At 60.9% G+C, this 54095-nt stretch carries 57 protein-coding genes, 4 tRNA genes and 1 pseudogene (2 of these 62 only partly in view); 32 read left to right on the top strand and 30 right to left on the bottom strand.

The window, feature by feature from the left end; genetic code table 11:
* The 5 genes in view from GTP58_RS24405 to GTP58_RS24385 are tightly spaced (at most 51 nt apart) and all read left to right on the top strand, a layout consistent with a single transcriptional unit that may run on beyond the window.
* A protein-coding gene (locus GTP58_RS24405; RefSeq protein ID WP_161079660.1) for a hypothetical protein crosses the window boundary here: on the top strand, positions 1-889 show its final stretch. 1055 nt of this gene lie to the left of the window's left edge; 889 of the gene's 1944 nt are visible here — the last part of the coding sequence; its start codon lies off the left edge, out of view; the stop codon is at positions 887-889.
* Between the two features lie 11 nt (positions 890-900).
* The gene (locus GTP58_RS24400; protein ID WP_161079659.1) at positions 901-1140 is read left to right on the top strand and encodes a hypothetical protein; all 240 of its coding nucleotides are present in this window, start codon (positions 901-903) and stop codon (positions 1138-1140) included.
* Positions 1141-1191: 51 nt separating this feature from the next.
* A complete protein-coding gene (locus tag GTP58_RS24395; protein ID WP_161079658.1) occupies positions 1192-1377 on the top strand; it encodes a hypothetical protein in 186 nt (61 codons plus the stop codon).
* Positions 1374-2333, top strand: coding sequence for a hypothetical protein (locus GTP58_RS24390; RefSeq protein ID WP_161079657.1), 960 nt, complete (start codon positions 1374-1376; stop codon positions 2331-2333). The genes GTP58_RS24395 and GTP58_RS24390 overlap by 4 nt, the downstream gene beginning before the upstream one ends.
* A complete protein-coding gene (locus GTP58_RS24385; RefSeq protein ID WP_161079656.1) occupies positions 2330-2737 on the top strand; it encodes a hypothetical protein in 408 nt (135 codons plus the stop codon). The genes GTP58_RS24390 and GTP58_RS24385 overlap by 4 nt, the downstream gene beginning before the upstream one ends.
* 252 nt (positions 2738-2989) lie before the next feature.
* Here GTP58_RS24385 and GTP58_RS24380 read toward each other — a convergent pair whose 3' ends face one another.
* On the bottom strand, positions 2990-3232 hold the full coding sequence (locus tag GTP58_RS24380) for a hypothetical protein (protein WP_161079655.1): 243 nt from the start codon (positions 3230-3232) through the stop codon (positions 2990-2992).
* Entirely contained in the window at positions 3229-3981 is a 753-nt protein-coding gene (locus tag GTP58_RS24375) for an SOS response-associated peptidase family protein (RefSeq protein ID WP_161079654.1), read from the bottom strand. Before GTP58_RS24375 ends, GTP58_RS24380 begins: the two co-directional genes overlap by 4 nt.
* 66 nt (positions 3982-4047) lie before the next feature.
* On the opposite strand from GTP58_RS24375, the gene GTP58_RS24370 reads away from it, so the two are divergent.
* Entirely contained in the window at positions 4048-4452 is a 405-nt protein-coding gene (locus GTP58_RS24370; protein WP_161079653.1) for a hypothetical protein, read from the top strand.
* A gap of 110 nt (positions 4453-4562) precedes the next feature.
* On the opposite strand, the gene GTP58_RS24365 is transcribed toward GTP58_RS24370, so the two are convergent.
* Positions 4563-5300, bottom strand: coding sequence for a hypothetical protein (locus GTP58_RS24365; RefSeq protein WP_161079652.1), 738 nt, complete (start codon positions 5298-5300; stop codon positions 4563-4565).
* A 598-nt stretch (positions 5301-5898) separates the two neighbouring features.
* On the opposite strand from GTP58_RS24365, the gene GTP58_RS24360 reads away from it, so the two are divergent.
* From GTP58_RS24360 to GTP58_RS24350, 3 genes and pseudogenes are all read left to right on the top strand, one after another.
* The gene (locus tag GTP58_RS24360) at positions 5899-7092 is read left to right on the top strand and encodes a cellulase family glycosylhydrolase (RefSeq protein WP_161079651.1); all 1194 of its coding nucleotides are present in this window, start codon (positions 5899-5901) and stop codon (positions 7090-7092) included.
* Between the two features lie 112 nt (positions 7093-7204).
* Complete coding sequence (locus GTP58_RS24355; protein WP_161079650.1) at positions 7205-7630, top strand: YeeE/YedE family protein; 426 nt, start codon at positions 7205-7207, stop codon at positions 7628-7630.
* A pseudogene (locus GTP58_RS24350) lies at positions 7627-8022 on the top strand (DUF6691 family protein). The gene GTP58_RS24355 and the pseudogene GTP58_RS24350 overlap by 4 nt, the downstream one beginning before the upstream one ends.
* Before the next feature lie 114 nt (positions 8023-8136).
* Here the strand turns inward: GTP58_RS24350 and GTP58_RS24345 are convergent.
* Positions 8137-10227 carry a TonB-dependent siderophore receptor gene (locus GTP58_RS24345; RefSeq protein ID WP_161079649.1) on the bottom strand — a complete coding sequence of 697 codons (2091 nt, stop codon included), beginning with the start codon at positions 10225-10227 and terminating at the stop codon, positions 8137-8139.
* Between the two features lie 367 nt (positions 10228-10594).
* Between GTP58_RS24345 and GTP58_RS24340 the strand changes: the two genes are divergently transcribed.
* Entirely contained in the window at positions 10595-11182 is a 588-nt protein-coding gene (locus tag GTP58_RS24340; RefSeq protein ID WP_161079648.1) for an FxDxF family PEP-CTERM protein, read from the top strand.
* 51 nt (positions 11183-11233) lie between these two features.
* On the opposite strand, the gene GTP58_RS24335 is transcribed toward GTP58_RS24340, so the two are convergent.
* Positions 11234-12130 carry a LysR family transcriptional regulator gene (locus tag GTP58_RS24335; RefSeq protein WP_161079647.1) on the bottom strand — a complete coding sequence of 299 codons (897 nt, stop codon included), beginning with the start codon at positions 12128-12130 and terminating at the stop codon, positions 11234-11236.
* 102 nt (positions 12131-12232) lie between these two features.
* Here GTP58_RS24335 and GTP58_RS24330 point away from each other — a divergent pair, with 102 nt between their 5' ends.
* Positions 12233-13078, top strand: coding sequence for a type 1 glutamine amidotransferase domain-containing protein (locus tag GTP58_RS24330; protein ID WP_161079646.1), 846 nt, complete (start codon positions 12233-12235; stop codon positions 13076-13078).
* A 3-nt stretch (positions 13079-13081) separates the two neighbouring features.
* On the opposite strand, the gene GTP58_RS24325 is transcribed toward GTP58_RS24330, so the two are convergent.
* A complete protein-coding gene (locus GTP58_RS24325) occupies positions 13082-13531 on the bottom strand; it encodes a GNAT family N-acetyltransferase (protein ID WP_161079645.1) in 450 nt (149 codons plus the stop codon).
* Positions 13532-13640: 109 nt separating this feature from the next.
* Here GTP58_RS24325 and GTP58_RS24320 point away from each other — a divergent pair, with 109 nt between their 5' ends.
* Positions 13641-14264: a flavin reductase family protein gene (locus tag GTP58_RS24320; RefSeq protein ID WP_161079644.1), complete on the top strand. Its 624-nt coding sequence runs from the start codon at positions 13641-13643 to the stop codon at positions 14262-14264.
* Between the two features lie 6 nt (positions 14265-14270).
* Here the strand turns inward: GTP58_RS24320 and GTP58_RS24315 are convergent, their stop codons facing one another.
* Positions 14271-15296: a type II asparaginase gene (locus GTP58_RS24315; RefSeq protein WP_229215740.1), complete on the bottom strand. Its 1026-nt coding sequence runs from the start codon at positions 15294-15296 to the stop codon at positions 14271-14273.
* A gap of 165 nt (positions 15297-15461) precedes the next feature.
* Between GTP58_RS24315 and GTP58_RS24310 the strand changes: the two genes are divergently transcribed.
* Complete coding sequence (locus GTP58_RS24310; protein ID WP_161079642.1) at positions 15462-15809, top strand: hypothetical protein; 348 nt, start codon at positions 15462-15464, stop codon at positions 15807-15809.
* A 50-nt stretch (positions 15810-15859) separates the two neighbouring features.
* On the opposite strand, the gene GTP58_RS24305 is transcribed toward GTP58_RS24310, so the two are convergent.
* On the bottom strand, positions 15860-16801 hold the full coding sequence (locus GTP58_RS24305; RefSeq protein WP_161079739.1) for a collagen-binding domain-containing protein: 942 nt from the start codon (positions 16799-16801) through the stop codon (positions 15860-15862).
* A gap of 180 nt (positions 16802-16981) precedes the next feature.
* Here GTP58_RS24305 and GTP58_RS31745 point away from each other — a divergent pair, with 180 nt between their 5' ends.
* Positions 16982-18679 (top strand): FAD-dependent oxidoreductase, encoded by a 1698-nt coding sequence (locus GTP58_RS31745; protein WP_161079641.1) that lies wholly within the window; start codon positions 16982-16984, stop codon positions 18677-18679.
* A gap of 7 nt (positions 18680-18686) precedes the next feature.
* On the opposite strand, the gene GTP58_RS24295 is transcribed toward GTP58_RS31745, so the two are convergent.
* From GTP58_RS24295 to GTP58_RS24280, 4 genes are read right to left on the bottom strand one after another with little or no spacing between them, the layout of a single operon-like run.
* Positions 18687-19793: a patatin-like phospholipase family protein gene (locus GTP58_RS24295; protein ID WP_229215724.1), complete on the bottom strand. Its 1107-nt coding sequence runs from the start codon at positions 19791-19793 to the stop codon at positions 18687-18689.
* A gap of 14 nt (positions 19794-19807) precedes the next feature.
* Positions 19808-21925, bottom strand: coding sequence for a TonB-dependent siderophore receptor (locus GTP58_RS24290; RefSeq protein WP_161079640.1), 2118 nt, complete (start codon positions 21923-21925; stop codon positions 19808-19810).
* Positions 21926-21929: 4 nt separating this feature from the next.
* Positions 21930-23486, bottom strand: coding sequence for a M56 family metallopeptidase (locus tag GTP58_RS24285; RefSeq protein ID WP_161079639.1), 1557 nt, complete (start codon positions 23484-23486; stop codon positions 21930-21932).
* A complete protein-coding gene (locus tag GTP58_RS24280; RefSeq protein ID WP_161079638.1) occupies positions 23483-23869 on the bottom strand; it encodes a BlaI/MecI/CopY family transcriptional regulator in 387 nt (128 codons plus the stop codon). The genes GTP58_RS24285 and GTP58_RS24280 overlap by 4 nt, the downstream gene beginning before the upstream one ends.
* 274 nt (positions 23870-24143) lie before the next feature.
* Here GTP58_RS24280 and GTP58_RS24275 point away from each other — a divergent pair, with 274 nt between their 5' ends.
* The 7 genes from GTP58_RS24275 to GTP58_RS24250 all read left to right on the top strand — a co-directional run bounded on the left by GTP58_RS24275 (position 24144) and on the right by GTP58_RS24250 (position 29011).
* Positions 24144-24761, top strand: a complete 618-nt coding sequence (locus tag GTP58_RS24275; RefSeq protein WP_072786726.1) for a hemolysin III family protein — start codon at positions 24144-24146, stop codon at positions 24759-24761.
* A gap of 13 nt (positions 24762-24774) precedes the next feature.
* Complete coding sequence (locus tag GTP58_RS24270; RefSeq protein ID WP_161079637.1) at positions 24775-25656, top strand: LysR family transcriptional regulator; 882 nt, start codon at positions 24775-24777, stop codon at positions 25654-25656.
* A 160-nt stretch (positions 25657-25816) separates the two neighbouring features.
* Positions 25817-25975, top strand: a complete 159-nt coding sequence (locus GTP58_RS31135; protein WP_167544314.1) for a hypothetical protein — start codon at positions 25817-25819, stop codon at positions 25973-25975.
* 143 nt (positions 25976-26118) lie between these two features.
* Positions 26119-26496, top strand: a complete 378-nt coding sequence (locus GTP58_RS24265; protein WP_161079636.1) for a LiaI-LiaF-like domain-containing protein — start codon at positions 26119-26121, stop codon at positions 26494-26496.
* Positions 26493-27197 carry a LiaI-LiaF-like domain-containing protein gene (locus tag GTP58_RS24260; protein ID WP_229215723.1) on the top strand — a complete coding sequence of 235 codons (705 nt, stop codon included), beginning with the start codon at positions 26493-26495 and terminating at the stop codon, positions 27195-27197. The genes GTP58_RS24265 and GTP58_RS24260 overlap by 4 nt, the downstream gene beginning before the upstream one ends.
* Positions 27197-28276 carry a sensor histidine kinase gene (locus GTP58_RS24255; protein WP_161079635.1) on the top strand — a complete coding sequence of 360 codons (1080 nt, stop codon included), beginning with the start codon at positions 27197-27199 and terminating at the stop codon, positions 28274-28276. The genes GTP58_RS24260 and GTP58_RS24255 overlap by 1 nt, the downstream gene beginning before the upstream one ends.
* A 3-nt stretch (positions 28277-28279) precedes the next feature.
* A complete protein-coding gene (locus GTP58_RS24250; protein WP_161079634.1) occupies positions 28280-29011 on the top strand; it encodes a LytTR family DNA-binding domain-containing protein in 732 nt (243 codons plus the stop codon).
* On the opposite strand, the gene GTP58_RS24245 is transcribed toward GTP58_RS24250, so the two are convergent.
* Positions 29012-30025, bottom strand: coding sequence for a DUF5694 domain-containing protein (locus tag GTP58_RS24245; RefSeq protein WP_161079633.1), 1014 nt, complete (start codon positions 30023-30025; stop codon positions 29012-29014).
* 337 nt (positions 30026-30362) lie between these two features.
* Here GTP58_RS24245 and GTP58_RS24240 point away from each other — a divergent pair, with 337 nt between their 5' ends.
* Positions 30363-31079 carry an MgtC/SapB family protein gene (locus tag GTP58_RS24240; protein WP_161079632.1) on the top strand — a complete coding sequence of 239 codons (717 nt, stop codon included), beginning with the start codon at positions 30363-30365 and terminating at the stop codon, positions 31077-31079.
* Between the two features lie 71 nt (positions 31080-31150).
* Positions 31151-31570, top strand: coding sequence for a DUF4019 domain-containing protein (locus tag GTP58_RS24235; protein WP_161079631.1), 420 nt, complete (start codon positions 31151-31153; stop codon positions 31568-31570).
* Positions 31571-31572: 2 nt separating this feature from the next.
* Here the strand turns inward: GTP58_RS24235 and GTP58_RS24230 are convergent, their stop codons facing one another.
* From GTP58_RS24230 to GTP58_RS24195, 8 genes are all read right to left on the bottom strand, one after another.
* A complete protein-coding gene (locus GTP58_RS24230) occupies positions 31573-32337 on the bottom strand; it encodes an SDR family oxidoreductase (protein ID WP_161079630.1) in 765 nt (254 codons plus the stop codon).
* 49 nt (positions 32338-32386) lie between these two features.
* A complete protein-coding gene (locus GTP58_RS24225) occupies positions 32387-34717 on the bottom strand; it encodes an ATP-dependent DNA helicase (protein ID WP_161079629.1) in 2331 nt (776 codons plus the stop codon).
* A complete protein-coding gene (locus tag GTP58_RS24220) occupies positions 34714-36354 on the bottom strand; it encodes a VRR-NUC domain-containing protein (RefSeq protein WP_161079628.1) in 1641 nt (546 codons plus the stop codon). Before GTP58_RS24220 ends, GTP58_RS24225 begins: the two co-directional genes overlap by 4 nt.
* 175 nt (positions 36355-36529) lie before the next feature.
* Entirely contained in the window at positions 36530-37078 is a 549-nt protein-coding gene (locus GTP58_RS24215; RefSeq protein WP_161079627.1) for a phasin family protein, read from the bottom strand.
* Positions 37079-37148: 70 nt separating this feature from the next.
* Positions 37149-37361 carry a hypothetical protein gene (locus GTP58_RS24210; protein ID WP_161079626.1) on the bottom strand — a complete coding sequence of 71 codons (213 nt, stop codon included), beginning with the start codon at positions 37359-37361 and terminating at the stop codon, positions 37149-37151.
* 3 nt (positions 37362-37364) lie between these two features.
* Positions 37365-38522 (bottom strand): GGDEF domain-containing protein, encoded by a 1158-nt coding sequence (locus GTP58_RS24205; protein WP_161079625.1) that lies wholly within the window; start codon positions 38520-38522, stop codon positions 37365-37367.
* 97 nt (positions 38523-38619) lie between these two features.
* Positions 38620-40818 (bottom strand): ATP-binding protein, encoded by a 2199-nt coding sequence (locus GTP58_RS24200; RefSeq protein ID WP_161079624.1) that lies wholly within the window; start codon positions 40816-40818, stop codon positions 38620-38622.
* A 70-nt stretch (positions 40819-40888) separates the two neighbouring features.
* Positions 40889-41311 (bottom strand): helix-turn-helix domain-containing protein, encoded by a 423-nt coding sequence (locus GTP58_RS24195; protein WP_161079623.1) that lies wholly within the window; start codon positions 41309-41311, stop codon positions 40889-40891.
* Between the two features lie 95 nt (positions 41312-41406).
* Here GTP58_RS24195 and GTP58_RS24190 point away from each other — a divergent pair, with 95 nt between their 5' ends.
* Entirely contained in the window at positions 41407-42255 is an 849-nt protein-coding gene (locus tag GTP58_RS24190) for an SDR family oxidoreductase (protein ID WP_161079622.1), read from the top strand.
* 69 nt (positions 42256-42324) lie between these two features.
* Here GTP58_RS24190 and GTP58_RS24185 read toward each other — a convergent pair.
* Together GTP58_RS24185 and GTP58_RS24180 are read right to left on the bottom strand one after the other, a co-directional pair.
* Positions 42325-42409, bottom strand: a tRNA-Leu gene (locus tag GTP58_RS24185).
* A gap of 28 nt (positions 42410-42437) precedes the next feature.
* Positions 42438-42522, bottom strand: a tRNA-Leu gene (locus GTP58_RS24180).
* A gap of 181 nt (positions 42523-42703) precedes the next feature.
* Between GTP58_RS24180 and GTP58_RS24175 the strand changes: the two genes are divergently transcribed.
* A complete protein-coding gene (locus GTP58_RS24175) occupies positions 42704-43450 on the top strand; it encodes an ABC transporter substrate-binding protein (RefSeq protein WP_161079621.1) in 747 nt (248 codons plus the stop codon).
* A 50-nt stretch (positions 43451-43500) separates the two neighbouring features.
* Here GTP58_RS24175 and GTP58_RS24170 read toward each other — a convergent pair.
* Positions 43501-43585 (bottom strand) — tRNA-Leu (locus GTP58_RS24170).
* Between the two features lie 223 nt (positions 43586-43808).
* Positions 43809-43893 (bottom strand) — tRNA-Leu (locus GTP58_RS24165).
* Between the two features lie 285 nt (positions 43894-44178).
* Between GTP58_RS24165 and rnr the strand changes: the two genes are divergently transcribed.
* The 4 genes from rnr (at position 44179) to GTP58_RS24145 (ending at position 48955) form a co-directional block, all read left to right on the top strand.
* Positions 44179-46641, top strand: coding sequence for a ribonuclease R (rnr, locus tag GTP58_RS24160; protein WP_161079620.1), 2463 nt, complete (start codon positions 44179-44181; stop codon positions 46639-46641).
* Entirely contained in the window at positions 46642-47388 is a 747-nt protein-coding gene (gene rlmB, locus GTP58_RS24155; RefSeq protein WP_072786747.1) for a 23S rRNA (guanosine(2251)-2'-O)-methyltransferase RlmB, read from the top strand.
* Positions 47389-47534: 146 nt separating this feature from the next.
* Positions 47535-48269, top strand: coding sequence for a serine O-acetyltransferase (gene cysE / locus GTP58_RS24150; RefSeq protein ID WP_072786748.1), 735 nt, complete (start codon positions 47535-47537; stop codon positions 48267-48269).
* 11 nt (positions 48270-48280) lie between these two features.
* The gene (locus GTP58_RS24145) at positions 48281-48955 is read left to right on the top strand and encodes a YceH family protein (RefSeq protein WP_161079619.1); all 675 of its coding nucleotides are present in this window, start codon (positions 48281-48283) and stop codon (positions 48953-48955) included.
* Positions 48956-48992: 37 nt separating this feature from the next.
* Here GTP58_RS24145 and GTP58_RS24140 read toward each other — a convergent pair whose 3' ends face one another.
* The 4 genes from GTP58_RS24140 to GTP58_RS24125 all read right to left on the bottom strand — a co-directional run bounded on the left by GTP58_RS24140 (position 48993) and on the right by GTP58_RS24125 (position 51945).
* Positions 48993-49940, bottom strand: coding sequence for a hypothetical protein (locus GTP58_RS24140; protein WP_161079618.1), 948 nt, complete (start codon positions 49938-49940; stop codon positions 48993-48995).
* Entirely contained in the window at positions 49937-50794 is an 858-nt protein-coding gene (locus tag GTP58_RS24135; RefSeq protein WP_161079617.1) for an ABC transporter ATP-binding protein, read from the bottom strand. Before GTP58_RS24135 ends, GTP58_RS24140 begins: the two co-directional genes overlap by 4 nt.
* Positions 50791-51150 carry a GntR family transcriptional regulator gene (locus tag GTP58_RS24130; RefSeq protein ID WP_072786752.1) on the bottom strand — a complete coding sequence of 120 codons (360 nt, stop codon included), beginning with the start codon at positions 51148-51150 and terminating at the stop codon, positions 50791-50793. Before GTP58_RS24130 ends, GTP58_RS24135 begins: the two co-directional genes overlap by 4 nt.
* A gap of 84 nt (positions 51151-51234) precedes the next feature.
* Positions 51235-51945: a DUF72 domain-containing protein gene (locus GTP58_RS24125; RefSeq protein ID WP_161079616.1), complete on the bottom strand. Its 711-nt coding sequence runs from the start codon at positions 51943-51945 to the stop codon at positions 51235-51237.
* Between the two features lie 37 nt (positions 51946-51982).
* Between GTP58_RS24125 and GTP58_RS24120 the strand changes: the two genes are divergently transcribed.
* The 3 genes from GTP58_RS24120 to GTP58_RS24110 all read left to right on the top strand — a co-directional run bounded on the left by GTP58_RS24120 (position 51983) and on the right by GTP58_RS24110 (position 54089).
* Complete coding sequence (locus tag GTP58_RS24120) at positions 51983-52546, top strand: DUF1439 domain-containing protein (RefSeq protein WP_161079615.1); 564 nt, start codon at positions 51983-51985, stop codon at positions 52544-52546.
* Between the two features lie 224 nt (positions 52547-52770).
* A complete protein-coding gene (locus GTP58_RS24115) occupies positions 52771-53280 on the top strand; it encodes a DUF6622 family protein (protein ID WP_161079614.1) in 510 nt (169 codons plus the stop codon).
* A 56-nt stretch (positions 53281-53336) separates the two neighbouring features.
* The gene (locus tag GTP58_RS24110; protein ID WP_161079613.1) at positions 53337-54089 is read left to right on the top strand and encodes a hypothetical protein; all 753 of its coding nucleotides are present in this window, start codon (positions 53337-53339) and stop codon (positions 54087-54089) included.
* On the opposite strand, the gene GTP58_RS24105 is transcribed toward GTP58_RS24110, so the two are convergent.
* Positions 54090-54095: the final stretch of an ABC transporter substrate-binding protein gene (locus GTP58_RS24105; RefSeq protein ID WP_161079612.1), read on the bottom strand. 762 nt of this gene lie beyond the right edge of the window; the window shows 6 of its 768 coding nt (coding positions 763-768); the start codon falls outside the window, past its right edge; its stop codon occupies positions 54090-54092.

The following is a 54095-nucleotide window of genomic DNA, read 5'->3' as shown; positions in this document are numbered from 1 at the left end:
TGCTGCCCGTGCGACCGGGTCAAGTGGTGCTGGTTACTGCGTCGGCATGGTTTTTCTGATTGCGGGTCAGAGCTACAGCTATATCCAGGGCTCCGGCGCCGCCGCGAGCTCGACCCTTGCAATCGGAGCATCAGGCGCTATCCAAGGCGCTGACGGTGGTGCATCGAGTTTCTTCGGCGCTGGTATTCCGACGCTGACTGCGAACGGTGGCATTGGCGGCCTCGCCTCGGTCGGAAGCACTGCGACGCTCACTGGACCGCAAGGCGGAACTGCCAGCGGGGGCTATCTCAACGTGCAGGGCGGGAAAGCAGGAGATGTATCCGGAGCCGGTAGTGGGAAGGGTGCCAGTGGCGGTGGTGCAGTTGGAATCATGGGCGCAGGGTTCGCCTCAGGTGATGCTGTCGTTACCACCGGCAACCCATCGGCCAGCGGAGGCGCGGGTGTCGGTGGTGGAAGCGGCACAGCTACGAACGGCGCAAGCGGTGGCGGTGGCTTTGGCGGTCCAAGCACCCCAGCAACCAATACAGCGACCAATGGCGGCCCGAACTATACGGGCGTCGGTGGCGGCACGCCTGCGCAGGCATCGACGAACAATTTTCTGTCCGTGCTGCTGAACGCAACTTCTGGCGGCGGCAACGCCAACGGCACAGCGCCAGGAGACCGTAGTGGTGGTGGTGCCGGTGGCTACGCCAACAGTACTGCTCCTTCCCAGAGTCCCGGGACTTTCGCCGGTGGTGGTGGCTATGGGTCCCTCACTGACAATAGCGTGCCGAACTCCTCCGGTGGTAACTACGGCGGCGGCCAGGGCGGCGCGGCAGTGCCGCCCACCACCAGCGTAACCCTGACGGTTCCAGCCTGCTCGCCTGGCATGGTCATGGTCGAATCTTGAAAGGAGGGTATATGCCGAATATGTGCATGGGCGATGAACCACGCGGCGACGTGGATGTCTTCGATTCTGATGGCAACTGGGTCACCGCCTGGGCGAAATGCGCCGGCTGTTTTGCGGACTATCTGATCGAAGATTGGGGCGAGGCGTTCGGCTGGGCGTCCTGGCGATGGCGTTATGGCGATCCAGCGACAACGCCTCAACCAGGCGAGGAGTCGCCGCTCGATCCTGCGCCGAATCCAGTCGCCCAATAAATACCGGACCCGCCTTGGCGGGTTTTTTATCGCCTAAACGAAAGGACGGGCATGCCAGAAGAAGATCGTAAGTTGAGTGATGCGGACGTGAATGCCATCGTCGATCAGTTGGAAACCAAGGTTGCAGAACGCTTCTACGGCGATCTGGGCCGCGGGGTTTGGGGAGTGGTCTGGAAGGCCATCATCGTTGCAATTGTGGGCATTGCTGCCTACGGCTCTATGAAAGGTATCAAATGAACGAGATCTGGAACTACATCACCCGCCACCGCGCGGTATTCCTGTTTGGCGGCACGCTGCTGGCGGCGTGGGCGTCCTTTGCATCCGACCCGGATAACGGCTGGGCCACCGCGCTGGGTGGCCTGGCCATGTTGCAGGGTATTTGGGCCGTGGCTGCCTCGCATTGGGTGCGTAAGAAGCTGCTGGATTACCCATCGGCTGATATGAGCAAGCTGTTCGAAATGGCTGGCAAAGAGCCCACCGGCGCGGGCCTGGCGCTGATCGCAATATCCATCCTGCTGGTTGGCCTACTGATGGTGTTCTCGCCGCGTGCGCACGCCGCCGAGCAGCTACCGGCCGGCGCCGCCAAATACCTGCCGCTGCTGAAGGCGGAACAGCAGCGGCTGTGGCCGGACCACCCGCACCCCGCGCTGCTGGCCAGCCTGGTGGAGCAGGAGTCGTGCGTCACGTTGCGATCGCGCGGTTGCTGGAACCCTGGTGCGCAGTTGAAGACGGCGCGCGAGGAGGGCGCCGGTGTCGGCCAGATCACGCGCGCCTATCGTGCCGACGGCAGTGTGCGCTTCGACGCGTTGGCCGGACTGCGCGACCAGTACGGCGGCGAGCTGGGCGCGCTGTCCTGGTCGACTGTCTACCAACGGCCGGACCTGCAGTTCCGTGCGCTGGTGCTGATGTCGCGCGACTCGGCGCGCCAGTTCCGCGCGGCGCCGGCGGCGCTGGAGTTTGGCGACGCCGGCTACAACGGCGGCCCGGCCGGTGTGCAGCGCGAGCGCCGCGCGTGCGCGCTCGCCACCGGCTGCAACCCTGGCCAGTGGTTCGGCAACGTAGAACTGCACTGCCTGAAGTCGCGTGAGCCGCTGTACGGCAGCCGGTCGGCGTGTGACATCAACCGTGAGCACGTGCGCAATGTGTTCCAGGTGCGATCGGCAAAGTACTTTGCGGCCTGGGCTTCGTTGTGAGCGCCTTGGGCAATGTGGTGGCCAGCGCTGGTGGCGTACTGAGCGGCCAGCTGTGGAAGGTGGCCACCCTCGTGCTGCTGGCGGTCCTGCTGGTCGGTGGCGGCGCTGGCGGCGCGCTGTGGTGGACGGCAGCCGCCGCACGCGACAAGGCGCTGGTCGACCTGGCGGCGGAGAAGGGTGTCAACGCGCAGTTGCGCGCCGGCGTGGACGATCAGAACCGGTCCATCCAGACCTGGTACCGAGCATCCGAGGACGCGAAGGCTCGCGGCCAGGCTGCCCAGCAGCAAGCCGCCATCAACGGCCAGCGCTTCGACGCGGCGCTGCAGCAACTGGCCGGCGCCAAGGCGGTGACGTGCGCGGACGCCATGCCCTACGTGAATCAGCTATTGGAGAAGGTACGATGAAAACACGAACTCTTTGCCTGCAGCTGATGTCGGCGGCACTGACTGGGGGCTGTGCGGCGGATCATCCGGTTCCAGTCACGCAAACGATCAATGTGCCCATGCCAGTACCATGCGTAAAGCAGGAGTCCGTGCCGGTGCGGCCGAACTATGAGTTTGACAAGCTGCAGCTCTCAGCCAGCGACGGCGAAAAGATCTTAGCCCTCGGCCGCGATTGGCCGCGTGGGCGAGCCTACGAAGGGGAACTTGAGGCGATCATTGCTGCTTGTGCGTATCCGGTGGCCCCTCCACCACCACCAGCTGGCCTGGCCGATACACCTCAAAGCGCTCCTCGCCGTTGACGTACCAGACGCAGTAGATCCCGTTACGCACGCCTTCCCAGTCGTGCTGCTCGCCGAGCGCGGGATTGAGCACCGTCATGATCTGGCCGTTTGGATCGCCTTTCGCGCGCACACGGCTATCCAGTGGCGGCCTGTCTTCTTCGATTTTGTTGGTCATATTAGTCCCATCTGTGAGTCAGGCGCCGGCGTCACCGGTTCCGATTTCTTTGCCCGTGGCGGTACCGGGAACTCCCAGGCACGCATCAGTTCAGCAGGGTAGTGGCGCAGGAAGCTGCGTGCGTACTCCGGATCGGCGCAGTTGAGCCAGTCATCCCACTCGGCCTGCGGTACGATCACCAGGGAACGTTTCTCGTCCTCGCTGCGATGGAAGCGCCGCATCAGAGGGTGATCGTCCGCGTTGATCGTCAACTGCGTAAACGCCGTCTCAGGGCCGTTGTCGCCTTCCCGTGTGCGCCACAGGCCAGCGACTGCGAACATGGAGTGGTCGGCCAAGCCGATGCCCCAGCGGACCGCCTTGCCGGTTTCGTGACTGGGTTCGTAGAAGGCGGTCATCGGTACCAGGCAGAGCTGGCCCTGCGACCAAGCAGTCCGGTATTCGTTCGAAGAACCAACCGTCTCGGAACGCGCGTTCATCGTGTCGTACCATTTCGGCTTCGGCGCCGGCTCTCCGCGCGCCAGCGCCTTTTGCTTCCTGATCTCGTAGTCGCGCTTCTGGAATTTCATTGGATAGGAGGCGTAGTTTGCGACCAGCCCTTCGCGACTGCCGTCGACACCGCGGCGTACGATTGGCGCGCCATAATCCTTCCAGGTCTCGGTGCGCCAGAAACCAGTGTCGTGCAGATCAATGATGACGCCCATGACGGCGTCCAGCATCTCAGGATCAGGCGGGCGGAAGTTGACGCACATAGCGATGTCTCCAATGTTAACGAGTCAATAATAGCGCTAAATTGATTCCGTGATTATACTGTATGCATGTACAGTAAAATTATCCAATGGCGCTGGCTTGGGCTCAAGCGCCCTGAGAATGACATCCTCAACGATCCAGGTGTGTTTGGAGAGGTGACCATGGCCTACGGAAACGGGCATAAGCATCTCAACGTCTGCCGTCATGGTTATACCAACGAATCCAAAAACGTGCTGATGCCGTTGTGGGATGCGGTGTGTATCGGCAAGGGGCCGCGCGATGAGCTATGGCGAGGATACCAGCGTGCGAAGCTGCCGCACGGCCTGGGAATTACGACAGTTGTCCAGGAATGGCATATCGAGCATATTAGTCTCTATCCGCCGGCAGGAGAGACGCCCAGCTATCCCCATTGGAAGGATAGCGTGCCTTCGGATGCAGCCGTCGAAAATGATGCAATCAAGAAAAGTGCTTAGCGCAACTTATGGAGTAATTTTTTCCTGTTGAAGAAGAGATCATCCCATGCTGCATCATTTGCCAAATGGGCTTCGTAAGCGGGGCCCGAAATTTACACTGATTCCAGTTCTTAGGTATATTTTTTTGAAAAAGTCAGCCTAGTATTAGGAATATCTGAGCGGCTAGGTGATCCTAAAGGAACATAAGGGGAAGGGAAAAAAGTGGTGAATTCCACGAATTCCGGATGAAAATGCCTTGGAAACTGAGTCGCTATTTCGTATAGCTGCTTTGCGCTACACAAAAATTTGAGGAAATTGTCGCGAGAAATATTTGTTTCCTTGCAGTCTCCATCGTCGCTAAAGTAGATGGTATTGCCAGATACAACCATATGGTAGGCTCCAGACACATTGAGATATGTGATACCACATGGAAGTGTCTTTTTTCCGCTTACCTTTACCAACTGGGTAGGTTTGAGTAGCCTATCCTCTAGATGCGCAAAATGATTTCTGATAGGTCGAAACTGACTTGCTGCCGCGTGTAGTGTTTCAACACCAGGTTGAAGAATACCGCTTCCAATTTTGAGGGCTGTTCGGAGCAAAATTTCAATGTCGCCGGCGATTGCTATCGCTGAGCGTAACAATGCATACATGTTGGGTTCGGATGGAAGTTGTATGACCTTAGTGGAGTTACATTCTTCAATCCATGCCGATGTGACCGGGTGGTTTGCCCAGAAATCCGGAAAATCAATGACTTGAGAGTAGAGCGAGTCCAATTCTTGGCTGACAAAGAATAGCAGTGATACGCAACCACTGGGAACGTGCTCTGGAGGCAAGTCAAACAAAGCAGAACTGAATGCCTTCTGGAACACTAGTCGCTCCTTTCGTTTGAGTTAGCTATGCGTTGTAGTAGTTGGCCAGTAACGCCTTCACGCATCCATCCGTGCTGGGTCAGACGTCGGCATTGTAAGCTGGACGTCGCACTACTTTGAGAGACTCATCACGAGGATCAACACCGCACCCGGCTTATCGCTGATGGATGCGTATACTCTCCAACTAAGTAGTGGGGCGGAATGCGGCCTCTAGCTGTATAGCAGGTGTACTGTATATTATACAATCCTTGCTGAGAGTCGCAGTGTGCCTATGTCTCAAGCCTTAGCCTCAAGGAATGGGGCATGCGTTCGATGGGGATTGGGCCGGGTTATTCGCTAGTTCCAGTTCGTTCTAAATCAATGACTTAGGCGTGCCGCACTCGATTCGTAATAACCCATAGTGCCACACGTAAGTCACTGATTCGTATGGTATTTTAACCCATGGAATGTCTGACTTCTAAGCTGAGGGTCACTGGTTCGAATCCAGTTGGGCAGGCCAAAATCATCAATCTCTTAAATTGCCGCTTGCATTAAAAGCATTGCTGTTTTTACATTTCAATAATGTAAAATTATAATTTTCCCACCTCAGGAGAATTGTATGAAATTGAAAAGTCTTGCCGCATTGGTTTTGTTGACGGCTGGTATGGTCCAGAGCGCATGCGCTGGTCCGCTGAGTATCAATAGCAAAGGCCAGTTCGTGAAGGATGGCAAGCCATTCTACGGCGTTGGCGTGAACTATTTCGACGGCTTTTATCGCTACAGCGTCTACAACAACCCAAGCGCGCTGACAACCGGTCTGGCGACACTGAAACAGTACAACGTACCGTTCATCCGGGTTCCTGCCATCGTTTTCTGGCCGAATGACATCCAGAAGAGTTACGTCGGCAAGCATGAGGAATTCCTGAACCGCCTGAAGGCGTTCATGGATGCAGCCAAGGCACAGAATATCGGTGTGGTACTGGATGTGTTTTATAACTGGTCTGCGTTTCCAGATCTAAAAGGTGAACATTTACCAGCAATCGGCGACAGTTCTAGTAAGACACGTGATTTCATGCGGACGGCCTTAACGGAATTAGTGACCAAATTTAAAGATCACGAAGCCTTATGGGCATGGGAATTTGCCAATGAGGCGACAACCGTGATGGACATTCCGCCGTCCGTTGGCAATTATAAATATCTACCGTCGGCGCCAACCGCCGGGGCGCCGGAACGCACCGTAGCGGATAATATTAAGCCGTCAGATATCATCTCCGCGTTGAAGGAATTTGCGACGGTGATCCGCTCAATTGATCCGAAAACCCCTATATTCAGCGGCAATGATGTGCCATATTACTGCGCTAATAATTTGCAGCGCGGTAGCTGGAATTCGGATGATCGGAAGCAATTTGGTGCAATTCTTGATCGCGATAATCCTGAACCGATCGATACGTTATCCATGCATCTTTACCCCAAAGCTGAGGGGCCGCAGGGGAAATATTTTACAGTTGATGGGGAAGTCAATACCACAACCTATTCAGATATTCTTGCAGCGGCAGTAGCACAATCAGTTCTTTCTAAACGGCCATTCTTCCTTGGGGAGTTTGGTGTTGACGAAAAGCTATATCCAACGGATACGCCGCAGCGTTTTGAAGGCATCACCAATGCCATTATCACCAATAAAGTTCAGATGTCGGCATTGTGGGTATATGACTATAGCAGCCAGGACACGACCTATAACGTCACGGCCACCAACGCCAGAAAATACCAGCTTGAAAAAGTGCGTGACATGAATACTGAAATGTCTGCCTGGTAAGCCGCTAATTCGCCAGGCCCATGCCAGAAATTGGCGCGTTGGCGCCGATTTCTGGCATACTCCGCTAGCCCGGTGTGATGGGATACCTCTTCACCGGCCTCAGGAGACCAGAATGTCCATAGACTGGAATGCATTTACACCTCTCGCAGCCTTGACTGGCGGCTTGCTCATCGGGCTCGCTGCAGCCCTTCTTATCATTTTTAATGGCCGCATTGCTGGTATTAGCGGTATTCTCGGCGGCCTTTTAAAACCGCATACAGGTGATATCGCCTGGCGTTTTGCATTTATCGCAGGCCTGATCGCAGCGCCGGTTATCTATGCCATGGTTTTTACGCTTCCTGCTGTAAGTATTGAGGCGGATACGCTTACCTTAATTATTGCTGGATTGCTGGTCGGATTAGGAACGCGTTACGGTTCCGGTTGTACCAGTGGGCATGGTGTTTGTGGCATATCCCGTCTTTCTCCCCGTTCGATGATTGCGACACTGATTTTTATGGCCGCGGGTTTTATGATGGTTTATCTGGTACGCCACATATGATAGTCATTTCTTTTCTCGTCGGCCTGATTTTTGGCATCGGCCTGATTGTTTCCGGTATGGCGAATCCAGACAAGGTACTGGGCTTTCTTGATTTGGCCGGAAAATGGGACCCTTCACTGATATTGGTTATGGGTGGCGCGATTGGCATTGGGTTCTTTGCTTTTCGCTGGGCCAAATCGCGTAATACGCCATTGCCGGCAGCGACCAAAATAGACCGCCGCCTGATATTCGGTTCCATGGCATTTGGCATCGGCTAGGGCATTGCGGGTTTTTGCCCGGGACCTGCTTTAGTCGGCTTGGGCATGGGTTTGCCGAAGGCCTTGATCTTCGTTATTGCCATGCTGGCAGGCATGGGTATTTATGAGTTGATTGAACGCCGTCGCGGTGGATAAGTCCTGCTGCGTAGAAATGATGCAGCAGGATTTTATTGAAGCTAAACAAATACTTAGGACTGCATCTTGTCGCTTGTTAACAAGCTTATCCACAGAATTTGTTAACAACCACGATTAGAAGCGATAACGGGCCGTCAGCTGTACCGAGCGTGGAGCGCCAGGCAGGTTGAGGTTCTTGCTGCTGCCATGACCGGAAACGGTATAGGCTTTGTCAGCCAGATTTTGCACGTTGAGCGTCAGGTCCACGCCGCGATCGCGGTAATAAGCCATGGCGTCCGCGGTAACGTAGCTCGGCAGCACTACGGTGTTGCCCGGATTTGCAAAACGGTCACCCACATAGTTCATACCCGCGCCCACGCCAAAGTGGCCGGCCAACGCCTTGGTGAGCCACAGATTGGCGCTGTGCTCAGGCGTCAGCGTCGGGCGCTTGCCTTGTACCAGCTGGCCGTCATCCTTGGCGATAGACGAGATCATTTTTCCGTCCAGGTAGGCGTAACCGGCCCAGGCCTGCCAGCCATCCCCCAGATTACCGCTGAACGTCAGTTCCACGCCGTTGGTGCGCTGGGTGCCCACCGGCAGCAGTTTGTTGCTGATGGGATCGGTGACTTTCATATTGTCGCGGGTCAGCTGGAAGACCGAAACGCCGACTGAGGCACGGCCGCCAAACAGATCGTATTTGGCGCCAATCTCGTTGTTCTTGGTGGTTTCCGGTGCAATATCGACGTTATTTGCCGCGAGGGAGAAGCCTTCGCCCGACGGCTGGAAGGAGCGGCTGAACGATGCATAGTAGGACTGCGTGGCGCTTGGCTGGTACACCAGGCCGGCGCGCGGGCTCCAGTTGCGGTCGGTGCGCTCGAGGTTGGTCTGGCCGGCGATGCGCTGCTGGGTTTGCTGTTGGAAGCGGTCGTAGCGGATACCCGCCAGGGCCTTCCACTCCGGTGTCAGCGCTACCAGGTCCTGCACATAGGCACTGCTCACCTTGAAAATGCCCAGATTATTGGTCGACGGCGCACCCGCTGCCGTGAATGGCACCACGGGCGCTACTGGATTGAACAGAGACACGGTGGCTACATTGGCTTGCGAACGCACCAGCTGATACTTGTTCTGGGTGCCGAATTCCACGCCGTACAGCACCGTATGCTGCATGCCGCCCAGTTCGGCGTGCTGGGTCAGCTCGGTCTGGTTGCTATAGCCATCTTCTTCGCGGCTGACATTGCCGCGGGTCAGCGACACCGTTTTCGCCACTTCATTGACCGAACCGACCAGCGTGTTGTTACGGTTCAGCGAGTAATCGTAGTGGCGGAACGCGTTACGCAGCGAGAGTTGCGCATCGAAGCGGTGATCCAGCGTGAAACCGTAAGTGTAGACGCGTGATTCGCTGAAGTCGAAGTCGCGCGCGTTGGCCGCGCCATAGTAGGTGCTGGCCGGCACATTGACGGGGCGGCCCTGGTAGGACGGATTGCCGAAATCGGTCAGACGCTTGTCGTGCAGGTATTCGGTTTGCAGCAGCAGCTGCGTATCCGGGCTGATCTTGAACAGCATGGACGGCGCCAGGGCCTGGCGTTTCAGGAATTGCTGGTCGCGATAGCTGTCCGCATCCTCCACCGCACCGGTGACGCGCACAGCCACACCTTGCGCGGACAGGTTACGTGCCAGGTCGAACTCGCCGCGCTTCTGGCCCCAGCTGCCGGCCTGCACGCTGACTTCGCTACGGTCTATGCCAGGTTTTTTGGTGATGCGGTTGATCATGCCGCCGGAAGAGCCACGGCCATACAGCACCGACGCTGGGCCTTTCACCACTTCCACCTGGTCGATATTCGACAGGTCGCGGAAGTACAGCGCATCGTCGCGCATGCCATCGACGAACTGGTCGCTGATGGCGCTGAAGCCGCGGATCGTCACCTGGTCGCGCTGGCCGTCGCCCGTGGACAGGCCAACGCCGGGCACGTTTTTCATCACATCCTGCAGCGAACGTGCGCCCTGGTCGTGCAGCAACTGGGCTGGCACCACGTTGACGGTCTGCGGAATGTCGCGCAGCGGCGCATCGATTTTGGACGCGCTATTGGACGAGGAAATGCGGTAGCCGGCGTCGCTTTCGCCGGTCACCGTCACCGTTTGCATGGTTTGCTCGCTCTGCGCGGCAACGTAAGGCGAAATGGAAAGGCTGGCCAGTATCAGCGCCAGCGGAGTTTTTTGAATAGCCATGGAGGAGGTCCTTGAAGTGAGTACATGGCTGGCTGCTGGCTAGCTAAATGAGAATTGTTATCAGTTAAATTATGCTCCTAAGTTGATACCCACGCAAGTATCAAACGCGCCGTGCGGTGGATAACTCATTTGAGTAAAAAATATGCAGTAAAAAATTATCTTTTTAAAACAAAGGCTTGCGATGATGGTTTAGCCCTTTTTAACAGCCTTATCCACAGAATTTGTTAACAACCGTCGTGTTTTGGGAAATCTTGTCACTTTGGTTAGGTAGCTCACATTTAATTGAATGGCATCAATTTATGCTTTGAGTCACCGGATAAGGATGTCCGGGAACTCAACTTACTAAACTGCTACGGAACCTAAAAAAATGAAAATCAAAAATGTACTGCTTGCAACGATGATCTGCAGCGCCAGCCTGTTCGGCGCATCGGCCTATGCGGCAACCGTGGGGAAAACGGTGACGGTGAACCTGGCCAGCGACGACGAAGGCGGCTTCAATGCCCATTTCGGTAATAACTTCAGCAGCCTGTACACCAACGATACCTTTGTCGACAAATACAAATTTGTCCTGGCAGGTAACTACGATTCGGCGGCGTCGCTGACTTCCAGCTTCCTGAAATCGGGCACCATCAAGGACCTGCTGATTACCGACTTTAGCGTGGTCCAGTACGACCCTGTCACCAATGCCGTGCTGCATACCTATACCGGCATTAACACCACCGCCAACACCGTCAATCCGACCGACAGCTGGGAGCTGACCGCACAAGGCCTGTCGACCGGCAGCTACTACGTGCAGGTTGGCGGCAAAATTATCGGCAACGGCGGCGGTTCTTATGGTTCCGACCTGACGGTATCGATCGCGGCAGTACCTGAGCCAGAAACCTATGCCTTGATGGGCCTGGGTCTAGGCCTGCTGGGTGTGGTCGCACGCCGCAAGAAGGCGGCCAACGCCTGATTCGCAGCAGTACGAAAAAACGCGCCCGGTTCTACGCCCGGGCGCGTTTTTTTATTGGGACGGCAGACTGTCGATGAGTGCGCGGCTGGCGGCGGACATACGCCGATGCGGCGGGTAAATCAGCGTAAAAGGCCGGCTGCGCCCACGCAGGCCGGGCAGCACTTCCAGCAGTTGGCCGCTGTTCAGGCGCTCTTGCGCGACGAAATGGTAAGTCTGGCAGATGCCCAGTCCTTGCTGCGCCAGTGAAACCACGCCCAGCACGTCATCGCTCACCAGCATGCGGGCCGGCGCCAGCCAGTCAATGTCCTGACCATCCACGTGCAGCAGCCATGGCGCCTGACGGCCGCTGCTGGGCATGATGAAGGGCAGGCAGGCATGACGCCCCAGTTGCTCCAGGTTTTGCGGTGTGCCGGCACGTTTCAGGTAGTCAGGGGAGGCGACCAGGCACACCGCCTCATCGCCCAGGCGTTTTGCGGCAAGGCCACTATCGGCCAGTTCGCCGAGCCGGATCGCCATGTCGTAGCCTTCGGCGACCAGATCCACATTGCGGTTGCTGATGCTGAGTTCGATGCTGACTTGCGGATGCCGCGCCATGAATGGCTGCAGCAGCGCCGGCAGGCGATAGTGGCCGTATGTTGTGGGGACGCTGAGGCGCACCTTGCCGCTCAGTTCGCCATCCTGACCTTGGATCGCCCGTTCGGCGTCAGCGATAAGGCCCAACGCGTGGCGCATTTGCTCCAGATACAGACTGCCCGCCTCGGTCATGCTGAGCCGGCGTGTGGTCCGCCGCATGAGCTGTATGCCAAGCCGCGCCTCCAGCCTGGCCACTGCACGGCTGAGCACAGACGGCGTTGTCCCCAGCACGACCGCTGCGGCACTGATCGTGCCCTTGTCGGCAATGGTGACGAAGGCCTCGACGTCGGCCATGTGGTCGAATTGACGTGCCATTCATGCCTTTCAAGAACAAATGATTTGGTTTTGTAGTGCTTTAAGAACTCTACAGGCATCAATACACTGGCGCTACTGAAATCAACCCACAGGAGCAAACGCATGAAGAACACCATCCGTAACACCACCGCCGGCGTGGTACTGGGCCTGGCGGCGCTGACGGCCCATGCCGCCAACGTGCTGGTTGTGCTGTCAGACGAAGCCCAGTTGCAGCTGCGCGAACAGCGCCGTTTTGACACGGGCTTTTACGCGAACGAACTGATGCAGCCGGTCAAGAGGCTGCTGGACGCCGGCCATACCGTCACCTTCGCCACGCCGCTGGGCAAGGCGCCCACGGTGGACCGTCATTCCGTTGACAAGATGTATTTCGGTAACGATGAAGCCAGTCTGCAGCAGCATCTGGCATTGCTCGACAAATTGCAGCTGACCTCGGTGGCCAATTCGCCCGTCATCAGCCTGGCTCGCGTGGAGCAGGGCGGTTATGACCGCTACGATGCGGTCTACATCCCTGGCGGTCATGCGCCGATGCAGGATTTGCTGTACAGCGCGCCGCTTGGCCGCCTGCTGAAAGCCTTCCATCAACAGGGCAAGACTACCGCGCTGGTGTGCCACGGGCCGATTGCCTTGCTGTCGGCACTGGACCAGCCGCAGCAGTTCACCAGGCCGCTGGAGGCTGGCGCCAAGCCGGGCAAGACGCCCAGCTGGATTTACGCCGGCTACGACATGACGGTCATCAGCAATGACGAGGAAGAGGCAGCCAAACCGATGCTCAATGGCGGCGTCATGAAGTTCACACCGCAGACGGCGCTGCAGGCTGCGGGCGGACGCTACAGCAGCGGCGCCAACTGGCAACCCAAGGTGGTGGTGGACCGCGAACTGATCACCGGCCAGAATCCGGCCTCCGCCAACGCGGTGGCGGACGCACTGCTGGCGCGTCTGAAACGCTAGGGCTTACTGTAACAGCGGCAAGAACATCTTCCGCTGGAAGGGATTGATCTCTTTGCGCAGCAAGCGCGGGACCAGGGGATCGGCGACGAAGGCCTGCGACTTGTAGAAGCTGTCGGTACCGTGGCCGGCCTCCAGCAGCAGGCGTTTGATGCCCAGCTCAAGACAGTATTGTTCGACGCGCTTCATGACCCAATGGCCGATCCCCTGGCCACGGTAAGTGCTCAAAATCATCAATTCCGAGACAAAGCAGAATTCCGGCATCGCCAGCTCCAGGCGGGCGATGCCGATTTGCCGGTTCTTCAGTTCCACGGAAATCCATTGAATTCTGCCGCGCGCATCTGCTGCGTTGGGCGGGGGCGCGATGCCGGCCACGTTGGCATCCTGGCGAAATGCCTGCAACACCTTGGCTGCCGGTGCCGCTTTCATCAGCCGGAATTGCAGGTCGAGATCCATATTTACGTGTTTTGTGTAAGTGATACACGTAGCTTAAGCGCCACACTCTTGGGTTTCAAGACCGCGTTTGTATAAATTGTTTCCATTTGCTTGTATGCGACAATGCGCCATGGACAAGCAATACTTCTACGAACCCTCGCGAGGCCACGGCCTGCCGCACGATCCGTTCAACGCCATCGTCGGGCCACGGCCGATCGGCTGGATTTCCACCCATTCTGCCAGCGGTATCCTGAACCTGGCGCCCTATAGCTTTTTTAACGCGTTCAACTACACGCCGCCGCTGATAGGCTTTGCCAGCCTGGGCCGCAAGGACACGCTGGTCAATATCGAGCAAACCGGGGAGTTTGTGTGGAATCTGGCCACCCGTCCGCTGGCGGAGGCGATGAACGCCAGCTGTGCGGCCGCGCCGCCAGAGGTCGATGAGTTCCAGCTGGCCGGCTTGACGCCCGCGCCGTCGCGAGTGGTCGGCGTGCCGCGCGTGGCGCAAAGTCCGGTGTCGTTTGAATGCAAGTGCAGCCAGATCATCCGCCTGCAAGGCGCCAGCGGTGCCGAAATCAATAGCTGGCTGATCCTGGGAGAAGTGGTGGGGGTGCACATCGCGCAGGCACTGCTGCGCGATGGGATTTACGATACGGCCGGATCGCAGACCATCCTGCGTGGCGGCGGCCCGGCCGATTATTTTGAAATCACACCGGATAATCTGTTCCGCATGACGCGGCCCAGTTATCCCTGAACGCGATCAATAGGTGTAGAACATGCGCTGAATCTGCTTGCTGTCGTTGCTCTTGGTCAGGGCCAGCATCAGCAGGATGCGCGCTTTCTGCGGATTGAGCGTATCCGACGCAACGAAGTCCAGTTCGTCGTCATTGGCTTCGCCATTGCGCGCTACGATACCCTGGCCGACGCGGCTGGAACGTACGATCAGCACACCCTGCTTGCGTGCGGCGACCAGGCCGGTCTTGACCGAATTGGCCAGGCTGCCATCACCGACGCCCGCATGGATAATCCCCTTGGCGCCGGACGCGACCAGCGCGTTTAATGCAACTGGGTTAGCATTGGCGTAGCCGTAGACGATGTCAACTTGCGGCAGGGTGTCGAGCTGGCTGATATCGAACTCGGTATCGGCGGTATTTTTACGCGACGACACGTGGTAGAAGTAAGGCTTGTTGCCCTGGATGTAGCCCAGCATGCCCAGTTCCGGCGTCTTGAAGCTGTCCGGCGTCGAGGTGTTGGTCTTGGTGACATCGCGCGCTGCGTGGATCTGGTCGTTCATGGCGACCAGCACGCCTTTGCCGATGGCTTCCTGGCTGGCGGCCAGCAGCACGGCGTTGTACAGGTTGATCGGGCCGTCAGCCGACAGCGCGGTGCCCGGACGCATGGCGCCCACCAGCACCACCGGCTTTTTGCTCTTGACGGTGAGGTCCAGGAAGTAGGCAGTTTCTTCCAGCGTGTCGGTGCCGTGGGTGATGACGATGCCGTCCACGTCGGGTTGCGCGAGCAGGGCATTGACGCGCTTGGCCAGTTTGAGCCAATGCTCGTTGCTCATGTTTTCGCTGGCGATCTGGAACACTTGCTCGCCTTTGACATCGGCGACCTTGGCCAGCTCCGGCACGGCGGCGATCAGGCGCTCCACGCCAACGGTGGCGGCGGTGTAGCCAACCGTCGTGGTGCTGGTGGCGCCGCTGCCGGCGATGGTGCCGCCCGTGGCCAGGATGGTGACGTGGGCCAGTTTGTCGGCTGCCCCGGCATAGGAACTGAGCAACATCGCACAGGCCAGCAGGGCTTTGCAGTAGCGGGCGGAAATAAAGTTGGACATGAAGTCTCCTGATCAGGCAGTAAAGCTTGGGATATTAACAAATCACCTGCTTGTCAACAATGCAGGGTGTTGCCGCGTTAAGTCAGGATGGCAGGAACATAAGAAGAGAGAACTATGAGATTGGCAACCACGATAGCGGCACTGGCAGGTTTGATAGCCTTGGCTGCGCTTGGCGCCTGCGGCAAGACCGCGGAGCAGAAGCAGCAGGAAGAAATGGCGACGCTGACCAGCCTGGGTGAAAAATATGTGAGAGAAAAAGTCCTCGAACCCAATCAGGCCCGGTTCCGCAACCAGTTCATCGGCAAAGGCGGTGCGCCTTGCGGCGAGGTGAATGCCAAGGACGCGTTTGGCGGCTACATCGGCTTCCAGCGCTATATTTCGGTCGCGCGCGACCTGACCTTGCTGGCGCAGGATGTCTCGCCGGCGGAATTTGAGGCGCAGTGGCAGCAACTGTGCCGCTGATAAAAAAAACGGAGCCCGCAGGCTCCGCTTTTCTTTGAAGGACTGAACTCTTAGCGGCCGGACTGGCGACGGCGCGCCAGCGCCAGGCCCGCCAGACCCACTGCCATCATGCCCCAGGTGGCCGGCTCCGGTACCGGTGCGGCTGGCAGGGTGCCGGCGAACACGCGGTCATGCAGTTCGCCATCGCCCACAAAGTTGGCGGCGTACAGGAAACCATTCATGGCCGAGGTGTTGGTGACCGTCGAGGTGCCAGCCAGCACAGTGCCATACCAGCCACGGAAATTCACCTGCGTGGTATCGACAAAGTTCCAGATGATATGGGTCCCCAGATGGGAGTTGTCGTTGAAGTTGCCGTTGATGCTGAATTCCTTCTGGCCTTGCGCGCCCACCGTGCCGTTGTAGCGCACGTTGATGACGACGGTGCTGGCGGTGCCGCTGAAATTGATATTGGCGGCCGAGCCCAGCTGGCTGGTGGTCAGGTTGAACACCGAGGTGCTGCTGGCGTTGCCCGTCAGGTTGAAGGTGAAGTTGTTGGGATCCGCCGCGTTCAGCGTGCCATTGGTATTGGACAGACCGGCCAGCTGCGACTCCAGCGCATTCAGCGGCGTGGTGAAGTCGGCCATGCTGAAGGTCGGCACGCCATGCTTGATGCTGCCGCCGCTGCCGTTCAGGTTGAACGAACCGGCATTGCTGGTGACATAGTTGACGCTGCCGCCATTGTTGATGTTGCCACCGCCATTGGCGCCAATGTTAATTGCGTTCACTGCTGAAAAGGCCGATGGCGTGTTGCTTGGGTTGTTGTAGAACGTCGCACCCTTCACCAGATTATTGGCGACCAGGCGGCCTTCCACGTCGTGGGCGGTGGAGAAGTTGCCCGACACTACGCTATTGAACTGCGTCAGGATCTGGCTGGCCGTCAGCGTGGCGGCAGGGGCGGAGGCGGCGGCAAACGTTGCCACGGCGCCCACAGCAAAGGTTTTCAGTATACGCATGGTTTGAAAGTGTCTGGGAGTAAGAAAGGTGACCGGAAGTCATTCTAACCCAAAAAGAAACGAAGATTGTCACTTTGAAATGTAAAGTGTGTTTATTGCATCACTTTCTTGCTGCGATGCAACGATCACGCAGGCGCGCAAACCGCGCTATGATGGATCCGATAACCGCGAGGACATGGCATGGAACAGAAAACCGGGGCAGGGCATATCACGGCCCCTCATTTGGCATCATCCGACATTGGCAACCGCCGCCACCAGATTTTTCCCACGCTCAGCGAAGACCAGTTCGATATCCTGATGCGCTACGGCGAGCGCCAGCGTTTTGCTGCCGGCCAGGTGCTGTTCCGCCAGGGCGACCGCCATATCGCGATGTACGTGATTATTTCCGGTTCCATCGAGGTCGAACGCGGTTCGGCGCTGGGCTCGACCATACTTGGCACTCACGGTCCCGGCATGTTCACGGGCGAGATGGGATCGCTGGCCGGCCGCGCGGCCGTCGCCACCGCGCGCGTGGTGGCCGACAGTGAACTCATCGTGATTAGCGAAGAATCGCTGCGAACGCTGGTGATTTCGGAAGCGGCGCTCAGCGAAACCATCATGCGCGCCTACATCCTGCGCCGTGTGGCCTATATGTCCGACCAGACCGGCGGCGTGGTGGTGTTTGGCGCGCGCGATTCGCAACAGACGCTGATCCTGCGCCATTTCCTCAACCGTAACGGCCAGCCCGCCGCCTACTTCGACACCGATACCGGCGACGCCGAAGCGCACGCGCTGATGGCACGCTTCGGCGTCACGCCCGACGATGTGCCGGCCGTGGTGACCTTGAGCGGCGCGGTGCTGCGCCAGCCAACGCTGCGTGAACTGGCGGACGGCATCGGCATCAGCCCGGACGGCATCGATGGCCGCCTGTTTGATGTGGTGGTAGTGGGCGCCGGCCCTGCCGGGCTGGCGGCCGCCGTGTATGCGGCCTCGGAAGGCTTGACGGTGGCCGTGCTGGATGCGAAGGCGCCCGGCGGCCAGGCCGGCGCCAGCTCCAAGATCGAAAACTATTTCGGTTTCCCGACTGGCGTATCAGGCCAGGCGCTGGCTGGCCGCGGCCTGTCGCAGGCGCGCAAGTTTGGCGCCGAGGTGGCGGTACCGGTCAAGGTCAGCGCCGTCAATTGCGACAGCCCCGAGTACGATATCCAGATCGATAGCGGCGAAAAGCTGCGCGCGCGTTCGATTGTGATTGCCAGCGGCGCGCGCTACCGCAAGCCGAATATTCCGGGACTGGAGCGCTTTGAAGGGCGCGGCGTGTACTACAGCGCCTCGTTCATGGAAGCGAACTTCTGCGCGAATGAAGAGGTGGTGGTGGTCGGCGGCGGCAATTCGGCCGGACAGGCGGCAGTGTTCCTGTCCGCGCACGCCAAACATGTGCACATTGTGGTGCGCTCGGGCGGCCTGGCGGCCAGCATGTCGCGCTATCTGATCCAGCGCATCGAGGCTTCGACCAGGATCACGCTGCATACGCACAAACAGATCGTTGAACTGCGCGGCAACGACCGGCTGGAAAGCATCTGCTGGCAAAGTCAGGGCGGCGAACCGCGTGAGGCGCCGGCACGCCATTTGTTCCTGTTCCTTGGCGCTGAACCCAGCACCGCCTGGCTGGGCGACTGCGTGACGCTGGACGACAAAAACTTCGTGCTGACCGGGCCGGATGTGCCGGAAGGACGCTGGCCACTGGAACGGCCGCGCCACTTCCTCGAAACCAGCCGCCCGCGCATCTTCGCTGTCGGCGATGTGCGTAGCGGCTCGGTGAAGCGCGTCGCTGCGGCGGTGGGCGAGGGCTCGGCCGCAGTCGCCTCTCTGCATCAGGCGCTGGCGTCGGATTTCAGCTGATCGCCACTCAAGGCTCGATGCTGCGCAGCGGCTTGCTGTGACGGTTGGCGCGGCGGATCGGCGGCTGCTGGCGCGGCGGCCGGCCAAGCGCCTCCTGTGCGCGCGCGTAGCCGTACTGCCACTGGTCCGTCATGTGCTGGACGAAGATCTCGTAGCTGGGCGGCATGCGCAGCTCGATGCGGTTGCGCAGCCATTCCAGCTTCTGCTGCAGCTGCTGCTTCTCCAGCACCACCGAGACGTCGGAAGAATCGATACGCATGTCGGCCAGGTGCGTGTTGGCGTAGCGCAGGCGCGCGTTGCCATCCACCCCCAGCACCGCGCGCCAGGCGGGAATCGCAAACACCTGGTCGAAGGCTTCCTTGAACTCCATCACCACTTCGCTGCCGAGCTGGCGGGCGATTTCGACCGGGAACAGATCCAGCACGCCGCCGATGTATTCCTGCCCGCGATAATTCGCGCAGCGGAAGTAGATCATATCGGCGATGGAGATGCGCGCCGCATCCGTGACCGGTACGCTGGTGTCGAGCAGCAGCTCGCGGGCGACGGCATGGTCGCCCCAGCGCGGCGCATGCAGCGGCGAATCCATGTCCTTGAGCGCCGCGGCCGCGCGCTCGTTGCAGAACACCGTCTCCGCATACAGCTTGCGCTGGCCGCGCGGCTTGCCGACGTCCTGTTCATCGAACAGCAGCTTGCCGCCGATGATGGCGACATCCACTGCCGGTGCGCCGCTGGCGGCCGGAAACGGCAGTTGCGGCGGAATGTCGAACAGATAATCGCTGAACAGGTCGGGAATCACCGGCGCGCTGGCGCTGGAAAACTTGCGCTTTGCCGCACGCAGCAGGCTGCCCAGCAGCACGGCGTTCTCGGTGGAGCGCAGGCTGCACCAGAATGTGTACATGGCCTGGGACGATAGCCAGGCGCGCTGTTCATCGGGATCGGGCAGATTGTGGATGATGGCTGCGGCAATGGCACCGCCGCAGCTGGCCAGCAGCACATCCGGCGCCTTGCCGGCCTGCCGCAGCGCGGCATACATGCCGATGTAGATGCCGAAGCGGAATCCGCCACCACCCATTACCATGCAACGTTTATACGGTTTATACGATTCTTGCGTCATAGGACGCAACCATATCACAGCTGCCGTTCAAGCATGATGCGCAAGGTGGTCTGGGTCGGCGTGGTGGTGGTACGGTAGGTCGCGCCGGTGAGGCCTGTCACGTCGGTATAGCTGTGCGGCTCCACGGTGGGCTGGTGCAGCAAATTGTTGGCCGAGAAGCGCAGCTGCGTCCTGTTGTCGACCTTCCACAGCGCGTACACATCCAGCGCCCGCACGAACGGTGTGCTGCTCAGTACTTCACGCGATTGCCGTGCCGGCCCGCCAGCCTGGTAGTTCAGATTGCCGCCGGCAGTCCATTGCGGCCAGCGATAGTCGATGCCGAGGTTGGCGGTGCCTGGCGTTTGCGATTCCAGCCGATTGTCCGGGCCGGGCACATGCTCGACACGAGACCAGTTGCGCGCCAGGTTGGCGCGCAGGTCCAGCGCGGATGTGATGCGCAGTTTGGCTTCCAGTTCGATGCCGTGCGCGCTGGCGTTGCCATCGTTGAACGGTTCTTCGACCCAGATGCCGTCCTGCTTGAACAGGCGGGTCTGCGTGACGTCGCGGATGCGGCGCAGATAGGTGCTGACGCTGAGCAGTGCGCCCTCGCCGAGGTAATGTTCGTAGGCCGCATCCAGACCCCAGGCCAGTTCCGGGCGCAGGTAGGGATTGCCTTGTTCGTCCGGGTTGGTCTGGTTGTTGTTATTGTCGTTGGTGTAGCGGCGCGGCACCAGCTTGACCAGTGGCTGCGCCTTGTAGGTGCGGCTGAGGGCCAGCCGCAGCACGTCCTTGTTTGGCAGCTCGTAGCGCGATTGCAGTGAAGGGCTCCAGACGGCGGAGGTGCTGTGCAGCGCATCCGGCGCGTTGCTGGCGATGGCGCGGCTGGTGGTATCCAGCCGTTCATGGCGCAGGCCGAGGTAGAGCGAATAACGTTTGGTGATCTGCCATTCGTCCTGTGCAAACAGGGCCAGGCGCTTGACGGTCGCGCTGTAGTCGGCGTTGTTGGCGCCTATCGTTTGATCGTCCGCCGCGAACAGCGTTTCGTTGCGGTCTTCCTTGCGCACACCGTGGCTGGCGTCCCAGCCCAGCGCAATCGCGTGCTGTTCGCCGACGGGATGGCGGTAGGTGCCAGTGCTCGTGACGGTGTTTTCGGTCGGCCCGGAATCGACGTGATGGCGGCCTAGCGGCTTGCCGTCGCTGTCCATGCCGTGAAAATCAAAGATGCCGCTGCGGCGATTGGTGGCGGCGCCCAGCTTCATTTCCAGCCTAGCGCCGTTGTCCAGTTGGTGTGTCCAATTGACGTCGCTGCGCAGCATGACGAAGTTGGCGATGAAGTTGGAGACGTTACGCGGATATTCGCTATGTTCACCCAGCAGCGCCGTTTCGTCGGCGCTGTTGACGTTATCGACGCGGCGCACATAGACGAAGCTTTGCCAGCTGAGCGAGTCGCCATCGGCCAGCTTCCAGTTCAGCTGCGGCGTCAGCGTGAGGGCATCGGTGCGGCCGGATTCGACCTGCTCCGTGCGGCGCCGCAGGGTGAGGTTGCCGTTAATGTCGCGTTGCTCCTGCCAGTCGGTGAACGGCTTCTCGCTGCGCTTGCGTGTCAGGGTAGCGGCCAGGCTGTAAGAGAAGTTGTCGTCCTGGTCGGATAGCTGGGTACTCAGCGACGGCGTGTTGACGCCATGCTGGCGTGCGACGCTGGCGGTGACGGAGCGCTGGCCGGCTTTGGCCGTCTTTTTCAGGATGATATTGATGGCGCCAGCGACGGCCTGGTTGCTTGATTCCGCCGTGGCGCCGCGCAGGATTTCAATGCGCTCGATGGTTTCGGGGGCAATGGCATCCAGCGAGAAGCCCGCCGCGACAGGCTCGCCGTTGAGCAGTATCTGCGTGTAGCCGTTGCCCAGGCCGCGCATCTGGATGGCGTTACCGACTACGCTGACACCCGGCAGGCGCTTGAGCACATCGGCCAGCGCCTGATCGCCCTGGCGCACGATGTCCGCATGGTTGATGACGATGCTGGTGGTAGTCTCGCGCTGGCGCTGGTCATCGCGTTTTGCGGTGATCTGAACCTCTTGTGGCGCTGGCGTTTCCGAAGCGTAGGCGCAAGCGGAGACCGCCAGCAGCAAGCTGCTGGTGATGCGGTGGTGCGGCATAGGGTTATTCCTTCAGTTGCTGACGACGGATATTGAGTGCGCGCGGCGTGGCGTAGGCATCCAGGTTGGCGAGTCTGGACGCGGGATCGACGAGGTGGCCGTTGGCGCGCACTTCCAGGTGCAGGTGCGGGCCGCTGGCGAACCCGCTGGCGCCGGATTTGCCGATGAGTTGTCCTGCCGTGACGTGCTGGCCGGGACGGACTGACACGCTGTCCAGGTGCGCGTACAGCGACTGCTGGCCGCCGTGATCGATGATGACGCCGATGCCGTAGCGGCCTTCATTCTCTCTGATGGCGCCAGCTTCAATGACTGTGCCGCTGGCGGTGGCCTGAACCGGCGTGCCTTTGGCGGCGGCGAAATCGATGCCCTTGTGCGGAGTGGGCAGGACGCTGCGCATCACGCCAAAGAAGCTGGTGACGCGGACTTTATCTACCGGTGCGCGCCATGGTTCGTCGGCGGGCCTGGTGGTCGCTGCGGTGATGGGGGCGACGGGCGTTGGCACGGTGTAGGCCAGCGCTGGTTGCAGCCATGCGCCTGCCATCAGCATCGCCATGAAGATGGAGGCGATCAGCCAGGCGGCCGCGCTGCTTAGCGCTGGCAGACCCTCTTTCTGCATATGGCGGATACGCGCCGTGATGGTGGCGCCGTTGAACGCGGCCACGCCCAGCGGCGCCATGGCGGTCCATTGCTGGAGCAGGGCCTGGGCGTATTGCTTGCGTTGGTGTTGCGGGCGGCCGTTGAGGACTTGCTGGTCGCAATTCAGCTCCAGCGCCCATTCCATCTGTCTGGCCATCCAGCGCAGTATGGGATTGAACCAGAAAATTGTCTGCAGCGCGGAGGCGATGGCCAGGCAGAAGGGATCGTGCGCGCGCCAGTGCTGGAGTTCGTGGGCGACGATCATTTGCTGCTGCTCGAGCGTGAGGGTGTTCATATGAGCGGGCAGCAGCAGGCGCGGTTTTCGCACGCCGATCAGCATGGGCGAGACTGCGGCTTCGGTGTACATCACCGTCAGGCCGCCGGCCGCGATGTCGCGCCGTTGTGCGGACGTGAAGGCGGCGTGCGTTTGCAGTTGGCCCGGCGAGAGTGGCCGGGCAGCGGCCAGCAATCGGCGCCATACACGGCGACCGCGCAGCCGCTTGGCGAGGGACCACAGCAGGCCAACGTCGTAAAGCAGCAGCCACAGTGTGGCCATGTGCGGCAGCGCGCGAACAGCGAGTGAAGACGTGACGGCGCCAAGCGCCTGCGCCGAGGACGCCGGCGCGTCATTTGGCGCGGCGCTGGAGGCAGTGGCCATGTCAGCCGCCTGCGCTGCTGCAGGTGCATTCGGCGCCGGTGCGTCGAGGATGATAGGTGGCGCCACGCTGAACGGCGCGCTGCGCGGCAGGAAGGGCAGCAGGGCGGCGATGGCGACCACGCCTTGCGCGGCAAGCCAGACCGCGCGCCGCGTGTGCAATGCAGGCCAGCGGCGTGCGGCGCCGCTCAGTATCAGCCGCACCAGCAGGCCGGCGGCCAGTGAGCCGGCGCAGGCAAACAGCCACTTGATGGACAGCAGCGTCATCATGCTTCGTCGTCAGGCCAGTCTTGCAGTATTTGCTCCAGCTGGACCAGCTCCTGCTGGTCGACCAGCTTGCTGCCGGTGAACATGGTGACTGGCAGCGGCACCTCCATCTCCATCACGCGGCGTCCGAAATCATGGGCGAAAGCGGCCAGCGTACCGACTTTTTCCAGCTGCGCGCTGTACACATTGATGCCGTGTACCACTTGCAGGCTGACCATCTGCTTGTCCAGCATGCGGTCCAGCGTCTTGCGCGTGGATGAAAACGACCAGTCCAGCTCCCCGGCGGCGGCATCGTGAATTTCGCGCGCGCTCAGCGGTTGCTGCTTCCACAGCACTTTCAACAAGGTCAGCTCACTGACCGACGGAATCGGGTTCGACATATCCATACCTTTTTTGCGACTAACAGGATCATTTTGCGACATTGGTCGCATGCTAGTCAAGCAAGATATCTCTATTTGTAACATTGCTTTGCATTAATTTTAAATATGTTATGATGAATTTTTTGCTAATTAGCAATAAAGCACGGTCGTGCGTAGCAGGACCACAGGTACTACGGCGCAGGTATCGGGATGAAACCGGCGGCGAGAACAGGCAAGGCACTATACAATGCCAGAGGCCGCAGCTATCCCAGCCGCAGCCACACTGCATTGAAAGTCGAATATGTATTACGGAGAGCGCTTTAACAGCATCACGCATACCGTAGGCGCGGCTTTGGCCGCCATCGGTGGCACGCTGTTGATTGTCCTGGCTGCCCGCAGCGGCGATGCCTGGAAGGTTGTCAGCTTCAGTATTTACGCCGCGACGCTGCTTGCCCTGTACCTGACGTCCACGCTGTATCACAGCTTGCGTGGACGTGCCAAAGATGTGCTGCGGCAGATGGACTATTGCGCCATCTACCTGCTCATCGCCGGCAGCTACACCCCGTTCACGCTGGTCAGCCTGCGTGGTCCCTGGGGCTGGACGCTGTTTGGCGTGGTGTGGGGCCTGGCAATCATCGGCATCCTGCAAGAGCTGCTGTTCGCCAAGGGCGCACGCGTGCTGTCGCTGCTGATTTACGTGGCGATGGGCTGGGTCGGCGTGATCGGCGCCAGCCCGCTGATCGACGCGCTGGGCTGGAATGGCTTTATGTGGCTGGCAGTTGGCGGATTGGTTTATACCCTCGGCATAGCCTTCTTTGTCACCGACCACAAATGGCGTTACGGCCACGGCGTGTGGCATTTGTTTGTACTGGGCGGCAGCGCATGCCATTTCGGCGCGGTGCTGCTGTACGTGGCGTAAGGATGGAACACCCGTGGATATCAATTCCGACGATTTAAAGACCTTCATCACTGTCATCGATAGCGGCACGCTGAGCGCTGCTTCGGTGCACCTGGGGCAGACCACGTCCGGCGTCAGCCGCGCGCTGTCCCGGCTGGAGGATAAGCTGGCCACCTCGCTGCTGACGCGTACCACGCGCCGCATGGAGCTGACCGAAGAGGGCCATCTGTTCCTGGAGCGCGCACGCGCCATTCTCGGGGCGATGGAGGAAGCCGAAGAGACGATCCGCATTCGCCGCCAGAAGCCGGCCGGCCGCCTGTGCGTGGACGCAGCGTCGCCGTTCATGCTGCATTGCGTGGTGCCGCACGTGGCCGAATTCCGCGCCATGTACCCGGAAATCCGTCTGGAGTTAAGCAGCAACGACCAGATCGCCGACCTGATTGAACATCGTACCGACATCGCCATCCGCATCGGCGCGCTGACCGACTCCACGCTGCATGCGCGGGCGTTGAGTTCCAGCCCGCTGTACGTGCTGGCCAGCCCGGCCTATCTGGCGCAGCACGGTACGCCGCAGACGCCGGAAGAACTGTCCCGGCACGCGTTGCTGGGTTTTGTCCAGTACGAGCTGGGCAACCAGTGGCCGCTGCGCCATGCTGCCGGCAATAGCCTGACCGTGACGCCGACTGTTTCCGCCTCCAGCGGCGAAACGCTGCGCCAGCTGGCACTGGCCGGACAGGGCATCGTCTGCCTGGCCGACTTCATGACGCGCGACGACATCGAAGCGGGCCGTCTGGTCAAGGTGCTGGAAGCGGACTACACCGGCTATCGCCAGCAGATCCACGCGGTCTACTACCGCAATACCCAGCTGGCCCAGCGGATCAGCTGCTTCCTCGATTTTTTACAGCAAAAACTCTGAGCGGCGTAGTGTGCGGACCCGTACAGAGTAGTCGGCTGTACGGCGTTACACTGGCCTTGCGTACCTGGAGCAGATTCGCAGATTCGCCCGGTAGCAGGTCAGCCGATAGCCTCAAGTATCGGCACCAGAATAACGATGTTGCCGCCACATGGAGGTCATCATGACGCAGACTACGCATCCTTCCAAGCACCTGGTACGGGCTTATCTCGAACGCCGTGCGCAGGAGATCAAGCCGCCGCCAACCCCGGAAGAAATTCGCCGCCAGCTTGGCTGGGGCCTGATGGCCTTTGAGCAGAAAGTCGGCAACGGCCGCAACTGACCGCCCCAAAAACTCACCTGGCCGACAGCGTGAGTTTTTTTTCGCTGTTCACCGAGCCTTTTCCGCCGTTCGCCGAATAGCGGTTTCGCCTTCCAGCATTCCCCGGTATTGTTATATTCATACAAACACGGGGGATAAATAACATGGACGTCGAAACCGCATACCGCTGGCGCAAGCAGTTAGTCTGGGGCCTGGCAATGATTGCCGTTGGCAGCATCATCCTGCTGGTGCAGACCGACATGCTGGACCTGGACCTGAATCCGGCACACTTCTGGCGCTACTGGCCGTGGCTGGTCGTCATCAGCGGCCTCACCAAAATTATTCCACCCACCACCCCGCGCCATTTCACCAACGGCCTGTGGGAGATCTTCTTCGCCGGCTGGTGGTACGTATCCTTTAACCATATCTGGGGTCTGGGCTTCGGCCAGACCTGGCCGGCGCTGCTGGTCGCCTGGGGCATCGGCATGCTGTTGCGGCCTTTGCTGGACAATATCTTCGCATCGATCAAGGAGCAAGCATGAAACCGCGCGACCGTACTCCCGCCACGCAAATGGCCATCGGCCTGTTCGTCATAGGTATCGGCTTGCTGTTCTTGCTGGATAACCTGGGCTGGGTGGACCTGAACTTCCGCATGCACCTGGTACCGATGGTGCTGATCGGCGCCGGTATCCTGAAAGTGATGCAGACCCGTACCCAGTCCGGCATGGTGATTGGCGGCGTGCTGATCGCCGCTGGCTGTGTGGTGCTGCTCAAGCAGACGGGCATTCTGGACGTCGACTGGCGCACCCTGTGGCCGGTATTGATGATTGCCGCCGGTGTGGCCGTGGTCTACAAGTCCAGCATCAACCGCAGCGCGATGGAAAAGGATGGCATGTCGCTGGAGAAGGCCGGGGACGACTCCGTCGTCAACGTCACGGCCATCATGGGCGGCTACAAACGCCGGGTGACGACGCCGGATTTTCGTGGCGGTGAAATCACCACCATCATGGGCGGCTGCGACCTGGACCTGCGCCAGTCCTCGATCAACGGCGATGCTGTACTGACCGTGTTTTCCATGTTTGGCGGCATTACCATCAAGGTGCCGGTGGACTGGAACGTGGTGATCGACGGTACGCCTATCATGGGCGGCTTTGAAGAAAAGACTGTACCGCCCAGCGCGTCCGGCAAGCGTCTGATCCTGCGCGGCTACGTCATCATGGGCGGCCTGGAAGTGCGCAACTGATGCAGGAGATTTCCTCCACCCGGCAGGGACTGATTACCTACCTGCTGGTGTGGCTGTTTCTGGGCTGTGCATTGGGCGGGGTGATCTCGGTAGCCAGCGGCACGCCGCTGGTCAATGCCTTGCTGTTCGCGATCCCCATGAACCTGGTGTATGCGTTCGAGTCGGGCTACTCGGCCTATTATCTGTGCCGGGCCTACCCGCTGGGCAGCCGGCGCGCGGCATCGATTACGCTGGTGCTGACCGTGGCGGCGCTGGTGTCCGGGTTCCTGTGGCTGCTGATCGGCAGCTTGTGGAACAGCCTGTGCCTGCTGCCGGGCGTAAGCTGGGCCGGGATCGCGTTCACCTCGCAGCTGTCCCTGCTGCTCGTCGGTCTGGGGACTTTGCTGTATGGCTTTGCGGCGGCGCTGCATTATCTGGTGATCGAATTTGTGCGGGCCAAGGGCGCGGAGCAACGCGAGCTGGAGTCGCTGCTGATGGCGCAGGAAGCTGAATTGCGCATGCTGCGCACCCAGATCGATCCGCACTTCCTGTTCAACAGCCTGAACTCGATCAGCGCGCTGACGTCGCAGGACCCCAAGGCAGCGCGGCGCATGACGCTGGAACTGGCCAGCTTCTTCCGCCAGAGCCTGGGCATGGAAGCGCACAAGAAAGTCACGCTGGGTGAGGAGATGGTGCTGATACGGCACTTCCTGGCGATCGAGCAGGTGCGCTTTGGCGAGCGGCTGCAGGTGGTGGAGCTGATGGGCGCGGGGGCTGCGGAATGCCTGGTGCCGCCGATGATTATCCAGCCGCTGGTGGAGAACGCGGTCAAGCATGGCATCTGCAATATGCCGGAGGGCGGCACCATCACGATCAGCGCACACCGTGCGGGATCGATACTCAACATCCGCGTGGCCAATCCGGTGGACGAGGACATGTCGTCGCTGCGCAGCGAAGGTCATGGCATCGGACTGACCAACGTGCGCCAGCGTTTATCTGGCGCGTATAAACACGAAGCCGGCATCCAGTGGGGCCGGCATGAAAACAGCTTTGGCGTGGACATCACAATGCCCGCGCAAACAAGCGAACAGGGGGAATAGGGTATGCGTATCATCATTGTGGACGATGAAATGCTGGCGCGCGGTGTGGTACGCGAGTATCTGTCCGAGCATGCGGATGTGGAGGTGGTGGCCGAATGCGCCAATGGCTTCGAGGCGGTGAAGGCGATTACCGAGCTGTCGCCGGATCTGGTGTTCCTGGACATACAGATGCCCAAGCTGGACGGCTTTGAGGTGGCCGAGCTGGCGGGCAGCAAAACGCGCTACATCTTTGCGACGGCGTTTGACCAGTACGCGATCAAGGCCTTTGAATTTCACGCGCTGGATTACCTGCTCAAACCTTTCAGCCAGCAGCGCTTCGACCAGGCGCTGGCGCATGCGCGCGCCAACATGGGCAAGAACGATGGCGCCATCGAGCAGATGGTGCGCGAGGCCACCGGCCGCAACAAGCCGCTGGGCCGGGTGCTGATACGCGACGGCGCCAAAGTCCACGTCATCAACGCCGACAAGATCGAGCATGTGGAAGCGCAGGACGACTATGTGCAGATCCGTTCCGAAGGCAAGTCCTACCTCAAGAACCAGCGCATGACGGAGCTGGAGGAGCAGCTGGACCCGGAGCAGTTCCTGCGCATTCACCGCTCATGGATCGTCAACATCGCCTTTGTTGACCGCATCGAACAGGCGACCAAGGATAGCTATGTCGCCATCCTCAAGGACGCCAGCCGTGTACCGATCAGCCGCAGCGGCTACCAGAAAATCCGCGCGGTGATCCAATAGTTACTTGAGGATGGCCGCGGCATCCACCATGTCCACGCCCTGCATCTGCCCCAGCAGGCTGTCGAACCATGGCTTGTGCGACAGACCGACGATGGACAGCACGCGGGCGCCAGGCTTTTCACGGAAGGTTTCGCGGATGTTGGCCACCATGCGCAGATTGCGCACCTCCCAGCCCGCGACCCAGATCTGCGGATAACCCTCGGCCGATTTGGCGCGCAGCGCGGGGACGATGTTGGCCTCGGCGTAAATGCGCAGGCTTTCAGGCTCGTTGAGATAGCGGTAGAGCGGCAGATAGTCTGTCGACTGGCGCAGGACGGCTTCCTGCTTCTCGCGTTGGTTCAGCGCTGCGCGGTCAGATGCCCATGCGGCTTCAATGGATTTGCCAAAGGCCTTTTCGTCAGGCAGGCTGATATTGTCTCCGGTGTGATTGTCTACCGGGTGGACGCGCTGCAGGCCAAGGCGCGCGGCCAGACGGGCGGCGATCTGGTAGTCCTCGTTATTGCGCACGCTGATTTCTTTCAGCTTGTCGATCAGTGCTGGCGTCAGACCGTCGCCGGTCTTGCGTTCGGCTTCCGGCAGTTGCAGCCATTGCACATACGCCGATGCAGGCTCGTTCGCTGCCAACATCACCGCTGCCAGATGTCGCCGCTGGTCCGGCGACGGCTGCGACGGCCAGGTCTTGAACATCCTGTTCATCTCCGCGATGGCGGCAGTGTCAGTTGGCGGGCAATAGTCAGCACCATATTTTGCCGGCTGGCGCGCGGCGAGATCGCACTCTTCGCCGGGCAGCGCCTCAATGGTGATGATGTCGGGTTGATAGGCGGCCAGCCGGTCCAGTACACGATCAAGGACGGCGGGATTAAAGCCGGCCGGCATGGAATTCAAGTGCATGGTGCCCAGCACCAGAACCTTGGAACGGGGACCGGCCATGTTTTTGTCCAGCGTCGTCAAATCAAGCCGCGCCTGCGCTGCAAATGGAACGGCCAACAACATCCATACTGCCCATTTCTTCATGCCGACTGCCCTCCTTGATGATGAGATTGACAGTGTACGAAAACATCGGAGACCTCTCAATCGTTTCGTTCATGTTGTCTGTGATCGCATGGACGATGGTACAATCCGCGAGTTTTCAATTTAGGAGTTCTTCCTGTGGACAGTTCCAGTAGTCGATCTTTCATCGACCAACCACAGGCAAGGTAACCGCGTCTCCCATTGCGCCGCTACCTCGCCTGTCCGGCGGGTAGTGGTATCTGCGGCCTGATGCTGGCCGTTGTAGCTGCTTCCCATGTAATTCGTTTTGCCACCGCGTTTGGTGGCGGCCTCCGTTCGCGGATGGCTTGAGGAGAAAAATATGGCAGTACTGCAAAACATCAACCTGGATTCCTTTCTCGATACGCTGATCAGCCTGACCGCCGCCTTTATTCTGGGCGGTGTGATCGGCTTTGAGCGCCAGTACCGGCAGCGTACCGCCGGCCTGCGCACCAACGTGCTGGTGGCCGTCGGCGCGGCGGTGTTTGTCGATATGGCGAATCGTCTCAATGGCCGCGAGGCGGCCGTGCATGTCGTGGCTTACGTGGTGTCAGGAATCGGCTTCCTGGGCGCTGGCGCCATCATGCGCGAAGAAGGCAATGTGCGCGGCCTGAATACAGCCGCCACCTTGTGGGGCTCTGCGGCCGTCGGCGCGGCGGCAGGCGCGGACCTGATACTGGAAGCGATGCTGGCCACCGTGTTTGTGCTGGCGGCGAATACGCTGCTGCGCCCCATCGTCAACACCATCAACCGCAAGCCGCTGGATGTGGAGTCGGCCGAGGTCACCAACACCGTGTATGTCATCGCCGAACGCGCGCAGCAGAAGCAGGTGCTGGCGCTGCTTGAAGCGGAACTGGAGCGCGCCAACTATCCGGCGCGCGATCTCGAAATCCACGCGTTCGGACAGGAGGACGTGGAGATTGAAGCGACGCTTGCCGCGACTTCCGTGGATGGCGATGAACTCGACGCCCTGATACGCAACCTGGCCGTCAAGCCGGCGGTGAAGCAGGTATTCTGGAGTCCGAGCACCAGCGAGTAGCGTGACAATGCGCGGATTTTTCCGGACGCTCAGGATGATATGCTTGGCTGATTACCAAGGAGATCATTGTCATGCAAAAGTTCATCGCATCTGCTGTTCTGGCCTTATCCGCGACCACCTCTTTTGCCGCGCCGGCCGATGCCGACGCGATTGAAAAGGCAAAGCAGGCAGCACAGAACTGGCTGGCGCTGGTCGATTCAAGCCAGTATGCGGCGACGTGGGAGCAGGCGGCGCAGCCGTTCAAGTCCGCAGTGACCAAGCCGGACTGGGAAAAGGCAGCAGTGTCGGTTCGCACGCCGGTCGGGAAAATGGAACAGCGGGTCCTGGCTTCCGCAGCATACACAGAGAACTTGCCCGGTGCGCCGGCTGGCCAATACGTCGTGATCCAATATAAAACGCAGTTTTCGAAGAAGCCCGCCGCCGTCGAGACAGTGACGCCGATGAAAGGCGCGGACGGCGTCTGGCGCGTGACGGGCTACTTCCTCAACTAGGACTAGGTGCGGTTGATCGACACGCCGCCGTCCACCAGCAGCGCGGTGCCAGTCACAAAGCTGGAGGCGTCGGACGCCAGGTACAGCGCGGACTGCGCAATCTCCTGCGGTTCTGCCATGCGCTTAAGCGCGTGCAGGTTCTCGACGAACTGGCGCGCTTCCGGCGCTGCGGTGGCGGCGCGGCCCATTGGCGTATCGGTACCGCCCGGGAGCAGGGCGTTAGCGCGTATGCCCTGGCGGCCGCATTCCGCCGCAATCACCTGCGTCAGGCCGATCATGCCTGCCTTGCTGGCCGCGTAAGCCCCCATGCCCGGCATGCCCACCGTGTAGCCGACAAACGTGGACGTGAAGATGATGGAGCCACCGCCACGCGCGGCCATTGCCGGTATCTGGTATTTCGCACCGAGGAAGGCACTGGTCAGGTTGATGGCCAGGGTATCGTTCCAGTCGCGCAGGTCCGTGTCCTGAACCGGGCCTGATGGCCCCATCGTGCCGGCGTTGTTGAATGCGATATCCAGACCGCCAAAGCGCTCCTCGGCCGTTTGCACCAGCCTCTGGGCCAGCTGCTCGTTGCGGATGTCACCGGCTACCGCGATGGCCACGCCGTCTTCCTGCCGGATCTGCTCCACCAGGATGTTGAGTTCTTCGATACGCCGGGCCGTGACCACCAGCTTGGCGCCATGTTGCGCAAACAGGCGCGCGGTGTGATAGCCGATGCCGGAACTGGCGCCAGTGACGATGGCGACTTTGCCCGCTAACTGTTTCATGTCTGATCTCCTTATCGTGTTGGGTCAGGCGCCACGATAAGGTCCAGCACTAAACGGGGATATCTGTATCTTGCGCCTGAATCCCGATGCGCCACCAGCGCGGCATCAGCTGCTGGATTTCCGGACGGCCGAAACGGTCGTCGATGAGATAGACGGTGCCGCGATCGGTTTGCGTGCGGATCACACGGCCCGCCGCCTGCACCACCTTCTGCATGCCCGGGTAAGTGTAGGTGTAGTCGTAGCCCGCGCCGAAAGTCGTCTCCATGCGCTGGCGTATCTGCTCGTTGACGGGATTGATTTGCGGTAGGCCCAGCGTCGCCACAAACGCGCCGATCAGGCGTGCGCCCGGCAGGTCCACGCCTTCGCCAAACGAGCCACCCAGCACGGCAAAGCCGATGCCTTCGCTGTCCAGCGTGAAGCGGTCGAGGAACTGGGCGCGCTCCGCCTCGTCCATGCGGCGCGACTGGCGCCATACCGGCACCTCGGGATACAGTTCGGCGAACTGGTTGGCGGCTTTCTCCATGTAGTCAAAGCTGCTGAAGAAAGCCAGGTAGTTGCCGCGCTGGCTGCGATACTGCTTGCCCATCAGCTCCGCGATCGGGCGCAGCGACTGCTGCCGGTGCTGATAGCGCGTTGAGATGTGCGACGCCACCTGCACCGACAACTGCTCCGCCACAAATGGCGATTCCACATCCACCCAGGCCGTGGTTTCCGGCATGCCGAGCATGTCGCCGAAGTAGTTCCATGGGCTGAGCGTGGCCGAGAACAGCGCCGTGGTGCGTGTGCTTTCAAAGCGCGGCTTCAGGTACGGCGCCGGCACGATATTGCGGATGCACAGGGTGGAGTTGCTATTGCTGGCGCGCGCACCTTGCAGCTTCTCGATGTCGAACAGCGCATGGTCACCAAAACTCTCCGCCAGGCGCGCGAACATCAGCGCGTTGAAGTAGAAGCTTTGCAGGTCCGGTTCAACGTAGCCTGGATGATCGACCATGTAATCGGAAATCGCCGTCGCTGCCGTTTGCAGCGCGCCCATGAATTTTTCCGGCAGCGCCGTGTAGGACTGGTATTCGGCGGCCTGGTCTTTCTCCAGCTGGTTCCACTGCTTGTGCACGCGGTCCAGCGGTTTTTTCAGTTCGTCCGGCACGACCTTGCGCAGCAGGCGCAGGTTGTCATGCTCCATGTCGGCGGAGTACATCTTGCGCGCGCGGGACACCATGTTGTGCGCCTCATCCACCAGCACGTTGACCTTCCAGTCGTTGAGCTGCGTCAGGCTATGCAGCATGGCGCTGATGTCGAAGTAGTAGTTGTAATCGCCAATCACGATGTCGCACCAGCGCGCCATCTCGCTGCTCAGATAATACGGACAGACGTTGTGGGCGAGGGCGATGGCTTTCAGCGTCTCGCGGTCCAGCGACGGCGGTGCGCCGCCGCTTTCTGATGGCGCCATGATGTCCAGTGCGGACTGGCGCGCAGCCGGCAGGCGGTCGTAGAAGCCTTGTGCCAGCGGACAGGATTCGCCATGGCAGGCCTTGTCCGGATTGACGCAGGCGGTGCTTTTGGCCGCCAGTTCCAGCGTACGCAAAGGCAGCAGCGGTGCGCCTTCGCGGATGATGTCAACCGCATCCAGCGCCATCTGCCGGCCCGAGGTCTTCGCCGCCAGGAAGAAGATCTTGTCGACGTCATGCTCGGCGCTGGCTTTCAGCATCGGGAACAGGCTGCCGACGGATTTGCCGATACCGGTCGGCGCTTGCGCCAGCAGGCACACGCCGCGATTGCTGGCGCGGTACATGGCTTCCGCAAGCTGGCGCTGGCCTGGGCGGAAATCGCCGTAGGGGAAGCGCATGGCTTTCAGCTGCAGGTCACGTTCCGCGCGGTGCGCCATTTCCTGTCCGGCCCATTGCAGGAACAGGCCGCATTGCTGTTCGAAGTAGTCTTGCAGGCCGGCCGCCGTATGGTCTTCATGCAGCACGGTTTCCTTCTGGCTGCCGATGTCGAAGTAGACCAGCGCGAGGCGGATCTTCGACAGGCCCTGGTCCTGGCACAGCAGGTGGCCGTAGATCTTGACCTGCGCCCAGTGCAGCACGCGCTGGTTGTCCGGCATCTTCTTCAAATCGCCGCGGTAGGTTTTGACTTCTTCCAGGCGATTGCTGCGGACGTCGTAACCGTCGGCGCGGCCGCGCACATGCAGCGGGCCGCAGTCGCCGGACAGCGGGATCTCGGTCTGGTAGTCGTCATCGCGGCGCGAGGCGACGACGGCATGGCCGGCGATGCCTTCCTGTGCGGTGGGCGAGGGCGTGAAGCGCAGATCGAGGTCGCCGGTCTTGGCGGTGAACTCGCACAGCGCGCGCACGGCGACGGTGTAGCGGGCCGGCTGCGTCATGCCGCCCACTGCAGGTAGCAGACCGAAATCGGCATCTGGTGAGCGGCGCAGTATTCGATCCAGCGCAGCTGGTTGTCCTGCAGACGGTCGCCTGGGCCTTTTACTTCGATCATGTTGTAACGGCGTTCGGCCGGCCAGAACTGAATCAGGTCGGGGAAGCCGCTGCGGTTGGATTTGATGTCCAGCAGGATGCGCTCGAAAGCGCGCTTCAGGTGGACGGCGGGGATGCAGTCCAGCGCCAGATCCAGCAACGCTTCATCGATCGCCTCCCAGTACAGGAACGGCGACTGGATGCCGCACTTGGCGGCGTAATTGGCGCGGATGGTGGCGCGGTATTGTTCGCCATCGAGCTGCGACAGCGCCTCGGCAAACTGCTGCGCGCGGCGGCGCTGGAAATCCGCGCTGTGCAAATCGGCCGGGCCGCGATGGTAGGGGTGGAAGAACGCGCCCGGTATTGGCGAGAACACGGCGTCCCAGCACAGCAGGCCAAACAGCGAATTAATCAGCGCGTTTTCGACGTAGTAGACCGGTGCGTCCTCGCGCGTCAGGTGGTCGCGCACGACGAATTCGACGTAGCTGGCTTCTTCCGGCGGCGGCAGGCTCAGATCAATGCGCTCGGCCTGCGCCATGGCCACTGCGGGCGGCTTGGCGTGGCCCAGCTTGCGTGCGAGGCGCGGCGCCATGCGCAGCAGCTGCTGGCGTTCGGCCGCGCTTTCCGGCGCCTGCATGGCGGTTTGCAGCAGGTCGAACGCCGCGCGCGGCTGCGCGTCTTTTTCCAGCACGCGGATGGCGCGGGCGCGGGCGCCGGGATAGTCGCAATCGGCGTAGAGCGCGTAGGCGGCCGGCCAGTCGGCCAGCTTCTCGACATGCTGGGCGATGGTGAACAGCAGCTTGTTGCGGCGGCTGCGCAGCCATTCATTGTCGTCCGCGCAGGGCGGCAGATCACGGATCACGGCGGCTGGTTCTTCGCCGTCGGCAAAGCGCTCGTGGCAGTGATGGATGGCGAGAAAGTCATCGATATCGCGGCGGCTGCGGAAGCCGCGCGCGGCGGCCGAGAACGCCACTTTTTCGTACTGATAAATACCGAGGTCGGACAGCACGAATTCGGTCCAGTCCTGATGGTAATTGCCGAAGAAGACCAGGCGCAGGCGGTCGCACAGTTCCTGCGTACGGTTGCGGTAAGCGTGATCGCCGGAATTGGCGTACCAGCCGGAGAAGCGGTGTTCGCCGTCATACTGCCCGCGCAGCGCCTCCAGCTGGTCGGCCTTGCGCAGATGCCGGACATGCGGCGTGAGCTGGAAGACCTTCATGATCTCCGGCTTTTGCAGCAGCTCGAACAGCTCATCCAGCGCGAGTGCGGGATCTTCCTCGATCAAGCCCAGCTCGGCCAGCGGACGGGCCGCCTCGTGGGTGCTGCCGATTTCCGCGTACACCAGTTTGCTGGCGCGGAACAGCGTTCCCTTACGCATCACCATGCGGACGAACAGGGCGCGCGAAGCCTGCGGCAGGGACGGGAACACCGAAAGGAAGTGACGTTCTTCGGCGTTGAGCAGATCGTCGTAGCGTTCCGCTATCCATGCCAATACCTGGTGAAAATTCTCCAGATAATAGAATGGATTTTCAAGCACCTTGATCATTGTAGCGGGGGCGAACGAGCGATTAACTGTATTTATGTACAGTGTACCGCATTCGGCCCCGCTAGCCCAGCAAAAAATCCGGGGTCAGTTCTTGCAATCCAACACGGGCTCTGCCGTAGAAATCATTACGGCAGAGCGCGTGTTGGATTGCAAGAACTGACCCCGGATTTAGGGGTTATTTTTTCGCCGGAGGGGCTGGGGTGACGATGGCGTTGGCTTTGGCGATTTCGCTTTCTACGGCCTGTACCGCTTGCTTGGTGGCCTTGGTGACCTGTTCGTAGCCGGTGAAGGCGTTGTCGATCGCGGTTTTGACGATCTGGACGGCGTTTTCCGAGCCGGGACGGACGTTTTTGGTGACGTCGTGGATCAGCGCGCTCAGGTTGTTCTTGGCTTCGGTCATATGGGCGTCGGCCGCGCGGGTGAATTCTTCGCGGATCTCGGCAATGATGTCGCCCAGTTGCTGGTGGTAGGCTGCAGCGCCTGCGACGCCGGGCTGGATCTTGTCGGCGGCGGCCTGGAGGGCGGCCTTGGGATCGCTGGCCTGGCTGATTTCCTTGCCGGCCGCGAGGCCGTCTTCCAGATGCGATTTGGCCGTCGCCAGGTTGAGCGCAATCACTTGTTCCACGCCTTGCACGGTTTTACTGGTCAGGGTGTTGAACGTTTCCAGCTGAAATTCAAACAGCGCTTTGGTGACGTTGGCAAATTGCTCGGGATTCGTAAACATACAGTCTCCTCATAGTGATGTGGGATGCAGCGCGCAGCGATTCCGGTTCAACCGTGTTCTTGTGAGTTTATTATCTAGTAACAAGTAATTTCTCGCAACGGGCATCTTGATACGGCCCGTAGCCACGTTCCCAGCCTTCTCCTGGCGAGGTTTGCGCGCAGGCGGTGGACGCCGGGTCGATCTTGCTGTTCCAGCGCCACCACGGCGCCGGTTTGGCGGACAGTGCGCCGCAGCAGATGGCCAGTGCCAGTAACGCGGCGAGCTTGAGTGTGTGTTTGTTCATACCTTAAACCAGTTGTTTGGCGCAGACGCGATTGCGGCCGCTGTTTTTCGCAGCGTACAACAAATCGTCGGCGGCTGCGATCATATTGACGTGCGCCGCATGGGTGGAGGTCGCAAAGTCGACGCTGGCGACGCCAAAACTGGCGGTGACGGCGATGCGCTGGCCTTCATGTTCGACCGGGTGGGCAGCAAAGCCCTGGCGCAGGCGCTCGGCCAGCAGTTCGCCGCCGGCCAGGTCGGTTTCCGGCAGGATCAGCAGGAATTCCTCGCCGCCGTAGCGCACCACGCTGTCGATGCTGTCGCGCGTCATTGATTGCAGCAGGCCGGCAAAGTGCTGCAGCACGGCGTCGCCGCCGTAGTGGCCATAGGTGTCGTTGACGGCCTTGAAGTGGTCGAGGTCGCACATGATGACGGTCAGGCTGAGCCGGTAGCGCTGGGCGCGCGAAATCTCCGTTTCCAGCAGCCGGTCGTGCAGGTGGCGGCGGTTGTAGCAGCCGGTCAGCGGGTCGCGCACCGACAGGTTTTTCAGCACCATCTGGGCGCTGTATTCTTCGCGCCACAGCAGCTGGTAGCGGCGCGCGGCGACGTAGCCAAACAGGTTGCACAGCACCAGCAGGGCCGCCATGGTGGACAGTTCTACCGTGGGCATATTGCCCAGCCAGCGCGCCAGCAGGATGAACAGCGCGGTGGCGGCGGCGGAAATCGCTGCCGCGTACAGCAGCCGGTTGGGGATGTAGATGTAGAGCACGATGACGACAATCGACATCGAGATCGCATGCAGCGAGAATTCGCTGGGCCGCAGCGCGGCGATCAGCAGGAAACCGGCGGCGCCAGCCACTTCCACGATGTTGGCAGCGACGCGCGTGAACGGGATGGAGCCGGGCCGCCGTTTCAGCATGGCCAGGCAGGCCAGCACCACGGCCGCCACCGTCAGCCGCGCGCCGACCAGCAGGCAGGTCTTGAGTTCGTAGCCGAGCCAGACCAGGTCGGTCAGCGCGAAGCACAGGTAAAACACTGAGCAGAACAGGAAGGTCACGCGCAACTGCGCCTGCGTCATGGCCAGGTGGTGGTGCAGGAAGGCCGTTTCGATGGTGGCGTCACAGAATTCGCAGCGCAATGGTGCTACTTCAATTGTCCTGGACGAAACAGGTGTAGAGCGCATGCCGCGTGTCTCCGCTATTGGCCGGCTGCTTGCCGGTCTGATACGGCCAATTATACGACTGCAACAATTGCGGGTCGGAAAAAAATTTGAGGCCGGCTCATAGCGGGGCGACCTTGGGCAGGCGCAGCATGAAGCTGCTGCCTTGGCCCGGCGTGCTGGCCGCCTCGATGTGCCCGCCCAGCATGCCGGTGACAATGTTGTGTGTAATATACAAACCAAGGCCGGAACCGCCCGAACCCAGCCGGGTGGTGAAGAAGGGATCGTAAATCTTGGGCAGGTTGCCGGCCGGGATGCCGACGCCGGTGTCGCTCAGCGTGATGGTGATTTCGCCGTTGCCGCTGTCATGCGCGGACAGGGTGATGCTGCCGCTGCGCCTGCCGTCAAAACCATGCACGAGGCTGTTTTCGATGAGGTGTTGCAGCGCCTGCGTCAGCGGGCCGGGGTAGCTATCCATTTCCAGCCAGTGATCGACGTCTTCGATGAGGTCCAGGTCGCGCTGGCGTACCTGGCCCTGCATCGATTGCAGCAGTTCGGCCACCACGTCGCCAAGCTTGAAATGGTCGCGCTGGGTGTTGCCGCCGTCCACGGCGATGCGCTTGAAACTGGCCACCAGCGCGGCGGCGCGGTTCAGATTGCGCAGCACGACGTCGTCGGCGCTGGCGGCCTGCTCCAGATAGGCTTCCAGCACCGAGCGGCGCAGGCCGCTTTCCATATCGCGCCGCAGCCCGGCCGTGCGTTCGCTCATGCTGCTGGCCATGGTCAGGCTGTTGCCGATGGGTGTGTTGAGCTCGTGGGCGACACCGGCCACCAGCGAACCCAGCGCGGCCAGCTTGTCGCGCCGCACCAGTTCCTCTTGCGTCATGCTCAGGTTGTCGAGCGCGGTGGTGAGTTCTTCATTGATGTGTTCAGCTTCTTCCTTGGCCTGCTGCAGCTCCGCCGTGCGGGCGGAGACCAGCTCTTCCAGATGTTCGCGGTGGCGCTGCAATTCTTCTTCGCGCCGCGTGCGGGCGATGGCGATACCGGCCAGGTGGCTGGCGGTGTGGATCAGGCGGCGGTCGTCCTCATTTGGCGAACGGATGTCTTTGTAGTACATCGCGAACGAGCCCAGCACGGTGTCCTTGTCGAGCAGGATGGGCATGGACCAGCAGGCGCGCAAGCCGTAGTGGGCGGCAGCGTTGCGATACGGCGCCCAAAGCGGATTGTTGAGAATGTCGCTGACAATCACGGTCTCCTTGCGGAACATGGCCGTGCCGCAGGAGCCGGCCGCGGGGCCGATGGGCAGGCCGTTGAGCGCGTTCATGTAGTCCGGCGGCATGCTCGGACCGGCCGCGCTCTGTACCGTCACGCCGTCCGGATTGAGCAGCATGACGGTGCAATGGCCGCCCTCGAGCTGGGCTTCGATGAGGCGCACCAGGCGGTCCAGCGTTTCGGGCAGCGGCGCGCCGCGGGCGATCATTTCTAGCAGCGCATTCTTGCCGTCGCGCAGTTCGGCCGCGAGCTTGCGCGGCGTGACGTCGACGATGCGGACATGCATCAGCCGGTGTTCCTGCGTGGTCAGCGGCACCATGCGCAGCTCGCATGCGAGCGGGCGGCCGGAGCTGTGCAGCATTTCCAGCTCGAACACCTGCACTTCGCCCGACATCACCTGTTCCAGATCGACCAGCAGCACGTGCTCGGACAGCTGGCCGTCCGGCTGCATGGGTGGGCACAGGGATTGCAAATCGGTCTGGATCAGTTCGGTCTCGGTCATGCCGAACAGCTGGCGCGTGCGGCGGTTGACGTCGAGGATGCGGTTGGTGCCGCGCTGCATGAGCAGGATGGCGTCCGGCGAACCGGCCAGCATGGTGTGGTAGTTGACTTCCAGCGTGGCCATGGTGGGCATGCCGGCCTGCACCGGCGCCGGCGAAATCGCGTGCAGGTGCAGCAGGATTTTTTCCGCCATGTCGTCGACGTTAAAGCTCATCGGCAGGTAAGCGGCGGCGCCGGCTTCGTAGGCGCGGCTGCGTTCTTCGTCGCCAGGGTGGGCGGACAGCAGGAACACGGGTAGCGGCCGCTGGCTAGCTTGCTGCAAGCGTGAGCACAGTTCCAGGCTGGCGCTGCCGGCCAGCGCCACGTCCAGCAGTGCCAGCGCGACGTTGCCGCCGCGCGCGATGGCCAGCGCCTCGTCGCCGCGGCTGACGGCCTGCACCTCGAAATTGTGCCGCACCAGCATGCGTTGCAGCGCGCCAGCGTCATATGCCGCAATGGCGGCAATCAGGATGGTTTGCGGCTGATCGGATGAGAACGGCGGCATCATGTCTGGCTGGTGCGGCTCCGCAAGGCGGCGTGAACCCAGTGTATTACAAGTTCGCCATCAACTGCCAGTGTCATGCTGCCTTTAGTGTGGCCGCTTGCTGGGCTTGCTGGATCTGCGGGAAGTTGTCCTCGATCCAGTCGACCAGCACTTCCAGCCGTTCCGCCGCTGCGCGGCCCAGCGGCGTGAGGCTGTATTCCACGTGAGGCGGCACAACCTGATGGGCGACACGCAGCACCATGCCGTCGTAGGCCAGCGCGTCCAGCGTCTGTGCCAGCATTTTTTCGCTGACGCCGCCGACGGCGCGGCGCAGTTCGCTGAAGCGGTGGGTGCGTTCGAGCAGCATCACCAGCACCAGCACACCCCAGCGGCTGGTGATATGGCCCAGCACCGCGCGCGACGGGCAATCGGCGACCATCACCTGGGCGCGCTGTGGGTCCTGATTGGCTTCCTGGATGGCTTTGCGCAGGGACTTGCTGGTCTTGGGCTGGTTCATGGTCGCTCCTGGGGTACTTACCAAAATGTACGTACTTACATTTCGTAAGTATAGCCTATATGATGGGCTCATCCATCTTTTTTAAGGAGAACTACATGATCGTCGTTACCGCTGCAACCGGCCAACTGGGCCGTCTCGTGATTGCCAACCTGCTCAAAACCACGCCGGCCGCGCAGATCGTCGCCGCTGTGCGCGACCCAGCCAAGGCGGCTGACCTGGCCGCGCAGGGCGTGCAGGTGCGCCGCGCCGACTATACCGATCCGGCCTCGCTGGACGCCGCCTTCCAGGGCGCCACCAAGGTGCTGCTGATTTCGTCGAGTGACCTGGGCAACCGCGTAGCGCAGCACCGCAACGCCATCGATGCTGCCGCCCGCGCCAAGGTCGGCCTGCTGGCCTACACCAGCGTGCTGCATGCGGACCGTTCGACGCTGGACCTGGCGGCGGAACACCGTGCAACCGAAGACGCGGTGCGCGCCTCGGGCCTGCTTTACACCCTGCTGCGCAACGGCTGGTATGTGGAAAACCACACCGGCAGCCTGGGCGCGGCGTTGGCGCACAATGCGCTGGCGGGCGGCGCGGGCGAAGGCCGCATCTCGGCGGCGGCGCGTTCCGACTATGCGGAAGCGGCGGCCGTGGTGCTGACCCAGTCTGGTGCGGTAGAGCAGGTGTATGAACTGGCGGGCGATAGCGCGTTCACGCTGGCGGAACTGGCAGCTGAGGTGTCGCGCCAGAGCGGCAAGGACATCCCGTTCCACAACCTGCCGCAAGCGGAGTACCGTGATCTGCTGGTGAATCTGGGATTGCCAGTGCCGCTGGCCGAGTTGATCGCCGATTCCGACGCCCAGGCCGCCAAGGGCGTGCTGTTTGATGACAGCGGCGTGCTGGGCAAGCTGATCGGTCATCCGACCGTGTCGCTGAGCGCGGCTGTAAAAGCGGCGCTGTAATGAAAAAAGCCGTCTGACTTGAATGCGATCCTGAATGCATTCAGCCAGACGGCTTTTCTACGGAATTTTTGGTGCCCACGGAGGGACTCGAACCCCCACACCTTGCGGCACATGGACCTGAACCATGCGCGTCTACCAATTCCGCCACGTGGGCATTTGTAACATCAACAGAAATCAGCGCTTGGTGCCCACGGAGGGACTCGAACCCCCACACCTTGCGGCACATGGACCTGAACCATGCGCGTCTACCAATTCCGCCACGTGGGCGCTGATACTGTCTTGCTGCTACTTCCTGCTGCTTGTTCTGCAACAGAAGGCACGCATCTTAAAGGCCGTACGGGTACTCGTCAATAGCAAACTGCTGCTTTTGTGAAATTATTTCGCTTTTTACTTGTGTGCCGAGTTCCCGCATAATCAAGTTTCTTTCGATACCGTACCTGCCTGCGCAATGTTCGCGTCCCTGAGCATATTGGCTGTGGCCGGTTTGCTGGTGCTGTCGGCCAGTGTCCGCGCCACTGAAGTCGTCACGCTGACGAGCGGCGAGTGGCTGCCCTATATTTCCCCCAGCTTGCCGCATTACGGACCGCTGTCGCGCATCGTCAGCGAGGCGTTTGCGCTGGAAGGCGTGGAAGTGCGCTATCTGTTCCGGCCCTGGAGCCGCGCCTACGTTGAAGGCGCGGGCGAGGGCGTCAACGGCACCATGGTATGGAGCACGCTGGGGCGCGACACGGAGCGCGAGCGCCGCTTCCATATCAGCGACGCCGTGTTTGATGGCCAGTCGGTGTTTTTCCACTTGAAGACGTTTCCGTTCCGCTGGCAGGGCTATGCGGCGCTGGCCAAGGTGCGCGTGGGCGGCACGGCGGGTTATGAGTATGCGTTTGATAAATACCCGTTCATCCAGGTCGATCGCACGGCGGCCAGCGACGAGCAGAATTTCCGCAAGCTGCTGGCGCGGCGATTTGATGTGTTTCCGTCGAATCTCGATGTGGGGCGCCAGATCATGCGCAGCGCGCTGACGCCGGCCGAGGCGGAGCAGATCACCTGGGATGTGCACCCGTATAACATCACCCACTACCATCTGCTGCTGAACAAAGAGCATGCGGATAACGTGCGCTATCTGGCCCTGTTCAACAAAGGACTGAGGCGGCTGAAGGAGAGTGGCAGGTATGCCGAGTATTTGCGGGTGCTGAAATGAAAAAAGCCGCAAACTCCTGAGGGATGTTTGCGGCTTTTTTGCGGAATTTTTGGTGCCCACGGAGGGACTCGAACCCCCACACCTTGCGGCACATGGACCTGAACCATGCGCGTCTACCAATTCCGCCACGTGGGCATTTTGCTGCTTTGTTCTGCTGCGTTGTCTGCATCAGAGGCCAGTATCTTACGGGAGGAGAGGGGTATCGTCAAGGGCGCGCAACTTGTTTTTCGAAAGTTTTTAATCCTGTCGTGTCGTGTCGCGGCGTGCTGGCTGCCAAGGATGGCCGGAAATGAAAAAAGCCGTCTGGATGAATGCGATCCTGAATGCATTCAGCCAGACGGCTTTTCTACGGAATTTTTGGTGCCCACGGAGGGACTCGAACCCCCACACCTTGCGGCACATGGACCTGAACCATGCGCGTCTACCAATTCCGCCACGTGGGCAATGATACTTCTGAACAACTCTGCTATTATATCGACCGGGAGAGTTTCGCGCCAGATGAACTTTTTAGATTCCTTACTGCACATCAACCCTGTCTAACAGTTCCCGCTGCTTTCGCTGCGAGAGACCAAGATTATAGAGGAATCCATGGCGATGTCAAATGCCTCCCATTAATTTTTTTCAAAAATCCGCTACGCGGCGTGCATTAGTCAATCAAGGCGTTTCCAAGTACACTACGCCTGTCGCGATGCCATATATATGCTAACTGTAAAAACAAGAAAAAACTTTTGAACCAATCTACACATACCATTCCTAGCCGGGAGGAAATTCTCGGCATCTTCCGCAGTGCCAAAGGTCCGTTGGACCTGCGCGCGCTGTCGAAATCGCTGAAAGTCGCCACCGACGCCCAGGCAGTCCTGTCGCGCCGTCTGAACGCCATGCAGCGTGACGGCCAGATCATGGTCGACGACACTGGCCATTACACGCTGGCCACGCAGACCGGTTTTATTGCGGGCCGCGTCAGCAGCCACCGTGATGGCTTCGGCTTTGTGATCCCGGATGAGCCGGGCGAAGACCTGTTCCTGCCTGAAAAGGAAATGCAGAAAGTGCTGCACGGCGACCGTGTGCTGGCCAAGATTGTCGGCGTGGATCGCCGCGGCCGCCCGGAAGGCACGATTGTTGAAGTGACGCAGCGCGCCAATACCCATATCATCGGCCGCCTGCTCAACGAAAACGGCGCCTGGATCGTGTCGCCGGAAGATCAGCGCATCGCCCAGGATATTCTGGTTGAAGGGGCGATTGGCAAGGCCAAGACCGGCCAGATCGTCAGCGTTGAACTGACCGAGCAACCGATGCGCTTCAAGCAGCCGGTCGGCAAGATCGTCGAAGTACTGGGTTCGCTGGACGACCCCGGCATGGAAATCGAAATCGCCGTGCGCAAGTTTGGCGTGCCGCACATCTTCTCGGATGGCGCACTGCGCCAGGCCAACAAGCTGCCGGACCATGTGCGCGAAAGCGACTGGGGCGAGCGCGTCGACCTGCGCGACGTACCGCTGGTAACCATCGACGGCGAAGACGCGCGCGACTTTGACGATGCGGTCTACTGCGAACCGATCAAGATCGGCCGTGCCAACGGCTACCGCCTGATCGTCGCGATTGCCGACGTCAGCCACTACGTCAAGCCCAACGACGCGCTGGATGGCGATGCGCTGGAGCGCAGCACCTCGGTCTACTTCCCGCGCCGCGTGATTCCAATGCTGCCGGAGAAGCTGTCCAACGGCCTGTGCTCGCTGAATCCGGCGGTGGACCGTCTGACGCTGGTGTGCGATGCCGTGGTCACGGGCAAGGGCGAGATCAAGGCTTACCAGTTCTATCCGGCCGTGATTCACTCGGCCGCGCGCCTGACCTACACCGAAGTAGCGGACATCCTCGGCAACACCAAGGGTCCGGAGGCTGCGCGCCGTCCAGGCCTGGTGCCGCATCTGACCAATCTGTACGACGTGTTCCAGGCGCTGCTCAAAGCGCGTGCTGAACGCGGCGCGATCGATTTCGAAACCACCGAAACCTATATCGTCTGCAACCCGAGCGGCAAGATCGAGAAGATCATTCCGCGCACCCGCAACGATGCACACCGCCTCATCGAAGAGTGCATGCTGACTGCCAACGTGTGCGCAGCGGATCTGCTGATCCGCCACAAGCATCCTGGCACCTACCGCATCCACGCCACGCCGACGGCTGAAAAGCTCAAGCAGGTACGCACCTTCCTCAAGCAGGTCGGCCTGTCTCTGAATGGCGGCGACAAGCCAGCCGCAGCGGACTATGCGGCGCTGATGCGCGAGATCAAGGAACGTCCGGATGCGTCGCTGCTGCAGACCATGCTGCTGCGCTCGATGCAGCAGGCAGTCTACTCGCCCGACAACATCGGCCACTTCGGCCTGGCGTATGAGGCGTATGCCCACTTCACCAGCCCGATCCGCCGCTATCCGGATTTGCTCACGCACCGCGCCATCAAGGCCATCCTGCTGGGTAAAAAGTACGAGCCGAAGATTGCCAGCACCAGTGTGCTGAACACCAACGTCTCGAACGCGACCCGCAAGCAGCAAGCCAAGGACAAGGCCGAAGGCAAAGAGAAAAAAGCCGCAGACCTGACCGTGTGGGATGCGCTGGGCGTGCACTGCTCGGCCAATGAGCGCCGCGCCGACGAAGCCTCGCGCGACGTCGAAAACTGGCTCAAGTGCTACTTCATGCAGGACAAGCTGGGCGAGGAGTACACCGGCCTCATCACCGGCGTGACCACGTTTGGCATCTTCGTGCAGCTGGACCAGCTGTTCGTTGAAGGCCTGGTGCACGTTACCGATCTGGGCCAGGATTACTTCCAGTACGACGACGCCCGCCACGAACTCAGGGGCGAACGCACCGGCAAGAAGTTCCAGCTGACCGACCGCGTGGCCGTGCAAGTGGTGCGCGTGGACCTGGAGTCGCGCAAGATCGACCTGCGTCTGGCCGGCGCCGATGCGGTCGAGGCGCCAGCAGGTGGGGCAGCCCGCAAGCCTGCACGTGACAGCAAGACCAACATCAAGCCTGGCCCGGCCATTCCGGCCGCCAAACCAGGCAAACCAGCCCGCAAGCCGGCTGCCGCCGCCCCAGCGGCCGCAGCCAAGCCGAAGGCAGCATCCCGCAAGCCCAAGGCTGCCCCCGCAGCCAAACCCAGAGCAGCCAAAGCTGCCACTAAAAGTAAGAAGAAGCGATAAATGAGCAAGAATAAAATGATTTTCGGTTTCCACGCGGTGACCTCGCGTCTGCGTCACGAGGCGTCGTCGGTGGAAGAAATTTTCGTCGACGCCACGCGCGATGACCGCCGCATGAAGGACCTGGTTGCCAACGCCAAGGCCGCTGGTGTGCGCGTGATGCCGGTGGATTCGGCGCGTCTGGACAAGATCGTCGGCACCCGCCGTCACCAGGGCGTGATCGCGTTTGCCTCGCAGCTGGCGCTGGCGCGCAATCTGGACGAACTGCTGGATGCGATCGATGGCCCGCCGCTGCTGCTGGTCCTCGACGGCATCACCGATCCGCACAATCTGGGCGCCTGCCTGCGTGTGGCCGACGGCGTTGGCGCGCACGCAGTGATCGTGCCGAAGGACCGCGCGGTGGGCCTGAACGCCACCGCCGCCAAGGTGGCGTCCGGTGCGGCCGAGACCGTGCCTTACATTACCGTGACCAATCTGGCGCGCACCCTGCGCGAGCTGAAAGAGCGCGACATCTGGCTGATCGGCACCTCGGACGATGGCGAAAAAGGCCTGTACGAAGCCGACTTCACCGGCCCGACCGCGCTGGTCATGGGCTCGGAAGGCGAGGGCATGCGCCGCCTGACCCGCGAGACCTGCGATATGCTGGTCAGCATTCCGATGTTCGGCTCGGTCGAGAGTCTGAACGTCTCCGTCGCCTCGGGCGTCTGTCTGTACGAAGCCCGCCGCCAGCGTATCGCGCGAGAAGGTTAAGCAGTCCTCCAGCGATAACGATACGCACTACCCGGCGGCCGACTTCGAGGGCCGCCGGTTCTCCCTCCCTCCGAAGTCAGCCGCTGTTCAGCAACTCCCAACCGGATACGCTAACATGAAGCACCGGTTGTCATTCTGGATACGCCATGTTCCATCGCCTGCGCCAAGACATCAACAGCATCATTGAACGCGACCCTGCTGCCCGCAATGCCTGGGAAGTATTGACCTGCTATCCAGGACTGCAAGCCATCGTCATGCACCGCTGGGCGCACTGGTGCTGGACGCACAGGATGAAATGGCTGGGGCGCTTTATTTCCTACCTGGCCCGCATCATCACCGGCATCGAGATCCACCCCGGCGCCACCATCGGCCGCCGTGTATTCATCGACCACGGCTTTGGCGTGGTGATCGGCGAGACGGCTGAAGTGGGTGACGATTGCACCATCTACCAGGGCGTGACGCTGGGCGGCACCTCGCTGCACACGGGCGCCAAGCGTCATCCGACGCTGGCGCGTGGCGTGATTGTCGGCGCTGGCGCCAAGGTGCTGGGCGGCTTTACGGTGGGCGAGTATGCCAAGGTGGGCTCGAATGCAGTGCTGCTCAAGCCGGTGCCGCCGGGCGCGACGGCGGTCGGCAATCCCGCGCACATCGTGCAGAAGGAAGCCAGCGCGGCGCCCAATCCGTTTGCGGCGTATGGCGTGACGCCGAATGGCGACGATCCGCTGTCCAAGGCGCTGCGTGGCCTGATCGAAAACGCGGCCAAGCAGGAAGAACGCATCGAACGGCTGGTAGCAACCATGAAGGCGGCGGGGTTGGAGTGTCAGAGCGTAGCTGAGTGTGATAAATTCAATTCTGTCCAATTGAACAAGCTCGTCGAATAAGGAAGCAGGCTATGGAAGTGACGCCCGAAGGCGCAGAAGTACTGGACCCGTTTGAAATCCGCGTCCTGGCCGTCCTGGCCGAAAAAGAAGCGCTGACACCGGATAACTACCCGCTGTCGCTCAACGCGCTGGTGAATGGCTGCAATCAGCTGTCCAGCCGCGACCCGGTGATGTCGCTGTCGGAGGACACGGTAGCGGAAGTGCTGCAGCGCCTCATGCAGCACAAGTACGTGAACGGCATCACGCAGGCCGGCGCGCGCGTGACCAAGTACGAACACCGCATGCGTATCAAATGGTCGCTGGAGCAGGACAAGCTGGCCGTGCTGTCTGTGCTGATGCTGCGCGGCTTGCAGACTGCCGGCGAAATCCGCACGCGCACTGGCCGTCTGCATGAATTCAAATCGGTGGGGGATGTGGAGCTGGCGCTGCAGTTCCTGATCGATAAGTATCCGCCGCTGGTGTCGCGCCTGCCGCTGGCGCCCGGCACCAAGGAGCCGCGCTACGGCCAGCTGCTGGGCGGTGAGGAAGCGCTGGCGCGCGAAGAAACGGCGGCCAGCCTTGGTGGTTCAGTGAGTGGCGGGCAGGGCACGCGCATTGGTGCGCTGGAGCAGGAAGTCCAGCAGTTGCGTGGCCAGGTCGAAGAGCTCACGGCCCAATTCGCCGAATTCCGCAAGCAATTCGAGTAACCGTCGCTCCCGCTTGCGCGGGAACGACGTGGCAGGTTTATGCTTCTTCGCGGCGACGGCGCATCCACACGGCGACGGCAATCATTGCCACACCCGCAGCTGCACCGATCCACACCGTGCTGCTGCCCAGCGTAGCCCACGATGCGTTAAAGATGGCGTCTGGCAGTGGCATCTTGTTGACCTCGTGGTCGATCGCCACCACGTCTTTACTGAACGCCAGCCAGGAACCCGGTACTACGCCGAGCAGGATGCGGGTGGTGATGTGGCTGGTGATCCAGACCGCATCGATGCCGAAGCTCAGCGCCTTTTCTGCCCAGACCAGCAGCAGCGAGCCAATCACCGGCGTGCCGACGGCCCACAGGAAGACCTTGGAGCGCGCCATGCTCGACACCATGAGCAGCCAGCCCACGGTTGGCAATGCCCACAGGATGTACACCGGCAGCAGGCCAAGCAAGCGCAGCGGCGTCAAGTACAGGTCCGGCGTGCTCAGCACGGCGCCAAACAGATTGGCACCGTGCGCCAGCAGCACGAAGCAGGCCGCCAGCAGCGTCACCAGGCCCAGTGCGACCGCAACGCCCATGGTGATCAGCGGCGCCACCACCACCGCCAGCAGCAGCTTGGACAGCACGGTACTCAGGTCCGACACCGGCAGCGACTTCCAGAACAGCATGCTGCGATCGCGGCGCTCGTCATGCAGCGCGCCCAGGCAGTAGAAGAACACCAGCAGGCCCAGTATCATCAGCACCGGCATGCCCGCACCGATATAGGCCTGCGCCATGGTTTCCGCAATCCTGGCGCGCATCGCACCTTCGATGGTGACGCTGGCCACGTTGTGGCCGTCAAACTGGAAACCGCTCATTTTGCCGAAGAACAGGGAAATGAACACCAGCGTGGCGATAATGCAGGCGATCACCACCGGGGTCCACAGCAGCATGCCCTTGTTTTCCCACATTTCGCGCTTGATCAGCCATTTCATGGTTTTCATGCGTAGCTTCCTTTCATGGTCGCGACAAACAGGTCCGCCACACTGGGCGTGCGCAGTTCGCCAAAATTCGATAGCTGCTGACGGGCCACGCCGTCAAACAGCATGACCGCCTTGCCAAACACGGTGCGTTGGCTCATCGGCTGCAGTGCGTTGGCGGCGGCCAGGAACTCCGGCTCCACCATCACTTCGGTAAAGCGTTCGCCCACTTCGTCCATCGACGCGGCCAGCGAGATCTTGCCGTTCTCAATAAACATCAGGTCGGTGAGGATGTGCTCGACCTCTTCGATCTGGTGGGTGGTGATGAGGATGGTCTTGTTCTCGTCGAAGTAGTCTTCCAGCAGGTTCTGGTAGAACTGTTTGCGGTACAGGATATCCAGACCCAGCGTCGGCTCGTCCAGCACCAGCAGCTTGGCGTCAATCGCCATTACCAGCGCCAGGTGCAGCTGCACCACCATGCCCTTGGACATGGCTTTGACTTTCATGTCCGGCTTGAGCTTGGTGTTGGCAATGTACTTTTCCGCCTTGCTGCGATCGAAGCGCGGATGCACGCCTTCCACGAAGTCGATGGCGTCCCTGACCTTGAGCCACTTGGGCAGGATGGCGACGTCGGCGATGAAGCAGACGTCGTTCATGAGGGCTTCGCGCTGGGTGCGCGGGTCCATGCCCAGTACCGACAGCTGGCCCTCGAACGGCGTCAGGCCGAGGATGGCCTTTAGCGTGGTGGTCTTGCCGGAGCCGTTAGGACCGATCAGGCCGACAATGCGGCCCGCATCGACCGTAAAGCTGGTGCCATCCAACGCTGTATGCTTGCCGTATCGCTTGCTCAGGCTGGAGGCGGTAATGATGGCGCTCATGCCGCACCTCCGGGCGCCGCCGGCTTGAGCAGCGCTTCCAGGTCCAGGCCCAGGCGGCGGATGCGTTCCAGCATGGCTGGCCAGTCTTCACGCAGAAAGCGTTCGCGTTCGGTGGCCAGCAGTTTGTCGCGGGCGCCATCAGTAACATACATACCTATTCCCCTCCGTTTTTCAACCAGCGTTTCGTCCACCAGCTCCTGATAGGCGCGGGAGACCGTGATCGGGTTGAGTTGATAATCTGCGGCGATCTGCCGGACCGAGGGCAGGGCGTCGCCAGGCTTGAGCAGGCCGTCCAGCACCATGCCGATGACCTTGTCTTTAAGCTGCCGATAAATCGGCGCGTTGTCATTCCACATACATAGTTACCCCTTACGTGTGTTAATGAAGTGGTGTTGTAGTGAACTATAACACTAGAAATCAAAAAGACAAGCGATTTGTGTTTAGCGATGTTGCATATTTTGCAGCGACAGGGCGTTATGGATGGCGGCGCCTGAGGCAGTGTTGTCGAAGATGCACCAGCTGTCGCGGGCGGCCAGCCATTGCGCAACCTGCTGCAAATAGGTCTCGTCATACGAGGAATAGTAGATCTTTGGGCTGCCGTGCAGGCGGACGTAGGCTTGTTCCGTGGTGGGCACGTGCGGGCCGGCTTGGCCTGCGGGCGGATCGGCAATCACGCGCGTGATGCGATGCTGTTGCAGCAGGGCAGTGGCGGTGTCGGTGAACCAGGTGGCATGGCGGGCTTCGCAGGCCAGCATGCAGTTGAAATGGGCGTGCAGCCGTTCGAACAGGTGCTGGGCCGCTGCTGCGTCCAGTGTCAGGCTTGGTGGCAGTTGTACCAGTACGCAGCCCAGCTTGGCACCGAGCGTGCCTGCCTCGCCGGCAAAGCGGTCGAGCAGGGCATCGATCTCCTGGAGCCGGGCGTCATGCGTGATACTGCGTGGCAGCTTGACGGCAAAACGGAAGTCATCCGGCACGCTGCTGGCCCAGCGTTCATAGGTCTTGGGTTGATGCGGGCGGTAGAACGAGGAATTGATTTCGACGGCATTGAAAACGCGCGCATAGCGCTCCAGGTGGCTACCGTCGGCCGGGAAGCTGGCAGCGGCTTCGCGGTTGATGCTCCAACCGGCACAGCCCAATCTCGTCAGGGTCATATAATGCGCGTGTTCCGTATTTTTGAAGGAAGTGACGATGAATCTTAAACGCTACGTCAAATTTGCCGCGCCGCTATTGATTGCCATGGCAGTTGCCGCCTGCGCCAGCCTGATCGGCCCGCGCCAGGTGGACCTGCCGCAAGAGCGCATGCAAGCCAGCCTGGAGCGCAAATTCCCCATGCATCACCGCGCGCTGGGCGTGTTTGAGGTCGAGCTGAGCCATCCGCAGCTGACCATCATGCCGGAGAGCGACCGCGTGGCGCTGAGTATCGACCTCGGCGTGACGCCGCTGATGGCACGCCAATCGTGGCATGGCAGCATGCTGGTATCGGGCCGCTTGCGCGTGGACAGCGCGCGCAACGCCATCTATATCGCCGACGCCCACGTCGACCGCTTCGTCATGGACAACCTGGATGAGGGCAAGCAGAACCAGCTGTCCAGCGTGGCCAACCTGCTCAGCGACCAGGTCATCCGCGACGTGCCAGTGCACACCTTCCGTCCGGAAGAGCTGCGTTACGCTGGCGTGCAATTCGTCCTGACAGGCATCGACACCCGCCCGGGCGGCCTGGTGGCAAAACTGGAGCCCCAGAAGCCGCAATAAAATCCGGGGTCAGTTCTTGCAATCCAACACGGGCTCTACCGTAGCAGGCGCTACGGTAGAGCCCGTGTTGGATTGCAAGAACTGACCCCGGATTTATTTCACGCCAGTTGGCTGCATTTCGCGCCGGGCTGGCGCATTTCGTCGCATGGCAATCCGGACGGCGCTGGAAAAGCGCAAAGTGGCTACATCGCAACCCAATAACGTCACTTGAAACGGAGCCCATCATGATTCAGCAAATTATTTCCCACACCCCAACCTACGTATGGGCCCTGCTGGCCTTCCTGCTGTACCGCGGTTATCTGGCCAGCCAGGACCGTGAAATCACGCTGCAAAAACTGGCGATTATCCCGTGCGTGATGCTGGGCCTGACACTGACCAGCATTAACAGCCACGGTGTACTGGGCGATGCGGTGTGGGCTGCCTGGGCCGCCGGCGCCGGTGTGGCGATGCTGCTGGTGTGGAGCATGAGCAAGGGCGAAGTTAGCGTCAACCGCGCTGCCGGTACGGTGATGCAGCGCGGCAGCTGGGCGCCACTGATGCTGATGGTCGCCATCTTCGTGACCAAGTACACCGTGGGCGTGATGTCGGTGATGCACCCCGAGATCATCCACAGCGTTGCCGGCTCGCTGGTCGTGACTGCCTTGTACGGCCTGTTCAACGGTGTGTTCATCGGCCGCCTGGCACGCTATGCCGCCGCCTACCTGCGTCAGCCTGCACCCGTCGTCGCCTTGTGATGCAGCGCCAGAACTTCTACAATCTACAACATTGTTTAAAATTGTAGAGGCGGCTTATGTATATTTTCGGTGTCGGGTTGCATGTGCTGGTGGCGATCTTCTTTGCCATCCATGCGATCCGTAGCGGGCAGCAGTTGTACTGGGTGATGATTTTGTTCTTATTCCCAGGGTTGGGCAGCATTGTGTATTTCTTCGCGATCTACCTGCCAAATTCGAAATTGCAGCACGGCGCCCGCAAGGCGGTTACGGTGGCCGCCAAGACCCTGGATCCGGGCCGCGATCTGCGCGAGGCGCGCCAGGCTTACGATTTCACGCCGACCGCGCAGAACCAGATGCGTCTGGCCGCCGCCTTGCTGGCAGCGGGGAATGCGGAAGAGGCGGCTTCGACGTATGAAGCCTGTCTAAATGGCCCGTTCTCGGGTGACCTGGAAATCCGCTTCGGCGCCGCCCAGGCCACGCTGGCCAGTGGCCGTGCGGCGGCGGCGGTCGCCCACCTGCAAACCATCCGCAGCAGCGATGCCAAATTCCGTGCGGGGCAGGTGTCGCTGTTGCTGGCGCAAGCCTATGCCGCCGCCGGCCGTCATGATGAGGCCGGTGCCGAGTTTGACTATGCACTGAGTCATTACAACAGTTTTGAGGTGCAGGCGGAGTGTGCGATCTGGGCGGCAGGCCAGGGTGATGCCGGCAAGGCCCATCAGCTGTACGCGGAGTTGAAGCACACCATGGATCGCTGGGCGCGCCATACGCGGGATCTGAACCAGCCGCTGGTGCGCCGCTTGAACGCGGCAATGGCCACCATCAGCCGCTGATTATTT

The organism is Duganella sp. CY15W (genome assembly GCF_009857555.1).
In the GTDB taxonomy this organism is placed as follows: Bacteria; Pseudomonadota; Gammaproteobacteria; order Burkholderiales; family Burkholderiaceae_D; genus Rugamonas; species Rugamonas sacchari.
This window is presented reverse-complemented; position numbering and strand designations above follow the sequence as displayed.

What these genes read in the sequence shown, in the direction of transcription:
- GTP58_RS24320 (WP_161079644.1), top strand. Translation starts at nt 13,641, where the DNA reads ATGGACAAGCAATACTTCTACGAACCCTCGCGAGGCCACGGCCTGCCG.
- GTP58_RS24215 (WP_161079627.1), bottom strand. Translation starts at nt 37,078, where the DNA reads ATGTTTACGAATCCCGAGCAATTTGCCAACGTCACCAAAGCGCTGTTT.
- GTP58_RS24325 (WP_161079645.1), bottom strand. Translation starts at nt 13,531, where the DNA reads ATGGATCTCGACCTGCAATTCCGGCTGATGAAAGCGGCACCGGCAGCC.
- GTP58_RS24400 (WP_161079659.1), top strand. Translation starts at nt 901, where the DNA reads ATGCCGAATATGTGCATGGGCGATGAACCACGCGGCGACGTGGATGTC.
- GTP58_RS24295 (WP_229215724.1), bottom strand. Translation starts at nt 19,793, where the DNA reads ATGACGCAAGAATCGTATAAACCGTATAAACGTTGCATGGTAATGGGT.
- rlmB (WP_072786747.1), top strand. Translation starts at nt 46,642, where the DNA reads ATGAGCAAGAATAAAATGATTTTCGGTTTCCACGCGGTGACCTCGCGT.
- GTP58_RS24315 (WP_229215740.1), bottom strand. Translation starts at nt 15,296, where the DNA reads ATGTTGCTCAGTTCCTATGCCGGGGCAGCCGACAAACTGGCCCACGTC.
- GTP58_RS24375 (WP_161079654.1), bottom strand. Translation starts at nt 3,981, where the DNA reads ATGTGCGTCAACTTCCGCCCGCCTGATCCTGAGATGCTGGACGCCGTC.
- GTP58_RS24290 (WP_161079640.1), bottom strand. Translation starts at nt 21,925, where the DNA reads ATGCCGCACCACCGCATCACCAGCAGCTTGCTGCTGGCGGTCTCCGCT.
- GTP58_RS24225 (WP_161079629.1), bottom strand. Translation starts at nt 34,717, where the DNA reads ATGACGCAGCCGGCCCGCTACACCGTCGCCGTGCGCGCGCTGTGCGAG.
- GTP58_RS24330 (WP_161079646.1), top strand. Translation starts at nt 12,233, where the DNA reads ATGAAGAACACCATCCGTAACACCACCGCCGGCGTGGTACTGGGCCTG.
- GTP58_RS24200 (WP_161079624.1), bottom strand. Translation starts at nt 40,818, where the DNA reads ATGATGCCGCCGTTCTCATCCGATCAGCCGCAAACCATCCTGATTGCC.
- GTP58_RS24195 (WP_161079623.1), bottom strand. Translation starts at nt 41,311, where the DNA reads ATGAACCAGCCCAAGACCAGCAAGTCCCTGCGCAAAGCCATCCAGGAA.
- GTP58_RS24370 (WP_161079653.1), top strand. Translation starts at nt 4,048, where the DNA reads ATGTACAGTAAAATTATCCAATGGCGCTGGCTTGGGCTCAAGCGCCCT.
- GTP58_RS24275 (WP_072786726.1), top strand. Translation starts at nt 24,144, where the DNA reads ATGTATTACGGAGAGCGCTTTAACAGCATCACGCATACCGTAGGCGCG.
- GTP58_RS24175 (WP_161079621.1), top strand. Translation starts at nt 42,704, where the DNA reads ATGTTCGCGTCCCTGAGCATATTGGCTGTGGCCGGTTTGCTGGTGCTG.
- GTP58_RS24120 (WP_161079615.1), top strand. Translation starts at nt 51,983, where the DNA reads ATGAATCTTAAACGCTACGTCAAATTTGCCGCGCCGCTATTGATTGCC.
- cysE (WP_072786748.1), top strand. Translation starts at nt 47,535, where the DNA reads ATGTTCCATCGCCTGCGCCAAGACATCAACAGCATCATTGAACGCGAC.
- GTP58_RS31745 (WP_161079641.1), top strand. Translation starts at nt 16,982, where the DNA reads ATGGAACAGAAAACCGGGGCAGGGCATATCACGGCCCCTCATTTGGCA.
- GTP58_RS24260 (WP_229215723.1), top strand. Translation starts at nt 26,493, where the DNA reads ATGAAACCGCGCGACCGTACTCCCGCCACGCAAATGGCCATCGGCCTG.
- GTP58_RS24115 (WP_161079614.1), top strand. Translation starts at nt 52,771, where the DNA reads ATGATTCAGCAAATTATTTCCCACACCCCAACCTACGTATGGGCCCTG.
- GTP58_RS24235 (WP_161079631.1), top strand. Translation starts at nt 31,151, where the DNA reads ATGCAAAAGTTCATCGCATCTGCTGTTCTGGCCTTATCCGCGACCACC.
- GTP58_RS24250 (WP_161079634.1), top strand. Translation starts at nt 28,280, where the DNA reads ATGCGTATCATCATTGTGGACGATGAAATGCTGGCGCGCGGTGTGGTA.
- GTP58_RS24140 (WP_161079618.1), bottom strand. Translation starts at nt 49,940, where the DNA reads ATGAAAACCATGAAATGGCTGATCAAGCGCGAAATGTGGGAAAACAAG.
- GTP58_RS24305 (WP_161079739.1), bottom strand. Translation starts at nt 16,801, where the DNA reads ATGCGTATACTGAAAACCTTTGCTGTGGGCGCCGTGGCAACGTTTGCC.
- GTP58_RS24395 (WP_161079658.1), top strand. Translation starts at nt 1,192, where the DNA reads ATGCCAGAAGAAGATCGTAAGTTGAGTGATGCGGACGTGAATGCCATC.
- GTP58_RS24220 (WP_161079628.1), bottom strand. Translation starts at nt 36,354, where the DNA reads ATGATCAAGGTGCTTGAAAATCCATTCTATTATCTGGAGAATTTTCAC.
- GTP58_RS24335 (WP_161079647.1), bottom strand. Translation starts at nt 12,130, where the DNA reads ATGGCACGTCAATTCGACCACATGGCCGACGTCGAGGCCTTCGTCACC.
- GTP58_RS24145 (WP_161079619.1), top strand. Translation starts at nt 48,281, where the DNA reads ATGGAAGTGACGCCCGAAGGCGCAGAAGTACTGGACCCGTTTGAAATC.
- GTP58_RS24190 (WP_161079622.1), top strand. Translation starts at nt 41,407, where the DNA reads ATGATCGTCGTTACCGCTGCAACCGGCCAACTGGGCCGTCTCGTGATT.
- GTP58_RS24345 (WP_161079649.1), bottom strand. Translation starts at nt 10,227, where the DNA reads ATGGCTATTCAAAAAACTCCGCTGGCGCTGATACTGGCCAGCCTTTCC.
- GTP58_RS24110 (WP_161079613.1), top strand. Translation starts at nt 53,337, where the DNA reads ATGTATATTTTCGGTGTCGGGTTGCATGTGCTGGTGGCGATCTTCTTT.
- GTP58_RS24255 (WP_161079635.1), top strand. Translation starts at nt 27,197, where the DNA reads ATGCAGGAGATTTCCTCCACCCGGCAGGGACTGATTACCTACCTGCTG.
- GTP58_RS24355 (WP_161079650.1), top strand. Translation starts at nt 7,205, where the DNA reads ATGTCCATAGACTGGAATGCATTTACACCTCTCGCAGCCTTGACTGGC.
- GTP58_RS24205 (WP_161079625.1), bottom strand. Translation starts at nt 38,522, where the DNA reads ATGCGCTCTACACCTGTTTCGTCCAGGACAATTGAAGTAGCACCATTG.
- GTP58_RS24390 (WP_161079657.1), top strand. Translation starts at nt 1,374, where the DNA reads ATGAACGAGATCTGGAACTACATCACCCGCCACCGCGCGGTATTCCTG.
- GTP58_RS24135 (WP_161079617.1), bottom strand. Translation starts at nt 50,794, where the DNA reads ATGAGCGCCATCATTACCGCCTCCAGCCTGAGCAAGCGATACGGCAAG.
- GTP58_RS24280 (WP_161079638.1), bottom strand. Translation starts at nt 23,869, where the DNA reads ATGGATATGTCGAACCCGATTCCGTCGGTCAGTGAGCTGACCTTGTTG.
- GTP58_RS24285 (WP_161079639.1), bottom strand. Translation starts at nt 23,486, where the DNA reads ATGATGACGCTGCTGTCCATCAAGTGGCTGTTTGCCTGCGCCGGCTCA.
- GTP58_RS24340 (WP_161079648.1), top strand. Translation starts at nt 10,595, where the DNA reads ATGAAAATCAAAAATGTACTGCTTGCAACGATGATCTGCAGCGCCAGC.
- GTP58_RS24310 (WP_161079642.1), top strand. Translation starts at nt 15,462, where the DNA reads ATGAGATTGGCAACCACGATAGCGGCACTGGCAGGTTTGATAGCCTTG.
- GTP58_RS24380 (WP_161079655.1), bottom strand. Translation starts at nt 3,232, where the DNA reads ATGACCAACAAAATCGAAGAAGACAGGCCGCCACTGGATAGCCGTGTG.
- GTP58_RS31135 (WP_167544314.1), top strand. Translation starts at nt 25,817, where the DNA reads ATGACGCAGACTACGCATCCTTCCAAGCACCTGGTACGGGCTTATCTC.
- GTP58_RS24230 (WP_161079630.1), bottom strand. Translation starts at nt 32,337, where the DNA reads ATGAAACAGTTAGCGGGCAAAGTCGCCATCGTCACTGGCGCCAGTTCC.
- GTP58_RS24265 (WP_161079636.1), top strand. Translation starts at nt 26,119, where the DNA reads ATGGACGTCGAAACCGCATACCGCTGGCGCAAGCAGTTAGTCTGGGGC.
- GTP58_RS24245 (WP_161079633.1), bottom strand. Translation starts at nt 30,025, where the DNA reads ATGAAGAAATGGGCAGTATGGATGTTGTTGGCCGTTCCATTTGCAGCG.
- GTP58_RS24210 (WP_161079626.1), bottom strand. Translation starts at nt 37,361, where the DNA reads ATGAACAAACACACACTCAAGCTCGCCGCGTTACTGGCACTGGCCATC.
- GTP58_RS24125 (WP_161079616.1), bottom strand. Translation starts at nt 51,945, where the DNA reads ATGACCCTGACGAGATTGGGCTGTGCCGGTTGGAGCATCAACCGCGAA.
- GTP58_RS24240 (WP_161079632.1), top strand. Translation starts at nt 30,363, where the DNA reads ATGGCAGTACTGCAAAACATCAACCTGGATTCCTTTCTCGATACGCTG.
- GTP58_RS24130 (WP_072786752.1), bottom strand. Translation starts at nt 51,150, where the DNA reads ATGTGGAATGACAACGCGCCGATTTATCGGCAGCTTAAAGACAAGGTC.
- GTP58_RS24360 (WP_161079651.1), top strand. Translation starts at nt 5,899, where the DNA reads ATGAAATTGAAAAGTCTTGCCGCATTGGTTTTGTTGACGGCTGGTATG.